The 57671-nt window shown below is 69.3% G+C and carries 51 protein-coding genes (2 of these 51 cut by a window edge); 34 read left to right on the forward strand and 17 right to left on the reverse strand.

The features are described 5' to 3' along the window. The 3 genes from LQ566_RS14625 to LQ566_RS14635 form a co-directional block, all read left to right on the forward strand. A protein-coding gene (locus tag LQ566_RS14625) for a sensor histidine kinase (RefSeq protein WP_231092463.1) crosses the window boundary here: on the forward strand, positions 1 to 1303 show its 3' portion. 422 nt of this gene lie to the left of the window's left edge; 1303 of the gene's 1725 nt are visible here — the last part of the coding sequence; its start codon lies beyond the left edge, outside the window; its stop codon occupies positions 1301 to 1303. 116 nt (positions 1304 to 1419) lie between these two features. Beyond that, on the forward strand, positions 1420 to 2736 hold the full coding sequence (locus LQ566_RS14630; protein WP_231092464.1) for an MATE family efflux transporter: 1317 nt from the start codon (positions 1420 to 1422) through the stop codon (positions 2734 to 2736). A gap of 126 nt (positions 2737 to 2862) precedes the next feature. Then, positions 2863 to 3363, forward strand: coding sequence for a hypothetical protein (locus tag LQ566_RS14635; protein WP_231092465.1), 501 nt, complete (start codon positions 2863 to 2865; stop codon positions 3361 to 3363). Positions 3364 to 3391: 28 nt separating this feature from the next. Here the strand turns inward: LQ566_RS14635 and LQ566_RS14640 are convergent, their stop codons facing one another. Continuing rightward, entirely contained in the window at positions 3392 to 4012 is a 621-nt protein-coding gene (locus LQ566_RS14640; protein WP_231092466.1) for a TrmH family RNA methyltransferase, read from the reverse strand. Between the two features lie 147 nt (positions 4013 to 4159). On the opposite strand from LQ566_RS14640, the gene LQ566_RS14645 reads away from it, so the two are divergent. The 9 genes from LQ566_RS14645 (at position 4160) to LQ566_RS14685 (ending at position 13649) form a co-directional block, all read left to right on the forward strand. Beyond that, positions 4160 to 5404, forward strand: coding sequence for an Nramp family divalent metal transporter (locus LQ566_RS14645; RefSeq protein ID WP_231092467.1), 1245 nt, complete (start codon positions 4160 to 4162; stop codon positions 5402 to 5404). 40 nt (positions 5405 to 5444) lie between these two features. Beyond that, positions 5445 to 6062 carry a hypothetical protein gene (locus LQ566_RS14650; protein WP_231092468.1) on the forward strand — a complete coding sequence of 206 codons (618 nt, stop codon included), beginning with the start codon at positions 5445 to 5447 and terminating at the stop codon, positions 6060 to 6062. Positions 6063 to 6648: 586 nt separating this feature from the next. Next, positions 6649 to 7383, forward strand: a complete 735-nt coding sequence (locus LQ566_RS14655) for a copper resistance CopC family protein (RefSeq protein ID WP_231092469.1) — start codon at positions 6649 to 6651, stop codon at positions 7381 to 7383. Further along, a complete protein-coding gene (locus tag LQ566_RS14660; RefSeq protein ID WP_231092470.1) occupies positions 7380 to 7976 on the forward strand; it encodes a copper chaperone PCu(A)C in 597 nt (198 codons plus the stop codon). Before LQ566_RS14655 ends, LQ566_RS14660 begins: the two co-directional genes overlap by 4 nt. Beyond that, positions 7973 to 9229 (forward strand): Dyp-type peroxidase, encoded by a 1257-nt coding sequence (locus LQ566_RS14665; RefSeq protein ID WP_231092471.1) that lies wholly within the window; start codon positions 7973 to 7975, stop codon positions 9227 to 9229. Before LQ566_RS14660 ends, LQ566_RS14665 begins: the two co-directional genes overlap by 4 nt. Positions 9230 to 9312: 83 nt before the next feature. Beyond that, positions 9313 to 9915 carry a metal-dependent transcriptional regulator gene (locus tag LQ566_RS14670; RefSeq protein WP_231092472.1) on the forward strand — a complete coding sequence of 201 codons (603 nt, stop codon included), beginning with the start codon at positions 9313 to 9315 and terminating at the stop codon, positions 9913 to 9915. Positions 9916 to 9970: 55 nt separating this feature from the next. Next, the gene (locus LQ566_RS14675) at positions 9971 to 11881 is read left to right on the forward strand and encodes a M3 family metallopeptidase (protein WP_231092473.1); all 1911 of its coding nucleotides are present in this window, start codon (positions 9971 to 9973) and stop codon (positions 11879 to 11881) included. Positions 11882 to 11932: 51 nt separating this feature from the next. Continuing rightward, entirely contained in the window at positions 11933 to 12535 is a 603-nt protein-coding gene (locus LQ566_RS14680) for an RNA polymerase sigma factor (RefSeq protein WP_231092474.1), read from the forward strand. Beyond that, positions 12510 to 13649: a hypothetical protein gene (locus tag LQ566_RS14685; RefSeq protein WP_231092475.1), complete on the forward strand. Its 1140-nt coding sequence runs from the start codon at positions 12510 to 12512 to the stop codon at positions 13647 to 13649. Before LQ566_RS14680 ends, LQ566_RS14685 begins: the two co-directional genes overlap by 26 nt. A 45-nt stretch (positions 13650 to 13694) precedes the next feature. On the opposite strand, the gene LQ566_RS14690 is transcribed toward LQ566_RS14685, so the two are convergent. Both LQ566_RS14690 and LQ566_RS14695 read right to left on the reverse strand, forming a co-directional pair. Beyond that, positions 13695 to 14633: a nucleoside hydrolase gene (locus LQ566_RS14690; protein WP_231092476.1), complete on the reverse strand. Its 939-nt coding sequence runs from the start codon at positions 14631 to 14633 to the stop codon at positions 13695 to 13697. A gap of 601 nt (positions 14634 to 15234) precedes the next feature. After that, positions 15235 to 16203, reverse strand: a complete 969-nt coding sequence (locus LQ566_RS14695; RefSeq protein WP_231092572.1) for an SDR family NAD(P)-dependent oxidoreductase — start codon at positions 16201 to 16203, stop codon at positions 15235 to 15237. A gap of 106 nt (positions 16204 to 16309) precedes the next feature. On the opposite strand from LQ566_RS14695, the gene LQ566_RS14700 reads away from it, so the two are divergent. The 3 genes from LQ566_RS14700 (at position 16310) to LQ566_RS14710 (ending at position 18173) form a co-directional block, all read left to right on the forward strand. After that, the gene (locus LQ566_RS14700) at positions 16310 to 17086 is read left to right on the forward strand and encodes an HAD-IIA family hydrolase (protein WP_231092477.1); all 777 of its coding nucleotides are present in this window, start codon (positions 16310 to 16312) and stop codon (positions 17084 to 17086) included. Between the two features lie 16 nt (positions 17087 to 17102). Beyond that, entirely contained in the window at positions 17103 to 17432 is a 330-nt protein-coding gene (locus LQ566_RS14705; RefSeq protein WP_231092478.1) for an L-rhamnose mutarotase, read from the forward strand. Positions 17433 to 17672: 240 nt separating this feature from the next. Then, positions 17673 to 18173 (forward strand): hypothetical protein, encoded by a 501-nt coding sequence (locus LQ566_RS14710; protein WP_231092479.1) that lies wholly within the window; start codon positions 17673 to 17675, stop codon positions 18171 to 18173. Positions 18174 to 18238: 65 nt separating this feature from the next. On the opposite strand, the gene LQ566_RS14715 is transcribed toward LQ566_RS14710, so the two are convergent. Further along, positions 18239 to 18784: an NUDIX hydrolase gene (locus LQ566_RS14715; protein WP_231092480.1), complete on the reverse strand. Its 546-nt coding sequence runs from the start codon at positions 18782 to 18784 to the stop codon at positions 18239 to 18241. Positions 18785 to 19340: 556 nt separating this feature from the next. Between LQ566_RS14715 and LQ566_RS14720 the strand changes: the two genes are divergently transcribed. From LQ566_RS14720 to LQ566_RS14765, 10 genes are all read left to right on the forward strand, one after another. Then, a complete protein-coding gene (locus tag LQ566_RS14720; RefSeq protein WP_231092481.1) occupies positions 19341 to 19703 on the forward strand; it encodes a hypothetical protein in 363 nt (120 codons plus the stop codon). Positions 19704 to 19776: 73 nt separating this feature from the next. Next, entirely contained in the window at positions 19777 to 22194 is a 2418-nt protein-coding gene (pepN, locus tag LQ566_RS14725) for an aminopeptidase N (protein WP_231092482.1), read from the forward strand. 518 nt (positions 22195 to 22712) lie between these two features. After that, positions 22713 to 23630 (forward strand): aggregation-promoting factor C-terminal-like domain-containing protein, encoded by a 918-nt coding sequence (locus tag LQ566_RS14730; RefSeq protein WP_231092483.1) that lies wholly within the window; start codon positions 22713 to 22715, stop codon positions 23628 to 23630. A 109-nt stretch (positions 23631 to 23739) separates the two neighbouring features. Further along, positions 23740 to 24336, forward strand: coding sequence for a GNAT family N-acetyltransferase (locus LQ566_RS14735; RefSeq protein WP_231092484.1), 597 nt, complete (start codon positions 23740 to 23742; stop codon positions 24334 to 24336). A 115-nt stretch (positions 24337 to 24451) separates the two neighbouring features. Beyond that, positions 24452 to 27244, forward strand: coding sequence for a DEAD/DEAH box helicase (locus LQ566_RS14740; RefSeq protein ID WP_231092485.1), 2793 nt, complete (start codon positions 24452 to 24454; stop codon positions 27242 to 27244). 441 nt (positions 27245 to 27685) lie between these two features. Beyond that, positions 27686 to 28606 (forward strand): carbohydrate ABC transporter permease, encoded by a 921-nt coding sequence (locus LQ566_RS14745; RefSeq protein ID WP_231092486.1) that lies wholly within the window; start codon positions 27686 to 27688, stop codon positions 28604 to 28606. Beyond that, on the forward strand, positions 28606 to 29526 hold the full coding sequence (locus tag LQ566_RS14750; protein WP_231092487.1) for a carbohydrate ABC transporter permease: 921 nt from the start codon (positions 28606 to 28608) through the stop codon (positions 29524 to 29526). Before LQ566_RS14745 ends, LQ566_RS14750 begins: the two co-directional genes overlap by 1 nt. A gap of 40 nt (positions 29527 to 29566) precedes the next feature. Beyond that, a complete protein-coding gene (locus LQ566_RS14755; protein ID WP_231092488.1) occupies positions 29567 to 30889 on the forward strand; it encodes a type 2 periplasmic-binding domain-containing protein in 1323 nt (440 codons plus the stop codon). A 107-nt stretch (positions 30890 to 30996) separates the two neighbouring features. Further along, complete coding sequence (locus LQ566_RS14760; RefSeq protein WP_231092489.1) at positions 30997 to 33237, forward strand: FAD-dependent oxidoreductase; 2241 nt, start codon at positions 30997 to 30999, stop codon at positions 33235 to 33237. Between the two features lie 74 nt (positions 33238 to 33311). Then, positions 33312 to 34193 (forward strand): LacI family DNA-binding transcriptional regulator, encoded by an 882-nt coding sequence (locus tag LQ566_RS14765; RefSeq protein ID WP_231092490.1) that lies wholly within the window; start codon positions 33312 to 33314, stop codon positions 34191 to 34193. Between the two features lie 40 nt (positions 34194 to 34233). On the opposite strand, the gene LQ566_RS14770 is transcribed toward LQ566_RS14765, so the two are convergent. Further along, a complete protein-coding gene (locus LQ566_RS14770; protein WP_231092491.1) occupies positions 34234 to 35019 on the reverse strand; it encodes a DeoR/GlpR family DNA-binding transcription regulator in 786 nt (261 codons plus the stop codon). Between the two features lie 81 nt (positions 35020 to 35100). Between LQ566_RS14770 and LQ566_RS14775 the strand changes: the two genes are divergently transcribed. Further along, entirely contained in the window at positions 35101 to 36093 is a 993-nt protein-coding gene (locus tag LQ566_RS14775) for an acetylxylan esterase (RefSeq protein WP_231092492.1), read from the forward strand. Here LQ566_RS14775 and LQ566_RS14780 read toward each other — a convergent pair. Then, positions 36071 to 36832, reverse strand: coding sequence for a DUF1345 domain-containing protein (locus LQ566_RS14780; protein ID WP_231092493.1), 762 nt, complete (start codon positions 36830 to 36832; stop codon positions 36071 to 36073). The genes LQ566_RS14775 and LQ566_RS14780 overlap by 23 nt on opposite strands. Before the next feature lie 110 nt (positions 36833 to 36942). Here LQ566_RS14780 and LQ566_RS14785 point away from each other — a divergent pair, with 110 nt between their 5' ends. Further along, a complete protein-coding gene (locus tag LQ566_RS14785; RefSeq protein WP_231092494.1) occupies positions 36943 to 37800 on the forward strand; it encodes a DsbA family protein in 858 nt (285 codons plus the stop codon). Positions 37801 to 37819: 19 nt separating this feature from the next. Here the strand turns inward: LQ566_RS14785 and LQ566_RS14790 are convergent, their stop codons facing one another. The 3 genes from LQ566_RS14790 to LQ566_RS14800 form a co-directional block, all read right to left on the reverse strand. Next, positions 37820 to 38422: an antibiotic biosynthesis monooxygenase gene (locus LQ566_RS14790; protein ID WP_231092495.1), complete on the reverse strand. Its 603-nt coding sequence runs from the start codon at positions 38420 to 38422 to the stop codon at positions 37820 to 37822. A 67-nt stretch (positions 38423 to 38489) separates the two neighbouring features. Continuing rightward, a complete protein-coding gene (locus tag LQ566_RS14795; protein ID WP_231092496.1) occupies positions 38490 to 39047 on the reverse strand; it encodes a phosphorylase family protein in 558 nt (185 codons plus the stop codon). Positions 39048 to 39292: 245 nt separating this feature from the next. Then, complete coding sequence (locus tag LQ566_RS14800) at positions 39293 to 40294, reverse strand: YeiH family protein (RefSeq protein WP_231092497.1); 1002 nt, start codon at positions 40292 to 40294, stop codon at positions 39293 to 39295. Between the two features lie 300 nt (positions 40295 to 40594). Between LQ566_RS14800 and LQ566_RS14805 the strand changes: the two genes are divergently transcribed. After that, a complete protein-coding gene (locus tag LQ566_RS14805) occupies positions 40595 to 41167 on the forward strand; it encodes a hypothetical protein (RefSeq protein WP_231092498.1) in 573 nt (190 codons plus the stop codon). 120 nt (positions 41168 to 41287) lie between these two features. Here the strand turns inward: LQ566_RS14805 and LQ566_RS14810 are convergent, their stop codons facing one another. Further along, entirely contained in the window at positions 41288 to 41809 is a 522-nt protein-coding gene (locus tag LQ566_RS14810) for an Lrp/AsnC family transcriptional regulator (RefSeq protein ID WP_231092499.1), read from the reverse strand. Positions 41810 to 41940: 131 nt separating this feature from the next. Between LQ566_RS14810 and ald the strand changes: the two genes are divergently transcribed. After that, a complete protein-coding gene (gene ald, locus LQ566_RS14815; RefSeq protein WP_231092573.1) occupies positions 41941 to 43020 on the forward strand; it encodes an alanine dehydrogenase in 1080 nt (359 codons plus the stop codon). 106 nt (positions 43021 to 43126) lie between these two features. Here the strand turns inward: ald and LQ566_RS14820 are convergent, their stop codons facing one another. From LQ566_RS14820 to LQ566_RS14835, 4 genes are read right to left on the reverse strand one after another with little or no spacing between them, the layout of a single operon-like run. After that, positions 43127 to 43783, reverse strand: coding sequence for a CatA-like O-acetyltransferase (locus tag LQ566_RS14820; RefSeq protein ID WP_231092500.1), 657 nt, complete (start codon positions 43781 to 43783; stop codon positions 43127 to 43129). A gap of 46 nt (positions 43784 to 43829) precedes the next feature. Then, positions 43830 to 44741 carry an anti-sigma factor gene (locus LQ566_RS14825; RefSeq protein WP_231092501.1) on the reverse strand — a complete coding sequence of 304 codons (912 nt, stop codon included), beginning with the start codon at positions 44739 to 44741 and terminating at the stop codon, positions 43830 to 43832. Beyond that, complete coding sequence (sigK, locus tag LQ566_RS14830; protein ID WP_231092503.1) at positions 44738 to 45337, reverse strand: ECF RNA polymerase sigma factor SigK; 600 nt, start codon at positions 45335 to 45337, stop codon at positions 44738 to 44740. The genes LQ566_RS14825 and sigK overlap by 4 nt, the downstream gene beginning before the upstream one ends. Before the next feature lie 52 nt (positions 45338 to 45389). Continuing rightward, positions 45390 to 47105, reverse strand: coding sequence for a cytochrome c biogenesis protein DipZ (locus tag LQ566_RS14835; RefSeq protein ID WP_231092516.1), 1716 nt, complete (start codon positions 47103 to 47105; stop codon positions 45390 to 45392). A 151-nt stretch (positions 47106 to 47256) separates the two neighbouring features. Between LQ566_RS14835 and LQ566_RS14840 the strand changes: the two genes are divergently transcribed. Continuing rightward, positions 47257 to 47943 carry a fasciclin domain-containing protein gene (locus LQ566_RS14840; RefSeq protein WP_231092574.1) on the forward strand — a complete coding sequence of 229 codons (687 nt, stop codon included), beginning with the start codon at positions 47257 to 47259 and terminating at the stop codon, positions 47941 to 47943. A gap of 144 nt (positions 47944 to 48087) precedes the next feature. Here the strand turns inward: LQ566_RS14840 and LQ566_RS14845 are convergent, their stop codons facing one another. After that, positions 48088 to 50904, reverse strand: coding sequence for an FAD-binding and (Fe-S)-binding domain-containing protein (locus tag LQ566_RS14845; protein ID WP_231092519.1), 2817 nt, complete (start codon positions 50902 to 50904; stop codon positions 48088 to 48090). 85 nt (positions 50905 to 50989) lie between these two features. Between LQ566_RS14845 and LQ566_RS14850 the strand changes: the two genes are divergently transcribed. The 3 genes from LQ566_RS14850 (at position 50990) to LQ566_RS14860 (ending at position 54843) form a co-directional block, all read left to right on the forward strand. After that, a complete protein-coding gene (locus tag LQ566_RS14850; RefSeq protein ID WP_231092521.1) occupies positions 50990 to 51646 on the forward strand; it encodes a GntR family transcriptional regulator in 657 nt (218 codons plus the stop codon). A 177-nt stretch (positions 51647 to 51823) separates the two neighbouring features. Then, positions 51824 to 53671 (forward strand): sugar transferase, encoded by a 1848-nt coding sequence (locus LQ566_RS14855; RefSeq protein WP_231092522.1) that lies wholly within the window; start codon positions 51824 to 51826, stop codon positions 53669 to 53671. Next, positions 53671 to 54843, forward strand: a complete 1173-nt coding sequence (locus tag LQ566_RS14860; protein WP_231092523.1) for a DUF1972 domain-containing protein — start codon at positions 53671 to 53673, stop codon at positions 54841 to 54843. The genes LQ566_RS14855 and LQ566_RS14860 overlap by 1 nt, the downstream gene beginning before the upstream one ends. A gap of 7 nt (positions 54844 to 54850) precedes the next feature. Here the strand turns inward: LQ566_RS14860 and LQ566_RS14865 are convergent, their stop codons facing one another. Both LQ566_RS14865 and LQ566_RS14870 read right to left on the reverse strand, forming a co-directional pair. After that, positions 54851 to 55981 carry a glycosyltransferase gene (locus LQ566_RS14865; protein WP_231092524.1) on the reverse strand — a complete coding sequence of 377 codons (1131 nt, stop codon included), beginning with the start codon at positions 55979 to 55981 and terminating at the stop codon, positions 54851 to 54853. Between the two features lie 3 nt (positions 55982 to 55984). Then, entirely contained in the window at positions 55985 to 56590 is a 606-nt protein-coding gene (locus LQ566_RS14870) for an arsenate reductase/protein-tyrosine-phosphatase family protein (RefSeq protein ID WP_231092526.1), read from the reverse strand. Positions 56591 to 56655: 65 nt separating this feature from the next. On the opposite strand from LQ566_RS14870, the gene LQ566_RS14875 reads away from it, so the two are divergent. Beyond that, positions 56656 to 57671, forward strand: partial view of a tyrosine-protein kinase domain-containing protein gene (locus tag LQ566_RS14875; RefSeq protein ID WP_231092532.1) — the 5' portion only. The gene runs 376 nt beyond the window's last position; the window shows 1016 of its 1392 coding nt (coding positions 1-1016); its start codon is at positions 56656 to 56658; its stop codon lies beyond the right edge, outside the window.

The raw sequence follows: 57671 nt of genomic DNA on the forward strand, positions 1-57671 counted from the left end.
CTACTTCGCGTCGCCGCCGAGCAACACGGTGGACTGGCTGCGCGGTGTGATCTCCCCCCTGGTCTTCGCGGCCGTCGCCGCAGTCGTCAACGAGCTGTCGCGCCAGCAGCGCCGGCAACTGCGCCGATCGGAGCGTCTGGTCACCGAGCGCACCCGCGCCCTGCGGGAGAACCAGGAGATCGTGCTGCGGCTGCGCGAATCGGAGCAGCGCTATCGAGGTCTCCTGGACTCCTACCAGAGCCTGTGGGCATCCATCACCGCCCAGGCGATGATCGCCACCGACCCCGAGGGAATCGTGGTCTCGTGGAACCCCGGCGCGCGCCGCCTGCTGGGCCACACCGAAGAGGAGGCGCTCGACGGGGTGAGCATCGAGCGGTTCTTCCCGGCGGGGTCGCTCGGGGGTTTCACGGGCATCGCCTCGGAGTCTCCTGTGACGGCGCTGTTCGCGATGGTCGATGCGGGTGCGGAGGTTGACGGCGACATCGACGCGATCACCGCGAGCGGCTCGGTGTTCCCGGCCCGCCTCACCGCCACGCCGCGTCGCGATGGAGCCGGCCGGCACATCGGGTACCTCCTCGTGCTCAGCGATGAGACCCGCACCGCCGAGATCGCGCGGATGAAGGACGAGTTCGTCGGAATGATCTCGCACGAGCTGCGCACCCCGTTGAGCTCGATCGTCGGATTCCTGGACCTCCTGCAGACCGACCCGGCAAGCCCGCTCACCGACGAGCAGCTCGGATTCGTGGAGGTGATCGAGCGCAACGCGCAGCGGCTGCTCAAGCTGGTCGGGGATCTGCTGTTCACCGCTCAGGTGGAATCCGGGCGGTTCCCCGTCGAGCGCACCAGCATCGACCTGGGAAGCGTGGTCCGCTCCGCGGTCGCGTCCGCAGGTCCGCAGGCCGTGCGCGACGGCATCGAGCTGCACTCGGACGTGCCGGACGAGCCGGTGATCATCTCCGGTGACGCGGGGCGCCTCGGACAGGCGGTCGACAATCTGCTCTCCAACGCGCTGAAGTTCACGCGCGCGGGCGGGTCGGTGACCGTTGAGGTCGACTCCGACGCCGAAGCCACGGTGGTGCGTGTGCGCGACACCGGCATGGGCATCCCGCTCGACGAGCAGAAGAAGCTGTTCACCCGGTTCTTCCGCGCCTCCACGGCCACCCGCAACGCGGTTCCCGGTGTCGGGCTCGGGCTCACGATCACGCGCGCGATCGTGCTGGCCCACGGCGGCGAGATGAGCGTGACGAGCGAGGAGGGCGTCGGCACCGAGTTCCGCATCCGTCTTCCCCGCACGTCCCGCTGACCGCGACCCTGCGGCCCGTGTGACCCGCGACGCTTCCTTCCGGGGGCCAGAATCCCCGTAACGCCGGGATCCTCACCCGGGGACGGAAGTCCCACGGTGCCGAATAGGGTGGATCCGTGGCAGACACCCTCAATCGCGACATCCTGAGACTGGCTCTGCCCGCGCTCGGCGCCCTCATCGCCGAGCCGATGTTCCTCATCGTCGACTCCGCGCTCGTCGGCCACCTCGGCACCACTCCGCTCGCCGGACTCGGCATCGCCTCCGCCGTGCTGCAGACCATCGTCGGTCTCATGGTGTTCCTCGCCTACTCCACCACCCCGGCGGTGGCGCGCCGATTCGGATCCGGCGACATGCGCTCGGCGGTCTCGGTCGGCATCGACGGCATGTGGCTGGCTCTCGGCCTGGGTGCGATCCTCGCGTTGATCGGCTACGGCGCCACCCCGTTCCTGGTTCAGTTGTTCGGTCCGACCGAGGCGGTGGCCCATCAGGCGGAGCAGTACCTGGGCATCTCGATGTGGGGCCTTCCGGCGATGCTCATCGTCTTCGCCGCCACCGGCCTGCTGCGCGGCATGCAGAACACCCTCATCACGCTGTGGATCGCCGGCGGCGGGTTCGCGCTGAACGCCCTGCTGAACGCCCTGTTCATCTACGGCTTCGGCTGGGGCATCGGCGGCTCGGCCTTCGGCACCGTGGTGGCGCAGTGGACCATGGTGGTGGCCTATGTGCTGATCGCTGCCCGGCTGGCCAAGCAGCACGGCGCCTCCCGGCGCCCGCAGCGTGAGGGCGTCCGCGGATCGGCGCGCTCCGGGGGATGGCTGTTCCTGCGGAGCCTGAGCCTGCGTGTCGCCCTTCTGGCAACCGTGGCCGTGATCACCGGTATCGGCACCGAGGAGCTTGCCGGTTATCAGGTGGTCTTCACGATCTTCTCCACCGCGGCGTTCGCCCTCGATGCCCTTGCCATCGCGGCACAGGCGCTCGTCGGCAAGCAACTCGGCGTGGGCGATCGGCGGGCGACCCAGGCGGTGCTTCGCCGCCTCCTCGGATGGGGTCTGTGGTTCGGCGTCATCGTGGGCGTCGTCATCGGCGCGCTCTCGGGCGTGATCGGCCTGCTCTTCACGGGCGACGCCGCCCTCGCCTCGCTGATCCAGCCCGCGCTCATCGTGCTGGCCGTCTCGCAGCCGATATGCGCGATCGTGTTCGTCCTCGACGGCATCCTCATCGGCGCGGGGGACGCGCGCTATCTGGCCGTGGCCGGGGTTCTGAACCTGGTGCCCATGGTGCCCGCCCTCGTCCTGGTCAGCGTGACGAGTCCGGCGGACGCCGCAGGGCTCGCGTGGGTGTCGGTCTGCTTCTTCGGCGTGTACATGATCGCGCGACTGCTCACGCTGGGCTGGCGCATCCGCGGCACGCAGTGGATGAACGCTCCGGTCTGATCGATGAAAGATCAGAAACGCACCGCGCGCGCGGCTCGGAGGTGCGTTTTCCATCTTTCCCCGGCGCTCGGCGACCTCGGGGCGGGTCGGCGGCGTTCGCGCGGCGCAGCGGGTTAGCGTGGCAGCATGCGCCGCACCCTCGCCTTCGCAGCCCTCGCTCTCGCCGCGATCGGCATGGTGGGATGCACCGCGACCGCGGAGTCGGACAACAGCGCGCAGACCACGAGCACGCGGGTGCCGACTCCGGATCCCGTGATGACGGCGACGGCGCCGCCGTCACTGGATCAGATCGATCTGTCCTACTGGTCCGCGCAGGTCTTTGGCGCGGAGACGCCGCTCTGGCGCAAGGACGAGGTGCTCGCGCCAGGGCACGATGAAGAAGCCGACGTCACCGGCGGCGACGACGCCCGGGTCGACATCGCCTGCACCGGGTTCGGCGCGGCCACCGTCACCGTCGTCGTCACCTCGGCGGGCACTGCCGCCGCGCCGGAGTCGCTGACGTGCTCGCCCAATCTCGACCCCGAGGCGGCCGTGCTGAGCATCGACGTGGTCGGCGGCACAACCACCACCGTCGCGATGTCCGCCAGCGCCGAAGCCGGCGTGGCGATGCAGTCCGTCGCGCGCTGACGCGGTCTGCGCGCACCAGGTCAGGGACTCAGTCCGCGTAGCGTCGGCACCACTCGTACATCACGACGGCGGCGGCAGCGCTGGCGTTGATGGATCGCGTCGATCCGTACTGGGTGATCTCGATGAATCCGTCCGCGCCCGCCAGGGCCTCCGGCGACAGGCCGGGTCCTTCCTGCCCGAACAGCAGGACGCATGCCTCCGGCAGTTCGGCGTGATTCACCGGCTGAGCGTCGCCGACGTTGTCCACGGCGATCACGGGGAGTTTCTCGGCACGCGCCCAGCTGAGGAACGAGGCGACGTCTTCGTGATGCACGACGTGCTGGTAGCGATCGGTGACCATCGCGCCCCGACGGTTCCAGCGACGGCGACCGATGATGTGCACCGTGTCGGCGAGGAAAGCGTTGGCGCTGCGCACGATGGAGCCGATGTTCATGTCGTGCTGCCAGTTCTCGATTGCCACGTGGAACGGGTGGCGGCGGGTGTCGAGGTCCGCCACGATGGCCGCCATGCTCCAGTACCGGTAGCGGTCGATCACGTTGCGGGTGTCGCCCTCGCGCAGGAGCTCCGGGTCGTACCAGGGGTCGGTCGGCCAGTCCCCCGTCCAGGGCCCCACACCGTACGTGCTCTGTTCGGCAGTCTCCTCGCTCACCCCTCAACGGTAGTCGGCCCCAGACCGTTTCATTGCGCGCGAATGGCTCCATCGCGGGCCGGATAGGGACCTTTCGCGCGCAATGAAACACGTCGGTGCCATCTGGACTTTTCGGCATGCCTAAATATCTGGCGTAGAGTTTTCGGTATGCCGAAAACTCTCGACGCTCCCCCCACCCGAGTCCCCCGCTCCGGCTGGCTGCTGGGCCCCGCACTGGTGGCCGGCATCGCCTACCTGGACCCCGGCAACGTCGCAAGCAACATGTCCGCCGGCGCCGAGTACGGCTTCCTGCTGGTGTGGGTCGTGGTGCTGGCGAACCTGATGGCGTGGCTCGTGCAGTACCTGTCCGCGAAGCTCGGGATCGTCACGGGTCAGAGCCTCGCCGAGCTCATCGGCGCACGCATGCGGAACCGGCCCGCGCGCATCGTCTACTGGTTGCAAGCCGAGCTCGTCGTGATGGCCACCGACATCGCCGAGGTGATCGGCGGCGCCGTGGCCCTCCACCTGCTGTTCGGGGTGCCGCTCGTGCTGGGCGGGCTGATCACGGGAGTCGTGTCCCTCGGCCTGCTGATGCTGGCGTCGCGGCGCGGCATCCGTCCGTTCCAGCGCGTGATGATCGGGATGGTGGTGATCATCGCGATCGGCTTCAGCGCGGGAATGCTGCTCGCGCCACCCGACGCCGGTGACGTTCTCGGTGGCCTGGTGCCGCGTTTCGAGGGAAGCGGCTCCGTCCTCCTGGCGGCGTCGATTCTCGGGGCCACGGTCATGCCGCACGCGATCTACGCCCACTCCGCTCTGGTCCGGGACCGGTTCGGAGCCGACGACGGCACCCGGCCGCCCGTGGGACGGCTGCTGCGGGCCACGCGATGGGATGTGTCGATCGCGATGATCGCTGCGGGAAGCGTCAACCTCTGCATGCTGCTGCTCGCCGCGACCCACCTCCCCGGCGTGGCGGGTACCGACACGATCGAGGGCGCGCACGCGGCACTCGGCTCGGCCATGGGACCGGTGATCGCCACGCTGTTCGCCGTGGGACTGCTCGCCTCGGGGCTCGCGTCCACATCGGTCGGGGCGTACGCCGGTGCCGACGTGATGCACGGCCTGCTGAAGGTGGACGTCCCGGTGCTGCTGCGCCGTGCGGTCACGCTGATCCCGGCGATCATCGTGCTGGGTCTCGACGTGGATCCCACCTTTGCGCTGGTGCTCAGCCAGGTGGTGCTCTCCTTCGGCATCCCGTTCGCGGTGATCCCGCTGGTGCGCCTGACCGCGCGCCGCGACGTGATGGGTGCGCAGCGCAACCACGTCATCACCAGTACGCTGGGGCTCCTCGTGGCGGCGGCGCTGATCGTGCTGAACGTGATGCTGCTCTGGCTGACCTTCACCGGCGGATGACCGGTTCTCGAACCGGCGCAGAACCTGATTGACTGGAGTCATGCGTCGGTCGCCGCTTCCCCGGATCGCACGCGGCTCGTCCGCGGCGTTCATCGCGACCTTCACCGCGCTCGTCTCCCACGTGGCCGCCGGCGGCGCTATGCCCGCTGCGACGGGTCTGATCGTGCCCCTTCTGCTCTCCGCGGCGGTGTGCATCCTGCTCGCGGGCCGGCGGCTCTCCGCCGTCCGGCTGAGCGTAGCGGTGCTGATCAGCCAGGGGATCTTCCACGTGCTGTTCGTGCTGGGCGCCGACCCGCTGATCGTCGGCCACCTGCACGGCGCTGAGCTCACTGCAGCCATGAGCGCGGCCGCCGCTTCGTCCACGACGACCATCGTGCCGACCACGGCCGCGATGTGGATGGGTCACGCGGTCGCGGCGGCTCTCACCATCACCGCCCTGCACCGGGGCGAGAGCGCGGTCCGATCCGGCCTCGCCCTGGTGCGGGAGATCGTCGCAGCCTCCGCGCGCCGCATGCGACTGCTCCTCGGTGCCATCGCCACCCGACGTCCGGTGCGCACGACGATCCCCGCTCCGCGCCGGATCGTGCCGCGCCCGGCTCCCCTGCTGCGATCTGTCCGCCGGCGCGGCCCGCCGCTCGCGCCTTTCGCCGTTTCCTGAGCGCACACCGCAGTGTGACTCTGCGCCGTGGCGCCCGACCACCTCGTGGCGCGGCACTCTGACGCACCGGCGGATGCCGGCTCCGCGCGTGAGCGCTCCGCGAAACGGAGGGCCGCGCACGGGGCGCCGCCGGCGAGTGAGCGCACGAGACGACGTTTCGCGCAGATCGTGTCGCCCACACGAGACGGCCTCGGGCTCCCGAGCACGCAGGCCTGACGCGTGTGCCGTTCACGGAGCTCGCGATCCGTCGCGGTGTGCGGGACGAGATTCGTGGTGTGCCATGCAGGTCTCGCTCACGGGATGAGACCCGGAAGTCTCGCCCGCCGGACACGGAACGCATAGCTCACCCGCGGCGCACGGAACGCATGTCGGTTCGCGCCGGCTCCCGCCGACGTCTGCGACACGTTCGCGTGTCCGCGGATGCTGCGTGGGGCCGGTGCCCGGCGTCTCCGTCTCACCGCGCAAGTCCGGAAACCCCTCACGACAACGCAGTGCGCGAGCGTCACGTTCACGCTCACGCCACCTCTTCATCGCGCCTCCGCGCGCACCGACTCCGCCGGCTCTCCGGCACGACCGAAAGGCCCCCATGTCCACCACGTCCCCAGCCCGCTCCCGCCGGCACGTACGGCGAACGGCGGTGATGGCCGCCATCCTCGCGCTGCTCACCGTGTTCGCGCTGCCGACGGCGGCGTCCGCGCACGACCAGCTGATCTCCTCGGACCCCGCGGCTGACGCACAGCTCGACACCGCTCCGACCACCGTCACCCTCGAGTTCTCCGCCGCCATCATGACCACAGGTCTCGCGATGACCGTGGTGGATGCCGACGGTACGGATCACCTCGCCGATGCACCCATCGCAGACGGCACCACCGTGACCGCGACCCTCGACGCCCTCCCGGTCGGTGGGTATCAGGTGCGGTGGCGCGTGGTCTCCAGCGATGGGCACCCGATCAGCGGATACATCCCCTTCACCGTGGGGGATGCCGAACCGCTGCCGGTGCCTACCGCCGGGGAGGAGACCGCCTCCGACGGAGACACCGCAACCACGGACGACGACGAGACCATCACCACGGCCAGCACCGACTCCGCCGCGGGCTCCGACTCGGGTTCGGACGATCCGGCTGTGCTGCGCACCGTCCTGATCGGCGCCGCGGGCGCAATCGTCGCGGTCGGCGTGCTCGTCGTGATCGTCGTCCTCAATCGGCGCTCGCGCCGCGGGGATGACGCCCGCGACGACTCCACCACCGACACCACCTCGACCACTGACACCACCTCCACCACCTCCACCACAGACACCACTGACGAAAAGGCACACTCGTGAACATCTCCTCCCGCAGCGCTCTGATCACCGCCGGAGCGCTCGTCCTCTCTCTCGGCCTCGCCGGTTGCGCAGGCTCCGCCGACGCCGCCGCTCCCTCGGGCGGTGTGACCGCCGGCACCGCGTCAGAGGCGACAGCACCTCTCGCCCTGACCGATGCCTGGGCCAAGGCCGCGAAGGTGGGCGATATGACCGCCGCATTCGGCACGCTCACCAACGACGGCGACACCGATCTGACCGTCACGTCCGCCACCGTGGAGCTCGCGGGCACGGCCGCCGCGTCCGAGATCGAACTGCACGAGACCGTGATGGACGCCTCGGGGACCATGACGATGCGCCCGGTGGACGGCGGATTCACCGTGCCCGCACACGGTTCGCTCACCCTGGAGCCGGGCGGAAACCACATCATGCTGATGGGTCTGGCGTCCGACCTCGTCGCGGGTGACGAAGTGTCCATCACCCTCACCCTCACCGATGGATCGACGCTGTCGGTGACGGCGCCGGTGAAGGACTTCACAGGAGCCAATGAGACCTACGGGGGCGACGACATGAGCGGAATGGACCACGGCGAGCACACTTCGGATCCCACGCCATGACGTCGGGCGACCACTCCTCGATGCCACGTCGGCGCCTGGCGAGCCGGCGACAGTTCCTCCTCGGAGGAGCTGTCGCCGGCGTGGGGGCAGCGGTCGCGATCGGGGCGGACCAGTTGCTGGCCCGCCCCGCCGCACCCTCATCTGCCACGCCGCCCGCTGCCGCAGATGCTGCCGCCGAGCAGGTGCACGGCGCGGACATCGTGATGTTCCACGGGAAACACCAGGCCGGAATCGATACCCCGCCCGCAGCCCACGCGACGTTCCTCGGCCTCGATCTGCGAGAGGACGTCGATCGTGACGGGCTGCGCCGGCTCATGCGTGTGTTGTCGGATGACGCCGCCCGTCTCACGGCGGGTCGCGCGGCCCTGGCCGACACCGAGCCGGAACTCGGTGCGGCCCCCGCCCGGCTCACGGTGACCTTCGGCTTCGGTCCGGGCTTAGTCACGCGCGCGGGAGGCGCAGCCCCCGGCTGGCTCGCTCCGCTTCCCGCGTTCGGCATCGACCGGCTTCGGCCGGAGTACAGCGAGGGCGACCTGCTCCTCATCGTCTCCTCGGACGACGCGGTCACGCTGGCCCACGCCACCCGCATGCTGCTGAAGGACGCACGCTCGTTCGCCTCCGTGCGCTGGAGCCAGTCCGGATTCCGGCGTGCGCGGGGCACGGAGGCATCGGGCACCACGATGCGCAACCTGTTCGGGCAGGTCGACGGCACCAGCAATCTCGTCCCCGGCACGGCGGACTTCGATCGCCTGGTGTGGATCGACGACGGCTGGCTGGCCGGAGGCACGAGCTTCGTGCTGCGGCGCATCGAGATGAACCTGGACACGTGGGATGAGGTGGATCGAGCCGGTCGCGAGCAGTCCATGGGGCGCTTCCTCGACTCGGGTGCGCCCCTCACCGGGACGAAGGAGCACGATGAACCGGACTTCGCAGCGACCACCTCGCTCGGGTTCCCCGTGATCCCGGACTTCTCACACGTGCGCCGCGCGCGCAGCGACAATCCGGACGAGCGTATTCTCCGTCGGGCATACAACTACGACGAGCCGCCGGGCGGGGCAGCGGTGAGCCGTTCCGGACTGCTGTTCGGCTCATTCCAGGCGGATGTCTCCCGGCAGTTCACCCCACTGCAGCGCCGGCTGGACGAGCTGGACCTGCTCAACACGTGGACCACTCCGATCGGGTCGGCGGTCTTCGCCATCCCGCCCGGCTGCGAACCCGGCGGGTACGTCGGGGAGACTCTTCTCGACGCCTGAACCCCGTTCATCGTGCGCGAATGGCCCCTTCCCCCCGGATATGGGAGCCATTCGCGCACGATGAAGCGGGATAGATTGAGGGGGTGGCATCCCCTGCGGTCGACGACTATCTGAAGACCATCTACGCGCACACGGAGTGGCAGGACGACCCGATCACCCCGTCGGTGCTCGCCGGCGCTCTCGGCGTGGCCCCCTCCAGCGTCACCGAGATGGTCAAAAAGCTCGCGGCCGCCGGGCTCGTCTCCCACCAGCCCTACGGTGCGATCCGCCTCACTGACGGCGGGACGATCCGGGCCCTGGGAATGCTGCGGCGGCACCGCCTCATCGAGACGTGGCTGGTCCGCGAGCACGGTTATGCCTGGCACGAGGTGCACGACGAGGCAGAGGTCCTGGAGCACGCGATCAGCGATCGTCTGCTGGAATCGATCGACGAGCAACTGGGCCGCCCGCGCTTCGATCCCCACGGCGACGCCATTCCTGACGCCTCAGGTCGCATCGAACGCGAGCCCTTCGTACTGCTGGGCGACGCCCACACCGGCCACCGCGGCCGGGTGCTGCGCGTGAGTGACCGGGACCCGGACCTCCTGTGCGCCATAGAGGACGCCGGCATCCAGGTGGGGTCGGAACTCGTGGTGGGAACGGCCGTACCGGCCGGCGCGGAAGCCGCCATCTGGCTCACGGTCTGACGCCCGCCCGCGACCGACCCGTGCGGTGCGAGCGCAGGGCACATAGGGTCGAAGCGTGATCGAACCCATCGCCTTCCCCGCCGTCGATGCCGACTGGACCGCCTTCACCACCACGCGCTACGACGATCGTCTCGCCGAGGTGGTCGACCTCGCAGATCAGCTGAAGGACGGCAGCAGCCGACCCGCCGCCGACGTTCTGGAACTGTGGAACCGCCTGCAGATCGCGCTGATCAGCGTCGCAGCCGAGGCCTCGCTGGTGTCAGAGACGCATCCCGACCGGGACATCCGCGCGGGCGCCGAGGAGCGCGTGACACGCGCCGGCGCCATCGAGGCCCAGCTGATGGCCGACGCCGATCTCGCCGCCGTGTTCGCGGCGACGGACGTGACGGGTCTCGACGCGGATGCTCTCCGCCTACGCGACCGGGTGCTGCGCGATTTCCGTCGCGGCGGCGTCGACCTCGACCCGGCGACGCGGGCCGAGGTCACCCGGCTCGCGGATCGCGACACCGAGCTCAGCCTCGCGTTCGGTCGCAACATCCGCGAAGGCCGGCGCGAGATCCGCGTGACACCCGACTCTCTCGCGGGCCTTCCGCAGGACTTCGTCGACTCCCATCCCGCGGATGCCGAGGGGCTGGTGACCATCTCGACCGACTACCCCGACCTCATGCCTGTTCGAGAATACGCGCGGGATCGCGCGACGCGGCTGGCCATCTCAGCCGCGTTCGGTGATCTGGCCTGGCCGGAGAACGACGCCGTCCTCGCGGAACTGCTCGAGGTGCGCGAGCGCCGCGCGCACCTCCTCGGCTACGGAAACTGGGCCGATTACGAGACCGAGACGCGCATGGTCGGGTCCTCGGCAAACGTGGCCCGCTTCCTCGACGAGGTTGACGCGGCCTCCCGCGAGGCGATGATGCCCGAGTACGAGCTTCTCCTCGAGCGCTTGCAGGAGGACGACCCCGCCGCCACCGAGGTACTGGCGAGCGACCTGGCGTACCTTCTCGGCACCCTCCGGCGCGAGCGATATGACGTCGACTCACAGGTCGTGCGCTCTTATTTCTCCTTCGATCGCGTCCTGGAGGGTCTGCTCGGCACATCGGGCCGCCTGTTCGGCCTGACCTATATGCCAGTCTCGGCATCGACCTGGCACGAGGATGTGCGCACCTATGACGTGCTCCAGGGCGACGAGCGGATCGGCCGCATTCATCTGGACCTGCACCCGCGGGAGGGCAAGTACAACCACGCCGCGTGCTTCCCGATGGCGCCCGGAGTCGCCGACGCCGTTCTTCCTGAGGCGGCGCTCGTGTGCAACTTCTCGCGTGGCGCGATGGAGCACGACGAGGTCACCACGTTCTTCCACGAGTTCGGGCACCTGGTCCACGACATCCTCGGTGGTCACCAGCACTGGGCCCCCTTCTCCGGTGTGGCCACGGAATGGGACTTCGTGGAGGCCCCGAGCCAGATGCTCGAGGAATGGGCCTGGAACCACGACGTGCTGCGGACGTTCGCGCACAACGACGCCGGCGAGGAGATCCCCGCTGCCTTGGTCGAGCGGATGCGCACCGCGGACGCCTTCGGGCGCGCACTCGGCGTCCGCACGCAGCTGGGCCACGCTCGTACGTCCTTCCACCTGCACGTGGATCGTCCCGCCGATATCGCCGCCGCGGTGGAGGGGTATTACGAATCCGCGAGCCCGGTGCGACGGCTGCCGAACACGCACTCCTACGCGGGGTTCGGCCACCTCACCGGCTACGGCTCCTGCTACTACACGTACCAGTGGAGTCTCGTGATCGCGCGCGACCTCCTCACCGGATTCGATGCGGACCTGATGGCGCCCGAACCGGCACAGCGCTACCGCGAGCGCATCCTCGCGCCGGGGGGCTCGCGCGATGCGGCGGACCTCGTCGAGGACTTCCTCGGCCGGCCGTACTCGGTGGAGGCGTATCGGAGCTGGCTCAGCCGCGGGTGAGGCCTGCGACCTTTTTTGGAAGGCGACTGGGCCCGCAGAGGAATACCTCGTGTGAGCACAGATAGCGAGATCCTCCGCGACGCGGAGCACACGCCGCAGGCGTTCGCGGAACTCTTCGACCGGCATGCCGTCGTCGTCGAGTCCTTCCTGCGTCGACGGCTGGGTGCGGATGCCGCGGAGGATGCACTCAGCGAGACCTTCCTCGTCGCCTTCCGACGCCGCGGTTCCTTCGACCATGCGTGGGAGTCTGCGCGTCCGTGGTTGCTGGGCATCGCTGCGCGGGTCGCAGCCAGGCACCGCACCACCGAGGCCAGACACTGGCGCGCCGTGGAGGCCTCGGCGTCCCGCGGCGAGTTCACCACCGGAGGCGGGATCGATGAGGCCACCGGACGCCTGGATGCGGCAGCGGCGATACAGGCGCTGGCACCTCGGATCGCGGCCCTGTCGCAGAAGGAGCGGGACACCCTCCTCCTGTACGCCCTCGCCGGACTCGCGCCGGATGAGATCGCGCAGGCGCTCGGCACACGGGTCGGCACCGTCTGGTCGCGGCTGCACCGCATTCGGAAGAAGCTCGCTCCGGCGGGCTCGCATTCTTCTCGGCTCACGTGGATCGGAAAGGAACTGGACGATGGATCAGCTCGAGCACGTGCGTGAGATCGAATGCGCACCGGACGCCGCGGCCACGGCCCGCATCGCGCGGGCGCGCGGCCGGGTGATGTCGGAGGTGTCGACATCAGCCCGGCGACGGCACCGCATGCGATGGGTGTGGGGTGGCACGGCGACGGTGGGCGGGCTCTCCGCTGCGGCGATCGCCGCCACGGTGATCCTTGCGGGCGCCGTGGCACCTGTCGTCTCTCAGCCCGCCTCAGCGGCCGCGGCCGAAGTCGTCAGCGAAGCCGCAGAGATGGTGGTCACCGGAACGGACCCGGCCCTCCAGCCGGGCCAGTATCTGCGCGTGCGGGAGACCTACGAGCTGGTCGCTCTCTGGGATGCGGATGCAGGGGACGGGACCGACCCGATCGCCGGGTTCAACATGGCCTCGTTCCTCACCGCGGAGGGTGCCGTGCTCCAGCGCGGTGTACGCGACCTGTACGTACCGGCTGAGCGCTCCGGCGACTGGGTGCAGGACGATCGGGCCGTGAACGACGTGGTGCAGGTGTGGGGGGATCCGCGCACGGCGGATGCGTTCGCCGGACTCGTCGCTGCAGCCCCCGCACGGGACGCGGATCCGGACGGACTGACGGTGCTCCCCGGCGGGGCGTACCAGCGCACGCCACAGGAGACTCCGCCTCCGGGAAGCACCGCGGCCGCTCCGCAGGGCGAGGAGGAGTTCTACGACCTCTTCCGCCCCTTCTACGGCGAGATGCCTCGTGACCCGCAGCAGCTCCTCGGCTGGTACCGCGACCACCTGCAGACGTCGTCAGACGACTGGTACGTGTTCCAGGCGATCGGACGTCTCCTCGGCACCGACCTGATGCCCGCGGATCTGCGTGCGGCGTCACTGCGGGTGCTGGGCCTACTCGGCAATGTTGACGTGGCCGGGACGAACGGCACCGTGACGACGCTCGCCATGACGACGCAGTTCACCGAAGAGACCGAGTTCGGCGACCAGCTCGTCTCGGAGCTCGACATCGACACGAGCACGGGTCGCATCGTGGGCATCCGCGAGGGCTACCCGCATCGTTCCACGTCACTCATGCCGGCCGGTGTGCCCTGGGCTTCATGGTCGATCGAGGTCAGCGTCGTGGACAGCGCGCCGATGCCGTGATCGGATGACGGGCCGTCGGCTGTGAGGCCGGCGGCCCGCCGTCGTTCACGCAAGCGTGTCGAGTGCCGCGATCACGTGGTCCCAGAACGCCGGGACATCAAGCGCGGTGACCACGTGGACGTTCGACTCCCGGCGCAGCATCCCGTCGATGTCCACACTCGTGGCACCGCGGGTGTGGGTGCCGACGAGTTCGACATCCAGCCGGGTGTGCACGGCGGTGATGGTCTCCGGTGCCGCGAGGACCGCGACGGCGACCGGATCGTGCAGCGGCCCGTCGGGCATGCCGAAGACCTCGTCGTTCGTCGCGCAGAAGAAGTCCAGGAGTTCGGCACCGAACCGCCCGGTGCTGTTCCCCACCGCGGCCACGCGCTGCCGCACCTCGGGAGTGACCAGCGCGGTGTGCGTGACGTTGAGGCCCACCATCGTGAAGCGGATTCCCGAACGGACCACGATGTCCAGCGCCTCCGGGTCCACCCACGCGTTGAACTCGGCGTACGGGGTGACGTTGCCCCGCTCCGTGGAGCCACCCATCCAGACGATCTCGCGAATGCGTCCGTGCAGCTCCGGATGGTCGCGCACGAGCACCGCCACGTTCGTGATGGGGCCGGTGGCGATGATCGCGACGGGTTCTCCGGAGGCACGCAGCACATCCGCCATCAGCGCGGTGGCATCCCGCGCGTCGAGCTCGAACGCTGCGGGCGGAAGCTCCGGTCCACCGAGGCCGTTCTCGCCGTGGATCCACTCCGCGGTCTCCAGCTCGCGCTCCAGCGGCGCGGCCGCGCCCGCGGCGACCGGGATGTCGGTGACACCTGCGACCGTGAGGATCACGCGCGCGTTCCGCTCGGTGTGCGCAAGTCCGGCATTGCCGCCCACCGCGGTGACGCCCCGCACGTCGAGGCGGTCACTGCCGAGTGCCAGCCAGAGGGCGAAGGCGTCGTCGTGTCCGGGATCGCAGTCGATGAGCACGGGGATCGGAGTCGTCACGGCCCCATCCTCCCATTCGCACCCGGGGCCTTCGCATGTCGTCGGCCTTCCGCCGTCACCAGCCATGTCCCGGAACGAGGAGATTTCGTCCAGACAAGGACACCGCCGCCACATCCATCCTCATTTGGCGCCAATGTCCTCGTGTCGCGACGGTGTCCGATCGCCCGAACCCGGACGACCACTGGTGCTCATCCGGACGGACCGAGAGCCACCCGCCGAGTCAGCCATGTCCCGAAACGAGGAGATTTCGTCCAAACAAGGACACCAGGACGGGCAGTGGTCCTCGTTTGGCGCTGATGTCCTCGTTTCGCGACAACAACCGTGCCTGGCGACAGTGTCCAGTCGTCTGAAGCCGCACGAGCACGGGCATTCATCCGGACGGACCGAGAGCCACCCGCCGAGTCAGCCACGTCCCGAAACGAGGAGATTTCGTCCAAACAAGGACACCAGGACGGCAGTGGTCCTTGTTTCGTGACGTTGTCCTATTTCTGCGTCACCACGGGCCCGCGAACACCCCCGCCACCGCACACGCGTCGCCCCAGACGTGCGGCGAGGAACGGGGCCGCGGCCACCGTCGCACCAGGCTCCGTGCCGCGATGCCTCAGCGGCCGAAGCGGGCGAAGGGCCAGACCGTGCGGGTGGCGTCCTCACAGAACGCCCATGCCGCAGCTCCCACCTCCGGCTCGGCGCTGATCGCCGTGAGCGGGTTGCGCGCATCGCGGTCGGTGATGCGCGGCTCTCCCCGCAGGCGCCCGACGGGTCCGACCATGTCGCCGGGGCCGACAGCGGGGTCGATGAGGGCGCGCACCTCATTGGTGGCTCCCGCCTCCTTCGACTGCGCGATGGGGGCCTGCAGGTTCGCAAGGAAGCGCTTGATCCGGGACGGCTGGTTCACCCCGGCGATGCCCGCGGAGCGTCCGCCCAGGGAATAGCCCGGGTGCGCGATCACACTCGCCACCGGAACATCCGCAGCACGCAGCCGTCGATCAGCCTCGGCGCCGAGTGCCTGCACAAGGAACTTGGACTGTACGTACGCACGTGCGACCTTGTACCCGGCTTCGAGTTCCGGCGCGAGATCCCGCGAGCGCCACGACGCCACCGATACGGATCCCAGCCACACCATCCGCGCGCCCGGCGTCTTCAGCCCGGTGCGGGCGAGGGCGGGCAGCAGCTCACCGGCGAGGGCGAAGTGGCCCAGCACATTGGTCTGCAGCACCAGCTCGTGCCCCTCGGCCTCCTCGCGCTGTTTCGGCGGGTGGACCACTCCGGCGTTGAGGATGATCCCGTCCAGCCGCTCCCGCGAGCGCAGCGTCGCCGCGGCGGAGCGGATCGATCCGCCCTTGGTGACATCGAGCAGGATCGACTCGGTGGAGGCCTCCGGCACCCGACGCATGATGGCCGCGCGTGAGGCCGAGAGCCGGTTCGGGTTGCGGCCGCTGAGAATGACGTGGGCTCCGGTGCGGGCCAGTTGCGCTGCGGCGAAGAAGCCGAGACCCGCGGTGGCACCCGTGATGAGAAACACCCGCCCCGTCTGATCCGGCAGGTGCTCCGTGTCCCAGGCAGGATCCATTCGCGCCACGGAGCCACAGTATCCCGCCGGGCGTGCTCGCCACGGCATACGCACCGGGGTCGCCTCATCCTCGTCGCCGATGTTTCGCACGCCATATGCTGGGCACATGGCGCGTCCCGAAGACATCGAGTGCTGGCTGACCGACATGGACGGCGTCCTCGTCCATGAGAACTCGGCGATCCCTGGCGCCGCCGAACTGCTCGCACAGTGGCAGGCTGCGGGGATCCCGTTCCTCGTTCTCACGAACAACTCGATCTTCACGCGCCGTGACCTCAGCGCCCGCCTCAAGCGCAGCGGCATCGTGGTCCCGGAGGAGCACATCTGGACGTCGGCGCTCGCGACAGCGGAGTTCCTCAAGCAGCAGCATCCGGGCGGCAGCGCCTTCGTGATCGGCGAGGCCGGGCTCACCACCGCCATGCATGAGGCCGGATACATCATGACCGACACGAATCCCGACTACGTGGTGGTGGGTGAGACGCGGCAGTACTCCTTCGAGGCGATCACCCGCGCCATCCGGCTCATCGACGGCGGCGCACGCTTCATCACCACCAATCCCGACGCCACCGGACCCAGCCGCGAGGGCGCCCTGCCCGCCACCGGTGCCTTCGCCGCGCTGATCACCAAGGCGACCGGCAAGGAGCCCTACGTGGTGGGCAAGCCCAACCCGATGATGTTCCGCACCGCGCTGAACCAGATCGGCGCGCACTCGCTGAAGACAGCGATGATCGGCGACCGCATGGACACCGACATCGTCGCCGGCATCGAGGCGGGGCTGCACACCATTCTCGTGATGACGGGCATCAGCGACCCCGCCGAGGTGGAGCGCTACCCGTTCCGCCCGTCCGAGATCATCGATTCCGTCGCCGACCTCGTCGGTCGCTGATCCCTGGAGGAAGAACATGCGCGTCGCCCTGCACTCCGTCCTGCGCCCCGGCGCCGAAGCCGCGTACGAAGCCGATCACGCCACGATCCCCACGGATCTCGCGGAGACCTTCGCACGCATCGGCATCCACGACTGGACGATCTGGCGCAGCGGACGTGACCTGTTCCATCTGGTGGAGTGCGATGACTTCGCCGCCGCCATCCGCGCCCTCGCCACCGACGAGGCGAACGCCCGCTGGCAGGCCTTCATCGGTCGCCACGTCGATCATTTCTCGACTTACCGCGAGGGCGACGACGAGCAGGCGATGCCCGAGGTCTGGAGCCTTTCCGCGCAGAACGCGGGCTGACTCCCCCGGGCGCGCACCCGTCGCGGCCCCAGCGCTTGTGGCTGGCGCTGTCGGAGGTACGCCGCCGTCTGCGAGGGCGGCGACGTGAGCGCCGTGCCGCGACAAGCGATCTTCCGGCGCTGGTCGCGGCACGGCGATGACGTGAGCCGTGCCCACGCGCCGCCGAGCCCGAGAGCTGGCGGTGGCTTCCGCCGCTGTGGCAAGCTCGGGAATCACGATCGACCGGAGTCAGGGGGACTCATGACGCGCAGGATCGCTCTCGCGATAGCAGCACTCTCGCTGACGGCACTCATCGCACCAGGCTGCGCCAGCCAGCCGGCGGCATCGGCGGGAAGCGCGTCTGCCCCCGCGGCGGAGTCATCCAGTGCTGCGGCGGAGATGGCGACCGCTGCAGAACCGGCACACGACGCCGACGAGCTGGCCGATGCCGTTGCCTGCGGTCACGCGATGGAGGTCACGGGAACGGCCTGGCGTTCGGAGTTCCGCCACGCCAACGGCGACCTCGACGATGCCGGTTATGCCGCCGTCGAGCTCGTCCTGCGCGATTCGTGGGCCACCATCCTCACGGGCAAGCCGCACAGCGACGTGACCATCGCCGCCACCACGGTCAGCGACCTGGCGCGAAACGGCGCCGATCTGAACGCCGAGGACTTCCAGGCCGCCACGCGGGCGCTATCCGAGGCGTGCGCGGGGATCGGCATCCTGGAGAGTCTGCGAGCCCTTCCCGGCCAGGGCGGCTGAGGGGCGATCTCGCGCGGGCGGCGCCGATGCGGGCCGGCGCAGCACGCTCTTCGCGTTCCGGAGGCTCAGCGCCCGTGGGCGGCGAGCCACTCCTTCGCCTTCAGCTGATTGAGCTGGTGATACACCTGCTGGAACATCCCGTCGGTCTCGGCCAGCGGCACGGTGCGCACCGTGATCAGCTCGCCGGAATCCAGCTGCTGCTCGGCGACGACGCGGCAATCCAGCGCCAGGAAGTAGTGCACGCGGTTCTCGTACCCGCCCCAGTTCGCCCAGGTCCACCCGAGCTCGACGAAGCGGCCGGCCTCGCGTCCGGTCTCCTCGCGCAGCTCCCGCGCGGCACAAACCCCGGGATCCTCCCCCGGCTCCACGCCGCCGCCGACGATGCCCGGAGCCACGATCCGGGCACCGGGCCGGTACTCATCAAGCACCACGGCGGAGCCGTCCTCATCGATCGCGAACACCGAGATCCAGTCCGCGGACTCATGGATGTAGTACGGCGCGATCGTACGTCCAGCGCCGTCGAGGCAGGTGTCGGCACGGAGGTGGATCCAGCGGTCGTCAATGAGGCGTTCGCTGGACACGATGGTCCACGGCTGCGGCGTTGCGGTCATTCGTCGAACCTAGCCGAGCACTCTCTGGGTAGCCTGGGGCGATGAGCCCCGGATTCGATGCGGTGAACTTCGAGCCGCTCACGCGTCCGGTCGACGCCGTGGCCGTGCGCGAATCCGAGCGCCGAGGCGGCGGACGCTCGCGCTGGGGCGGCGTGGCCGCCATGGGATGTGCCGTTCTCGTCGTCATCGTGGTGGGCCTGCTCTTCGCCGGCGCATTCGCCATGGGTCCGCTCTCGGGAGGATCGCCGTGGTGGTGGCTGCCCTGCGGAATCGTCATCACACTGACCCTCCTGCTTGCTGGCTGGATGGTGCGCAGGGAAGCTCGATCCGTGCGCACCGGGCCGGAGATCCGCTGGCGTCTGGCGGAGTTCTTCGCTGCCAACCACGTCGAGCCCATCGCCGAGATCCGCGACCCGGACTACCGCAGCACGGTGTTCGGGGAGGGGCGGATCAGTCCCCGCCTGGTGAACGTGACGCGGTGGCTGGACGACTCCGTCGAGGTGGGACAGTTCCACTACCTCGTGCCCGGGTACCGCGGAGCGCGGTCGCCACAGCAGTGGGATACGCACGCATTCCGCTCGGCCCGTCCGCTCCGGATCTCCTCCTCGACGCCGCCGCGAACAACGCGCCGTGGAAGGCCGGCGGGCTCGCCAACATCGCCGATGTCCGCGAACCCACGAAGCTGATCACCGCGACCGGCGCCCGGTTCACGCTCTGGGCGTGGCAGCGCGACCTCACCCGAGCCACGAGGCTGGCGGATCAGGACTTCATCGATCTCCTGGGCCGGTTCACGGCGGATCTCGAAATCACGGGCGGCGTCGCCTATCTCACCTGGGATTCGCCCCTGGAGTTCGCGGACGAGCAGCACTGGCGGTGGATCTTCGCGGTGGCCGAGGCCCTCCGCACGCGCGTCGGCTGAGCCGACGCTGCCTTTCCGCGACATCGCGGGCCAGCCACCGCACGCCCATCGCTCCATCGCATAGCCTCGAAGAGTGTCTTTGACGTTGCAGGAAGCCCGTGTCCGCGCCGAGCTCATCAGTGAGGTTGACACCGTCGCCCATTTCGATGTGACGCCGCTCGATCGGTACACCTTCGACGTCACCATCAGCTTCTCCTGCGCGACACCGGGGGCGTCGTCGTTCCTGGAGCTCGTGGGTGCGCAGGACGTCTCCATCGACGGAGCGACCGCGTGCTACGACGGACAGCGCATTCTGCTGAGCGACCTGTCCGCCCGCAACGAGGTGCGGGTGCGCGCGAGCATGCCGTATGTCACCGACGGCGACGGGATGACAGCGGTCACAGACCCCGCCGACGGCGAGCGGTACGTCAGCGCCTACACGGCGATGGACATCGCGCAGAAGGTGCTGCCGTGCTTCGACCAGCCCGATCTCAAGTCGACCTTCACCGTCTCGGTGACGGCACCGTCGAACGCCACGGTGCTCGCGAACGGCCGGTTCGACCGTCGCGAGGGCGATACCTGGCACTTCCGCCCGACCCCGGCCTTCTCGTCGTACATCTTCTTCTTCTGTGTGGGACCGTTCGTGTCGATCGAATGGGACGAGCCGTACGCGCTCGCCGAGGGCGGATCGCTGCCGTTCGGCTGGCACGCCCGTGCATCTCAGGAGCCGCAGCTGCGTCGGGAGATCGACCGCCTGCGTGCGATCACGTCGGCAGCGTTCGCCTACTACACGTCCGCGTTCGACGAGCCCTACCCGTTCGAGGACTACCAGCAGGTGTTCACTCCCGGCCTCAACTGGGGTGCGATGGAGTTCCCCGGCTGCGTGTCGTTCCGCGACGAGTACCTCACCCCGGGCGAGCCGACGGCGGTGGAGCAGGCCGGTATGAACTCCGTGATCGCCCACGAGATGGCGCACATGTGGTTCGGTGACCTGGTCACCTTCCGGTGGTGGGAGGACTCGTGGCTGAACGAGTCCTTCGCCGACTACATGGGCTACGAGGTCGGTGGCCGCGCCAGCGGCACATCGCTCTGGACGGCGGCGGCGCTGGGGCGCAAGCCCACCGCGTACCGGGCCGACTCGCGCCGGTCGACACACCCCATCGCGGAGGACGCCGAGAACCTGCCGGACGTGGACACCGCGTTCTCGAACTTCGACATGATCACCTATGCCAAGGGCAATGCGGTGCTGCGCCAGCTGGTGACGTGGCTCGGCGAGGAGGACTTCCTGCGCGGCGTCAACCGCCATCTGTCCGCGCACCCCTTCGGGAACGCCTCGCTCGCCGACTTCCTCGGTGCCCTGGACTCCGTGACGGAACGCGACGTCCGCGGCTGGGCTGATCTGTGGCTGCGCACCACCGGTTTCGACACCATCACGGTGACGCGGGATGCCGGAATCCCCGTGCTCACGCGCATCGGCACCCGCCCGCACCGGTTCCACGTCACCGGCTTCGCCGAGGACGGATCGGTGGTGCGCGAAGAGCTGGTCGATCTGGCCGACGACGCGCTTCGCCTACCCGACTTCGCGGGACTCATCGTGGTTCCCAACTCCGCCGACGAGACGTATGCGCAGCTCCACCTCGACGCGGAGTCGCGCGCCGGCCTGGAGCGCATGCTCGGAGCGATAGAGTCGCCCCTCACGCGCGCTCTGCTCTGGTCGACCGCGGTCGCCGAGGTCGAGCGTGGCGTCCGCAGCGCCGCGTCTCTCGTCGCGCTGGCGGGTTCGCAACTGTCGGGCGACACCGATCCGACCGTCTTCGAAGGGGCGAGCGCAGCCGTGCTGCGCACCGCCGTGACGCACAGCCGCCCCAGCGAGCTGCCCGCGGTACTCGACAAGCTCACCGAGCTCGCCGATGCGGTGCTCGCGGCCGGCGACCCGCTTCGTGAGGCCGCCGCCGCACGCCTGCTCGCACGCACCGCCAGCGACATCGCCGTCCTCCACGACCGGCTCGAACGCGCCGAGGACCAGGCACTGCGCTGGCTCCTGGTGGCACGCCTCGCCGAGCTGGGCGACGCGTCAGCCATCGACCCCGAGGCCCGCCGCGACAACACCACGTCCGGCGCGCACGCCGCCATCCGCGCCCGAGCAGCCCTGGCGGATCCTGCGGCGAAGGCGACCTGGTCGGAGCGGCTCGTCAGCGGTGAGCTCACCAACCGGGAGCTGAGTGCCGCCGCCCTGGGCCTCTGGGGCACGGGTCAGGCCGACCTCGTCGCGCCATGGATCGTGCACGCCCCGCAGGAGCTGGCCGCCCTCGCGCACCGCTCCGGTCAGGCGATGGGCAAGCTCATCGCCGCCGCGCTGCCGTTCTATCCGCTCGCGGATTCGGGCGAGGAATTCGTGTCGGCGCTGCGTGCATCGATCGACGCCGGCCTTCCCACGGTGGCCGCCCGCGGCTTCAACGATCACCTCGATGACCTCGAGCGCGCCCGTACCGCGCACCTCGGCCAGGGCTAGTCCGGGTTCCACGGTCCTCTCCCGTCGAGGCGCGGTCCCCTCGCGGAACGAGGAGATTTCACCCAGCGGAGGACGAAACCGCCCCCGACCATCCCAATTGGGTGAAATGTCCTCTTTTCGCGAGGGGACCCGGCGCAGATATCGGTCGCCGCACCCACCCAACCCCGGATTTCGTGCACAGCGACGCACTGTTTTGCGATAACCCTCAACCACGACCACCGTGATCCGGCATTTTCATGGATCAGCACCACCGGGAGCGAACCCGCCACATCGCATTTCCCTCGCGATCCCTGTCACTCACTGCCTTTGCGACACCCGACAAGGTTCCCCGCCGTCCACTCTCGCGCACCCCTGTTACCAAACCGTGACATAACAATTCGACCTCTCCGCTTGCGCTTTGCTCCCAGGCTTCGTCCAGGCTGCGCAAAAGCCGGGGGTTGAGGCTCGCTGAGTCGCACCCGAGCGACCGCGCCGGCCTCCCTGAACCGGCGCGCCCTGCCCCCTGTCCGCTGGAGATCATGACTTCCTTCGCTTCCACCGATCCTGCGCTCGCGTCTCGACGCGCCTATCGCAGCACGCACCGCCCCGCTCATCGATCGCACCGTCTTCGCACGGCGATCGCCATCGGCCTGGGCGTTGCGACCGGCCTCGCCGCGGGAACCGCACCGGCTCTCGCATCGCAGGAGCCCGCTCGACTGGCCAGCTCGCCCGAGATCGTCACCCCCGTCGCGCCGATCAACACGGACATCCTCGCGGCCGTCGACAACTCCCCCGCCTCCGAGGTGTTCGATGCCGCCGAGGCGGCCATCGCCGACGCTGCCGCCGCCCGCGACGAGGTGACCGCCTCCGGGCTCACGGTCACGGTGCCGGCTCCCGACTCGTCACCACTGAGCACCGCGCTGGTCGATCACGCCGAGGTTCGCACCCTGCCGCGCCAGCTCGTGCTCGGCGTCACCGACCACCTCACGGCCGAGACCACCGAGCTGACGGCCCAGACCGCGACTTACCGCGCCGGCCTCGCGGACGCACAGGCGAAGCACGACGCCGAGGTGCTCGCCGCGCAGCAGGCTGCGGAGGCGGCGGCCGCCGCCGCAGCGCAGGCCGCGGCTGAAGCGCTGGCCGCGGCAAACACCCCCGAGGGCGCGAAGGCCACCGCGCGCGAGCTCGCGTCGTCCCTGTACGGCTGGGGCGACAGCCAGTTCTCCTGCCTGGAGTCGCTGTGGACCAAGGAGTCCGGCTGGAACTACCAGGCGTACAACCCCAGTGGCGCCTACGGCATCCCGCAGTCGCTTCCCGGCGACAAGATGGCCAGCGTCGCCGACGACTGGGAGACCAACGCCACCACCCAGATCACCTGGGGTCTGCAGTACATCAACGGCACGTACGGCACCCCGTGCGCAGCCTGGGGCCACTCGCAGGCGACCAACTGGTACTGAGGCTCAGACATCACCGTGAGACTTCCGTCCGTGGGCGAGAATCCGTGCAACGCGCCGCTTCTCACCCCGGACGGAAGTCTTTCGTGTTGACGGGACATAGTCTGATGCGGTGAGCATCGCCGCCTCCGGACCGACCGACGAACGCCCCGACATCAGCTGGCCGCTGCGCACCGAGCGCCTGCTGATCCGCCCGGCGACGCCCGCGGACGCGGCCGCCGTCTGGGAGTACCGGAGTCTTCCCAAGGTGTACGAGTGGATCACCGCAGCGCCGTCCTCGTTCGTCGAGTTCGAGTACCACTTCAGCGCCCCGGAACGCCTTGCTCTCACGCTCATCGTCGAGCTGCCGGGCGATGAGCCCCAGGTGATCGGGGACCTCATGCTCCGCCGCGGTGACGCCTACGCCCAGGCCGAGGTGCGAGACCGCGCCCGCGACGCCGAGGTGGAGCTCGGCTGGGTGCTGAATCCGGCGTACACACGCCGCGGCTACGCCACCGAGGCCATCCGCGCCCTCATGAACGCGGCATTCGACCAGCTCGGCGCGCACCGCGTCATCGCCGCCTGCTTCGCGGCGAACGAACCGTCCTGGCGCGTGATGGAGCGGCTCGGAATGCGCCGCGAGGAGTACAGCCGGGCAAGCTCGCTCCACCGCTCCGGCGAGTGGATGGACAGCATGACCTACGCGATCCTGTCCAGCGATCCCCGCTGAGCCCCGGTTTCGTCGCGCGCAAAACGCTCGAAATCCTCCCGAATAGGAGCCATTCACGCACGATGAAACCCATCCACCCGGCTCCCGTGTCGGTGGCGGCTGAGAGAATCGGAGCATGGCGGGCGCAGGATCGGACTGGAAGGATCAGCTCGCGCCACCGCCCGACGAAGACGAGTTCGCCATGGTCGGCCTTCTCTTCCAGCTGCGCACGCTCACCCGCACCGGTGCGCAGTGGACGGCGCCCCAGGCCAAGCCCGCCGACGCAGTGCGTGCACGCGGGCGGCAGCGGCTCGCGGTCCGACCAGCGCTTCGCAGCTCCGCGGGCAACTGGACAACGGGACAGGTGACGTGGAGCTCGCTCAAGCACAAGCACGAGCGGCTCCATCTGGATCGTCGTCACGTGAACTGGTTCGGCCAGTTCGTCGCGCTGCATCGCAATCGCACCGAGGGGTTCCGTGCCACGGAGCCGGACTGGCTCTATCTCGACGACTTCGCCAGTCCCCTGCTCTGGCCGCTGCTCGCGGAGGGCGCGGGCCTCGGCATTCCCTTCGTCACCGGCAAACGGGCCACCGACGTGCGCATCGCCGATGCAGCCGAGGTCCACCTCGAGCTCGTGCGCGACGGCGGCACTGAGTCCCTGCGGCTGACCCCCCAGGTACGCATAGACGGAGAGCCCATTCTTCCCACCGGCACCATCGGCGATCACGGCCTCTACCGGTGCGAGTTCCGCGGCGGTCTTCAGGTGCTGCTCGCTCCCGTCACCGCCGAAGCCACCGACGTGCTGCGCTGGGAACAGCCCTTCCTGCGCATCCCGGGCGAGGACGTCGACGAGTTCCTGAAGCACTACCTGCCCGACCTCGCCGCACGTCTGCCGGTCACCGGACGCGGAGTGAAGGTCCCCCAGGTCACCACCGTCACGGTGCTGCAGGTCCACTTCGGCGATGACGATGCGCTCACCACCCGATGGGGCACGCGCACCGGCACACGGTGGACCCCCCTGCCAGACCCACCCGAACTCGATCTCCCAGTCCCGGTGCGGCCGCGCTGGGAAGGCGCCGAAGCGGCGGCGTTCGTCACGGAGAGCATTCCCCTCATCGAGGCCGCCGGCATCATCGTCGAGCGGCACGGCGAAGACCCCGGCTACGTGCATCGCCGGGACGACCCCACGCTCCGCTTCAGCGCCGTGCCTCGCGAGGGCGACAACGACTGGTTCGACCTGGGCTTCGTGGTGCTCATCGGACCGTACACGGTCGCGCTCAAGGACATCTTCACCGCCCTCAGCCGCGGCCGCGACAAGCTGCTCATGGTGGACAAGAGCTGGCTGTCGCTGCATCACCCGGTCTTCGACGCGCTGCGCGAGCTCATCGAGGAGGGAACGCAGCTGCGCGAGTGGGAGACGGGCGCCATCGTGCCACGCGCTCGCGCCGATCTCTTCGAGCCCTTCGAGGACACCGCCGATCAGACGCCGGAGGCCCGACAATGGCGCCGCGCGGCCCGGGCGCTCACCCAGCCGCCCGCCCCGATCGACCCACCGCCGCTGCTGCAGGCCGACCTCCGCCCCTATCAGCTGGAGGGGTTCCGGTGGCTCGCACACCTCTGGGACCACGGGCTCGGAGGCGTGCTGGCCGACGACATGGGACTCGGCAAGACGGTGCAGACCATCGCGCTGCTCGTCCACGCCGAAGGCACCGGGTCCCCGTTCCTGGTCGTCGCCCCCACATCCGTGGTGGGCGGATGGGCCGATGAGATCGCCCGCTTCGCCCCTCACCTGCGCGTCGCGGTGATCGCGAGCACGAAGGATGAGATCCCGGCTGACACGGATGTGGTCATCACCTCCTACGCCATCCTCCGGCTCGAGGCGGATCGCCTCGTCGCCCGCACCTGGGCGGGCGTGGTGCTGGACGAGGCCCAGTACGTGAAGAACCCCGGCTCCCAGGTGCACGAGGTCGCGCGCCAGCTGGACGCACGGATGACCATCGCCCTCACCGGCACCCCGCTGGAGAACTCCCTCACCGACGTCTGGGCGATCTTCCGCATCGTCGCACCGGGACTGTTCGCCTCGCGCATCACCTTCGCCAACCGGTTCATCAAGGCGCACAGCGCGGAGCGCATCGGCGAACTGCGACGACGTATCCGCCCGCTGCTGCTGCGGCGCACCAAGGCCAACGTGGCCTCCGAGCTGCCGGCGAAGTCCGAGCAGATCGTCCACGTCGACCTCGATCCGGCGCATCGGGCGCTGTACGACCGCTATCTCCAGCGCGAGCGTCAGAAGCTCCTCGATCTGGTGCAGGATCTGGATCGCAACCGCTTCATCGTGTTCCGATCGCTCACGCTCCTGCGCCTGCTCGCGCTCGATCCCCGCCTCATCCCCACCGAAGAGGAGCAGGGGCCGCCGGAGATCCCGTCCGCCAAGCTGGACGAGCTGATCGATCGCATCTCGGACCTCGCCGCAGAGGGGCATCGCGCGCTGGTCTTCAGCCAGTTCACCGGCTATCTCGCTCTCGTCCGCGAACGCCTCACCGCCGCCGGCATCGACCACGAGTACCTCGACGGGGCCACTCGGCGCCGCGCCTCGGTGATCGACGACTTCCGCACCGGTGATGCTCCCGTGTTCCTCATCAGCCTGCGCGCCGGCGGCGTCGGGCTCACCATCACCGAAGCGGACTATGTGTTCCTGCTGGACCCGTGGTGGAACCCCGCCGCCGAGGCGCAGGCCATCGATCGCACACATCGGATCGGTCAGACACGACCGGTGATGGTGTACCGCCTGGTCGCCCGCGACACCATCGAGGAGAAGGTCCTCGCCCTCGGCGAGCGCAAGCGACGGCTGTTCGACGAGGTCATCGACGGCGGCGATCTGTTTGCGGGGGAGCTCACCGCCTCGGACATCCGCGGTCTTCTGGACTGATCACCCACAGGTCGCGCCCGTTCTGAGCGCCCTGCGGGACGGCTGGGGGGACACGTTACGGCGGGCGACGCCATCGCTGGTCTCAGCAAGTGCTCCTTCGCGTCTGCTCTCGCACATCATGTGAGACCAGGCTGACGACTGGTCTCAGCAATCGTTCGATCGCAGGTCCCGACGAACATCTTGTGAGACCGGAGCCGCAGCCGCCGTCCTCCGTGCGCGTGGCAGCAGTGGGCAGCCCGCCCCGGCACACGGGAATGGATGCTGCGTGAGAGCTACTTCGATCAGAGTGCACCAGTTCACACCAATTCAGACCAATAGAAGCCGGGATGGGATCTGGAGTTGACGGATGCCCGTATGCCCCGGCATGCTGAAAACTCCACTGATCATCCGGGTCAACCGCCGCATCGTCGCGTAGCGCCCCCTCGACGCCGAGGAAATCCCATGACGTTCACCCTCAATAGAGAACAGAACATCACAAAAGAAACCAAACCTCGTCGAATCTCCGACGGGCTTTTCGCCGTGCTCCTGGCCGCGCCCGGACTCGCCCTCCTGCTGGCGGTGGTGGTCTATCCGCTCGTCACCGCTCTGGTGACCGCCTTCTTCAAGCAGAGCCTCGTGCTACCGGGACGTGAGTTCGTCGGCCTGCAGAACGTCATCGACGTCCTCACCGGCGATTTCGGCCGCCTGCTGGGGCAGACGCTCGTCTTCACGCTGGGCACCACGATCTTCCCGTTCATCATCGGCATGGCTCTCGCCCTCGCCCTGAACACCCGGATCCCCGGCGGCAAGACGCTGCGCGGCCTGATGCTACTGCCGTGGCTCATCCCCGGCGTGGTGGTCTCGTTCCTCTGGATGTGGATCTTCAACGCCAACTACGGCGTGATGAACGCGCTGCTGCAGGCGCTCGGCGTGATCAGCGAGCCCCAGGCGTGGCTGGCGCAGCCCGGGACGGCAATGATCGCGGTCATCGTCGCCAAGACGTGGCAGTCCTTCCCCTGGATGATGGTGATGCTGCTCGCCGGCCTCCAGACCGTCCCGAAGGAGCTCCACGAGGCCGCGGAGATCGACGGTGCCGGCACCATCCGCCGTTTCTTCTCGATCACGGTGCCGCAGATCCGCGGCATCATCGGCCTCGTCCTGCTGCTGGAGTTCATCTGGAACTTCCAGCACTTCGACATCATCTACGTGCTCACCGGGGGTGGTCCCGCCGGTTCCACGCAGACCTTCGCCACGGCGGTCTACGACACCGCGTTCCACGGCTTCGATCTGGGTCATGCCGGCGCGCTCGGACTGCTCTGGATGATCCTCCTGATGGGTCTCGTCGTCGTGTACGTGCGCTTCTCGGAGAAGGGGGAGAAGTGATGACCATCACCGACGCCCCCACCCCCGCCACCACCAGGGAGACCCCGATGAGCACCGTCACCCCGCGCCCGCGTCGCGCCAACCTGCTCCGCTCCGAGAGCCGGGGCGTCCGGATCAGCGCCTGGATCGCCGTGATCGTGTGCGGCGGCTTCGCCCTCCTCCCGATCTACTGGCTGCTGGCGACGTCTCTCACACCGCGTACCGAGGTGTTCGCTTTCCCGCCGCGCCTGTGGCCGACGCAGATCTCGTTCGAGGCGTACACCTCACTCGTGAACAACCCCGCACTGTTCACCTACCTCGGCAACAGCGTCATCGTCTCCGTGATCACCGCCGTGCTCTCGGTGCTGGTCTCCGCGTACATGGGCTACTCGTTCTCGAAGTTCCGCTACCGCGGACGGCGATCCCTGATGTACTTCGTGCTGGCGTCGCAGATGTTCCCGCAGGCACTCCTGCTGGTCACGCTGTACACGGTGTTCGCCGCGTACAACCTCCTCAACACCTACACCGCACTCGTGCTGTCGTTCACCACGTTCACGCTGCCGCTGTGCGTGTGGATGCTGAAGGGGTTCTTCGACACCATCCCGGACGAACTGATCGAAGCGGCGCGCGTGGACGGCGCCTCGCGGCTGCGCATCATCCACTCGATCATCCTGCCGCTGTCCGCTCCTGGCCTCATCGCGGCGGGCCTGTTCGCCTTCGTGCGCGGCTGGAACGACTTCGTGTTCGCCCTCACGCTCGCCGGCCCGGACAAGCAGACCCTGCCGCCGGGCCTGGTGAACACCTACATCGGCGAGGCTTCGACCGCGTGGCCCGAGCTGATGGCCGCCTCCCTGGTGGTGTCCCTGCCCGTCGCCATCGCCTTCATCGCCCTGCAGCGCTTCCTCGTCGGCGGCATGACCGCCGGCGCGGTCAAGGGCTGATCCCACCCATCGCACCACACACCCTCGAAGAGGAGGACTCATGTCCGAGACCCCCGTGCTCCGCACACCCATCACCCGCCGTCAGGCCCTCACCTGGCTCGGCCTCGGCGCCGCAGCCGCCACCCTCGCGGCCTGTGCTCCCACCGGATCCGGTGCTGCACCCGGCGCGGCCCTGCCCACCGGAGGAAGCGCCAAGCCCACCGACTTCGCGTTCGCCAGCTGGTCACTGACCGAGGAGGCGTCCGCCCCGGCCATCAAGGAACTGCTCAGCGGATTCGAGTCGAAGAACTCCATCTCGATCAAGCAGACCTCGTTCCCGTACAACGAGTACTTCAACCAGCTCATGCTCCAGGTGCGCGGCGGCCAGTTCACCGGCGCCGCCCACGTGGATGTCGCGTGGCTGGCATCGCTCGCCGCGCTCGGCAAGCTGGCCGACGTCTCCGCGTTCACCGCGAAGCGCGGCTACACCGACTCGGCGCTGGAGGCCGCGCAGTACCAGGGCGTGCAGTACGCGTTCCCGTGGACCATCGGCGCGATCGGCCTGGTCACCAACTCGGAGATCCTCGGCAAGGCCGGCATCGACGCGAACGCCTTCCCCACGTCGATCGACGACTTCGAGGCCGCGCTGGTCAAGCTCAAGGGGCTCGGCAACGGGCTCATCCCCTACGCGGCGTCGACGAAGGCAGCGCAGCTCAAGGACATCCTCATCTGGATGCAGACGTTCGGTTCCACCCTCGTCAAGGACGGCACCGTCACGATCGGCGACGACGCCAGTATCGAGGCCGTCACCTGGTACAAGAGCCTGTACGACCAGGGCCTGATCGCCGCCGACGTGGATCGCTTCGACGCTCGCTCGCTGTTCGCCCAGGGGCGCACCGCCATCTACGACGACGCACCCGTGGGGCGCAGCTCGGTGCTCAAGGACTCGCCCGACGCGAACCTCGGCGACAAGCTCGTGCCCGTCTCGCGTCCGGTGCTGAAGTCCGGCGACACCCCGCGCGCGCTGGTGTGGGGCGGCGCGATCGCCGTGATCACCGGCGCAGGTTCGGAGACCGCGGCGGAGTTCGGCCAGTGGGCCACCAGCGATCTCGACACGGTCCTGGCGGACTACGCCAACCGCGGTCTGCCGCCCGTGACCACGGAGGCGCTCACCTCCGACGCCGTCACGTCGGACGCGTTCGGTTCGCTGTTCAGCGAGCGCATCACGGCCACGGCGACCACCAACCCGTTCTGGCAGTACCCGCAGTACGCACAGATCGAGAGCACCATCGCGGAGAAGGTGCAGGCCGTCCTGGTCGGCTCCGCCACCCCCGCCGACGCGATGAAGTCCGCCGGGGAGGCCGCGCAGAAGCTGATCGCCTGACCCCGTGCCCGCCGACGCCGGTCGTCGGCGGGCACACCCCTGATTTCGCACCACCGCTGGCACGGCCCCACGGCCGGCAGCACACGTCCCGAAAGGACATCGCCATCATGCGCACCCAGACCGTCGAAGCCGACATCATCGTCGTCGGAGGAGGCCTGGCCGGTGTGAGCGCAGCCGTTGCCGCAGCGCGGCAGGGCCGCTCCGTCGCCCTCATCAACAACCGCCCGGTCCTCGGCGGCAACTCGTCCTCGGAGGTGCGCGTGTGGGTCTGCGGGGCCACCGCGCACGGCAACCAGCGGTGGGCTCGCGAGAGCGGGATCATCGGCGAGATGTACGTCGAGAACCAGTTCCGGAACCCGGAGGGAAACCCCGTCTACTGGGACGACGTCGTGCTGGACACCGTGCGTCGTGAGAAGAACATCCGCCTCTTCCTCAACACCGAAGTCTCCGAGGTGGAGGCATCCGGACCGGAGGACGCCCGACGCATCGACGCCGTCACCGGGTGGACGATGGGCAGCGAGGTGCGCACCCGTTTCACGGCGCCCATCGTCCTCGACTGCACGGGCGACGGGCTCGTGGGCGCCATCGCGGGGGCGCGTCACCGGCTCGGCAAGGAGGGACGCGCGGAGTTCGGCGAGGAATGGGCCCCGGAGGAGCCGGTGCGCGAGTTCCTCGGCTCGACGCTGCTCTTCTACACGAAGGACGTCGGCCGCCCGGTCAAGTATGTGGCACCCGAGTCCGCCATCGACATCTCGCACACCCCGATCCCCACCTCGCGCGTCATCCGTTCCGGCGATTCCGGCGCCCACTACTGGTGGATCGAATGGGGCGGAGAGCTGGACATCGTGGACGACAACGAGCGCATCCGCGATGAGCTCCGCGGGGTGATCCTCGGGATCTGGGACTACATCAAGAACTCCGGGCGCTTCGATGCCGACAACCTCACCCTCGAGTGGATCGGGAACCTTCCCGGCAAGCGCGAGTACCGCCGTTTCATCGGCGACTACACCCTGACCCAGCACGACGTGATCGATCAGACCGCCTTCGAGGACGGCGTGGCGTTCGGCGGCTGGTCGATCGACCTGCACCCGGCGGCCGGGATGTACGCCGAGGGTGCGGGCGCGCTTCAGCGCTTCTCCGACGGACTGTTCGAGATCCCGTTCCGCTCGCTGTACTCGCAGAACGTGGAGAACCTGCTGTTCGCGGGGCGCGACGTCTCCGCCACGCATGTGGCCTTCGGCGCCGCGCGGGTGATGGCCACCTGCGCGGCCATGGGTGAGGCCGCGGGCACCGCGGCGGCCATGTGCATCGAACGGGGCGTCACGCCGCGGGAGCTGCATGACGATGCCCGGGAGGATCTGCGCCAGCGGCTGCTGCGCTGGGATGCCTCCGTGCTGGGCGTGCGCAACGAGGATCCCGAGGACATCGCGCGCACCGCCACGGTGACCGCGTCCGGACACCGAGAGGTCATCGCCGCGGGCACGCCCGGCACCGCCGTCGAACACCAGCTCACCGACGATCTCGGCATCGTGATCCCGGTGGATCCGGTGCTGGAGTCGGTGCGGCTGTGGGTGGCGGCCACCGAGGACACCACCCTCACGGTCGAGGTGTTCAGCACCGGGCGCCGCCAGAACGTCGTGCCCGCGCACCGTGAGCACGCGGCGACCGTGCCGGTGGCTGCGGGGCCGGCGCGATGGGTCGACGTGCCCACCCCGTTCGCCCCGGCCGACCCGCAGAACGCTGTGGTCGTGCTGCGGGCCAATCCGGCGCTCACGGTGCATACCGATGCGCTCACCCCCGGCACCCTCACGCTGGTGCACCGCCTCGACAGCGACGACCAGAACGTCTCGATCAGCACCGACGAGCTTCTCGTGCAGTGGCCCACCAAGCCGTTGCGCGGGCGGGCCGTCGCCTTCCGCGCCGAGCCGGTGTCGCGCGCTCTCGCTCCGGAACGCGCGATCGGCGGCTACCAGCGTCCGTTCGGCGGGCCGAACATGTGGGCCTCGGCACCGCTGTCCGACGGCGACGCCGAACTGCGCCTCACCTGGGACGCCGCGGTGACTGCGCGCGAGGTGCGCCTCGTGTTCGACGACGATGTGGACCTGGAGCTGAACACGCTGCATCATCACCGCAGTCCCGATGAGGTGCTTCCGCAGCTCGTGCGCGACTACCGCGTCGAGACCCGCGACGAATCCGGGTGGACCACGGTCATCGAGGTCTCCGGCAACCGTCACCGTCACCGGATCCACCCGCTGCCCGCCACGCCGTTCGACGCGCTGCGCGTCGTGGTCACGGCGACCAACGGGGCCCCGGAAGCGCGCATCGTCTCCCTGCGAGTGCAGTCGTGACGCGGGCACCGGGCCGGACCGCTACGGTGAGTGCACGGGCGGCATCCCGATCGGCCGCATCGAGGAGCGCGACAGTGGACACAGCAGCACAGGGCGATCTCCCCCAGCGCCGTCGGCGCACCGGGGTCATCGCCCTCGCCGTGCCCAACCTGGAGGAGCCGTACTTCGCCGAGCTGACCGCGCTGCTGTGCCGGCGCGCGAACGACCGCGGCCTCGCGGTCCTGATCCAGCAGACCGAGGGCGATCACGAGCGCGAGATCGACGTCGCCAACGGCGTCGGCCTGCCGGAGACGGACGGTCTGATCCACATCCCGCGTGCACTCACGGTCGCCGACCTCACCCGTCGCACGTCCCCCGGCCCGCTCGTGCTGCTGGGCGAGCACATCCAGATCAGCCCGTTCACCCACATCACCATCGACAACCGCCGCGCTGCAGCCGACGCCACGGCACACCTGGCGGCCGTCGGGTGCCGTCGGGTCGCCTTCATCGGCCCGCGCGACTCCCGCCCCTCCGATGCCGCTGATCAGCGCTATGCGGGCTATCGGGAGGCGGTCGCGGCTCGCGAGCTGGCGACCGACGCCGGGCTCACCGTGTCGGTGGACGCGTTCACCGCGGCCGAGGGTGCGCGCGGGGTCGCGCAGCTGCTGGCGTCGGGGGTGGCCTTCGACGGGGTGTTCTGCTCGAACGACTCGATCGCGTTCGGCGTGATCAGTGCGCTGCAGGGCGCCGGGCGCCGCGTGCCCGAGGACGTGGCCGTGATCGGCATCGACGGTGTCCGCGCGACCGAGTTCGCCTCCCCGCCGCTGTCCACCGTCGCCCCGGACAAGGATGCGATCGCGTCGGCGGCCCTGGACGAGCTTGATCGTCAGATGCGCACGCCCCCCGGGCGGGACATGCCGGTGCAGCACGTGACGGTGGTGGCCCAGGTCATCGCCCGCGCCAGTACCGGACGGTGAGCGCCGTCCGATCCGGTGCCCGTGTCCCGCGCGCTCGGCGTCAGGAGACCTCGGCCACCCGCACGTCCGCGATGAGCCCGCGCAGCACGTCGAGCCCTCCTTCGGGCATACCGGCGTCGGTGATGATGCGATCGGCCTGGCTGAGCTCGATGACGGTGGTGAGGCTGACGACGCCCCACTTGCCGTGGTCAGCCAGCAGCACGGCCTCACGCCCTGCCGCAGCGAGCGCGCGGTCGGTCTCCGCCTCAAGCAGGTTGGCGGTGGTGAGACCGGCGTGCGCGTCGACCCCGGTGGCGCTGAGGAAGACGATGTCACAGTGCAGGTGCTCCAGCGCCCGCACCGCGACAGGCCCCACGAAGGAGTCGGCCGGTGTACGGACACCACCGGTGAGCACCACGGTCTGCAGATACGGCTCGTCGGCCCGCTGGGGACGGGCGAAGAGATCGGCCACCGGAAGGGAGTTGGTGACGATGGTGAGGTCCGCGACCGCGCGAAGCTCCTGCGCGAGCACCCACGTGGTGGTGCTGCCGGAGAGCCCGATCACCATGCCGGGTTCCACGAGGCGCATCGCCTCGCGGGCGATCGCGCGCTTCTCGTCGATCATGCGCGCGCGCCGTGCCTCGACGGTGCTGCTCGCTGTCGCGCCGTGCTCGATGGTGGCTCCACCACGCACCTTCCGCAACCGGCCCTCGGCCGCAAGCGCGTCGATGTCACGGCGCACGGTCATCGCACTGACGTCGAGCTCGGCGATGAGCTCCGCGACCGTGGCCGCGCCCCGTCGACGCACCGCGTCGATCAGCTGCGCTCTGCGTTCCTCGACGAGCACCCGGACTCCTTCCACCTGCCTCGGCCAGTCTGCCATGCGCGTGCGGCCGGGCTCACCGACCCCGACCCCGGAGGTACGCGGATGATCGCCGCCGACTATGCGACCTGGTTCCCCGACGAAGAGATCGACGGTACCTACGGCTTCGATGAAGAGGCGCTGCGCCGCGTGGTACCGATTCCGCCGCGGCGGGGATTCGCCGCGCTCTGGCAGGGATGGAACGCGCGGGTGCGCGCCGTCCCCGCCCGATTCGAGGTGGGAGAGTACACGCCCATCGGCGCCCACGAGGCGGCGGAGATCCGCTACACGGCGGCCGACGGCACGGTGCTGGGCGCCTGGGTCGCCCGTCCCCGAGAGCGCACGCCGCGCGTCGTGGTCGTGCACTCCCACGGCTACGGCGGTCGGGAACGGCCCGAGTTCGACCGGGTCCCGGACGACGCCGCCGCTGTATTTCCGCTGGCGCGTGGACTCGGCGCGCTGAACGTCGGTGTCGGGGCGCCCGCGGAACGTGACGACCACGTGGTGTTCGGCATCGAGGATCCCGAGGAGTACGTACTGGGGGCGTGCGTGCGTGATCTCTGGATGACACAGAACATCGCCGACGAGCTCTGGGGTCCGCTGCCGCACTATCTGGTGGGCGAGAGCTTCGGCGGCGGCGTCGGCGCGCTCGCGCTGGCGTGGGATGACCGCTTCATCGGCGCGACGGTGGTGGTGCCGAGCTTCGGGCAGTACGACGAGCGTCTGGCCGCTCCCTGCCACGGCAGCGGGGAAGCGGTGCGCCGGTATGTGGCTGCTCGTCCCGAGGCGCGGGAGCTGCTCCGGCTCTTCGACGCCTCCACCGCTGCGACGTTCGCCCGGGTTCCGGTGCGGGTCGAGGCGGCGCTGTGGGATACCCATGTTCCCCCGCCGGGACAATTCGGAGTGGCGGCGGGCTTCGCCGACCGGGAGCTCATGGTGCTCCCCGCCGGGCACGCGGAGTATCCCGGCCGGGACGACGTGCTGCGCCGCGCGATCGACGGCGGACGCGAGCACCTGCGCCGCACGATGGAGGGGCTCAGCTCGCGCCCGCAGACATGATCGTGTTGAACGAGAGCGCGATGATCAGCGCGTTCAGCAGGAACGAGAGCACGGAGTGCAGCGTCGCGGTCCAACGGGTCCGCGTGGTGAGGATATCGACGTCGGAGGCGGCGAAGGTCATGCCCAGCGTGTAGGCGAAGTAGACGTGATCCACGAGCGTGGGGGCGGGGGTATCGGGGAACTCGAGCACGCGATCGGGCCAGACCGCCTCCGAGCGATGCGCGTACATCTGCGCGAAGCCCCAGTGCAGCATCCCCCACGCGATGATCATGGCCCACACGCCCACGACCTTCACCAGGAACGTGCCGCCGAGGTCATCGGGGGTGATGCCGAGGAGCTCGCCCGCGAAGGACTTCTCCTTGCCGAAGAGGATGACCGTGATCGCCGCACTCACGCCGATCGCCGCCGGCACCAGCGTGAACACCATCGTCAGGATGGAGCGCAGCTGCACGAATCCGGCGGGCATCGGTGCCCGTTCCCCCACCGCTGTGGCCCCGCGACGAGCCATCCACCCCAGCACGATCATCGTGATGATCGCGTACGTCGTCGCCAGAACGCACCACAGCGTGAGGGCGGTGATCAGGTCGCCCTCCCAGATCACGGCGTAGACGCCCACCGAGGCGACGCCGAGCTGCACCAGCCAGTGCAGGATCGTCAGCTGCATCCGCCGCGGGCGGCGCGGGGCACGCGCCTGACGACGACGTTCTCGTTTCGAGACGCGGGTGCGGGTTCGGGCCATGCGACAAGTGAAGCGGAGACCACGCCATCACGGGGCGCAGACACGCGTTCCGGACGCCCACCATTCCGCCAGGCGGCGCATGGTTCAATGACTCGACGGAGGAGGTCCCCATGGCCAAGCGCCCCAATCGCTCGCAGTCCGAGAACCGTATGGCCGCCGAGGCCCGCGAGGCGGCGAAGCGCACGCAGGAGCTGGCTGCCGCGGGACTGCGACGGCGACGGATCCTCATCTCCTCGAGTGTCGCGGCCGCGATCGTCCTCATCCTCGGCGGCGTGGCTCTGGCCATCGCCCTCAAGCCGAAGGACGTGGTGACCACCGACGCCGGCCCGGCCAACATGGCATCGTGGGGCATCGCGTTCACCGGTGGCGACGGCGAGATCTCCGCCGTGCCCACCGGGGCGACAGCGGCCACCGCATCGCCCACCAGCACACAGTGGACGGGCGAGGACGCCGACAAGAAGCACGTGCAGTTGTACCTCGACTGGGCCTGCCCCGCGTGCAAGGCGTTCGAGGGCGACAACGCGAAGCTGCTCACCGACGCCGTCGCGTCCGGCGAGATCACCCTGGAACTCTTCCCCCTCGCCGTCGTCGACCGGGCCTACACCACCGACTACGCCACGCGCGGCGCGAACGCCGCCGCTTGTGTGGCGGACATGGCCCCGGACTCCTTCCTCGACGTCCAGGAGCGCATGTTCGCCGCGCAGCCCGCCGAGGGCACCGCGGGCCTCAGCAACGACGACATGATCCGCATCATCGGCGAGGCCGGGGTCACCGACCCAAAGCTGGCCGCGTGCATCACCGACGGCACCTACCGCGGGTGGGTGGAGGCTGCCACCAACCGGGTGGCGAAGGACGAGTCGCTGCGGACCACCATCCAGGGGCGCACCGCGTTCTACACCCCGACCCTCGCCACCGACGGCAAGCCCTGGGATCGCGAGGGCACGGTCGAGGACTACCTCGCCCGCTGACCCTGGCCCCGGTGGGTCGTCAGCGCTGCAGCCAGCCGCGCAGCAGCCGGGTGACGGCGGGGAGCACCCAGTACGCCATGATCGGCGTGAGCATGAGCGTGGTGATCAGCACGCGCAGCACGAGCGGCAACTCGGTGAATCCCGGGATGAAGCCCAGCAGGAACGTCGCGAGCAGGTTCACCGGGAAGAAGCCCAGCCAGATGGTGGTGGCCTGCTTCCATCGCGGCGGCACGACCGGCTGAACCGCCACCGACCCGGTCGCGAGCGACTGCGTCACGCGGGTCTCGATCCCCGTGGCCTGTGCGGCATCGAACCAGCCCTCGATCCCGGTGCGCCGTTCCACACGCACTTCGCGCGCGAAGGCGTTTCCCGACTCCAGCCACCAGGTGCGCTGCGGCGAGGTCTCCCACTTCTCCAGCGTCGCGATGTCGCGGAAGCGGTACAGCATGTACCAGAGCTCGCTGCCCTCCCCCGCGCGCACCCACCCGGATCCGAGGAAGCCGGGGAACGTCGCGGCGAGATCGGTGCCGGCCTGCATCCAGCTCGTCGCCTCGATGGCGCGCTCGGGGTCGATCCGGCGCTCAATGGCAACCGTGATCGGTTCGAGCGCGCTTTCTGTCATGCATCCATTCTGAAGCATGAGCAGAGCGCCCAGGCTGAACGTTACTCAGATGACAATCTGCGAACGGTCAGATCCCGTACTCGCGCTGGAACCACTCCCACAGCTGCGCAGAGCAGGCCGCGACGACGACGTCCCACTCCAGGAAGGCGCCCTCGTCCGCCGCGTCCGACACCGAACGGATCACGCGGATCGGCACACCGTACTGCTGCGCCACCCAGATGTAGACGTAGGTCTCCATGTCGATCAGCGAGGCGCCCAGCGCCAGCACGGTGGCCTGGCCCGCAGCGGTGTCGACGAAGTGGTCGCCGGTTGCGATGACCTCGCCGGGGCGGCCGGTCTCCATACGCGGCGGCAGTGTGACGTGCTGACCGACCACGTGATCGCCATCCCAGACGTCGTGCTGGACAGCTGCGGCGATCTCGTGGACGCCGCCCTGCAGCTCCGGCACGACTGCGCCGGCCGTTCCCAGCACGACGATCTCGTCGTACTGGCCACGCTCCAGCGCACGGGTGAGTCCGTGAGCGGCCTTGAGCTTGCCCGCGCCCGTCACGACGCGCTCGAATCCGTCGATGTGCTCCGGGAACGCGACGAGTTCGACATCCAGGGCGGCGAGGAGAAGCTTCATACCTCCATCGTCCCATCCCCCGCGTGCCTTCCCGTGCGCGATGGCGGACGATTTGTCCCCCAAAGATCCGACACGATCTGGGACGGACGAGCCCGACACGCTTGTTAGCGTTGAGTCATCGCACTGAGCAACACCGCGAATCGAATGCAGGGGGCTTCGAGGGTCGGCGGCGCTCAGGGGGGTGCGAGAACGGCCGGCCGCGTGGGAGACCACGCGAGCCGGCCTCGGTCTTGTGTGCGGGAGTCTCAGCGCAGCAACAGGATCGCCGCCGCCGCCGTAGCGGTCACGACAACCCACAGCAGCCCGCCCAGCGCCAGGGGCCGAAGGCCCGCGCTGCGGAAGCCGGCGATGTCCGTCGACAGGCCGATCGCCGCCATCGCCATCGCGATGAGGAACATCGCCACCGCGCTGATCGGTGCGAGCGCGACGTCGGGGATCACTCCCACCGATCGCACCAGCGATGCGATCAGGAATCCGATGAGGAACCAGGGCACCAGCGCAGCGATGCCGCGCGGCGTGAACCGCACCGGGGTCCCCTCGCGCCGAGCGGTGCGGATCGCGAGCCCCACGCTGATCGGGATGATCATCAGCGTGCGCACGAGCTTCACCACCACGGCGAAACCGAGCGCGGCGGTGCCGTAGATGCCCGCTGTCGCCACCACCGAGGACGTATCGTTCACCGCCGTACCCGCGAAGAGCCCGAACTCGTGCTGCGTGAAGCCCAGCAGCCGGGCCAGCGGCGGAAAGAGCAGCACGGCCAGCACGTTGAACAGGAAGATGGTCGAGACGGCATAGGCGATGGATGCGTTTCGGGCCTTGATCACGGGGGACACGGCGGCGATAGCCGAGGCGCCGCAGATCGCCGTTCCCACGCCGATGAGCACCGCAAGATCCGACTCCACGCGCAGCAGGCGGCTGAGCGCCCAGGCGGCCAGCAGGCACACGATGAGCGTGGAGATCATGACGGGGAAGGACTCGGCGCCGACCGTCGCCACCTGCGCGAGCGAGAGCTGGCTTCCCAGCAGCACCACGGCGATCTGCAGCACCATCTTGCTCGAGAACTTCAGGCCTGCGGCGAAGGGACCCCCGGGCCTGCGTACCAGGGCGATGACGACGCCGATGACGATGGCGGGCAGGGCCGAGCCCACCAGCGGGACGAAGCCGCCGATCACGGTCGCTACGCCTGCGATCGCCGCAGCGAGCAGGACTCCGGGCAGCTTCGCGGTCACGTCGTGCATCTGCGCCATTGCTCCATCGTGGTCCGGCTCCGGCGTGTGGGACCGCCGCATCGCCGGACTATCCCCATGCCCGTGACCTTCGGCACGAGGTGGCGCCGTGGCACGAGCGGCGCGCTGCAAGCAATCGCCCTCGACCATCCGCGCTCGGGGTCTTCCCGCTGACGCTCACCGCGCGATCACGTCATGCCACGCCATGCCGAGTGAGCGCCCCCCCCCGATTCGTGCTCGCTCGGCGAGGCTGCCACGCAGCGCCGCGCCTCGATGCCCACGCGAGGCGGGCATGCCGTGCCCCCGTGCCAGACTCGTCCCATGGCGACGAGCGCGTGGACAGTGCGTGACGGGCGCGCGGAACTCGCCCTCACGGCGTTGCGCGCCCGCGCGTTGGTCATGCAGACCGTTCTCGGCATCGCCCTCGGTGTCGGGTTCGCGGCGTCCGTCGTGGCGTTCGTCATCGCGGATGCGCGCGGAGGCGTGATCGGCCCGCAGCCGCTCCTGCTCCTCGGCGGTGCGGTGTTCCTCGCGGTGGCGGGGCTCGTCATCGTCCTCGCGCGACCGTTCCGGCGCGCGGGCGTGCTGTCGATCAGTGCCGGATCGCTGCGCTGGACCGACCCGCGCGGCGAGATCCTCGTTCCACTCACTCGCGTCCGAAGCGTCACGGTGCGACGGCGGTTCATCCCCGGGATCGACGTCGAGACGACGTCGGGAACGTGGGGGCTTCGGACGTCGGCCTCCGTGCTGGACGACGCCCGCGATGACATGCGCCCCCTGTCCGCGCGCGCTCGTCGGTATCTGAGCGAGGCGGGCTTCGCCGCGCACACGCAGGGTCAGGTGACCGTGTGGCGACGCGCCGCCTCCGCCGGCGACACCCCCCACACTGTTTGATTGCCCGCAATTCGCTCAAAATCGCGGGGGCGATATCTCGGTTTCGTTGCGCGCACATGGCGGCAAAGCGAGCCGAATACGAGCAAGGTGCGCGCAACGAAAGCCCCGGGAGCGCGCGCATCACCGAAACGGAGCCGCGACCGCGTTGCGGTGATAGTCGAAGATGAGGCTCGTCCGCGTCGAGGCCACGCTCGGCTGTGCGGACAGATGCTCCACCACGAAGGCGCGGACCGCCGACGAGTCCGGCACCGCGATATGGATGAGGAAGTCGTCCGCGCCACCCAGGAAGAACAGCTGGATCACCTGCGGCAGTCCGCGGATCGCATCGGCGAACGCCTCGATCGACTCCTGACGCGAACCTCCGCGCAGGGTCACCCCGATGATCGCCTGGAGCCCGCGACCGAGAACGGCCTGATCCACACCGGCGTGGAACCCCGTGATCACACCCCGCTCGAGCAGGGCGCGGGTACGCGCGTGCGCGGTGGACGCCGCGACGCCGATGGCCGCGGCGAGCTCCGCGTTCGTCATGCGACCATCGCGGGAGAGCAGCTGGACGATGCGCCGATCCGTCTCATCCAGGTCGACGGTGCGGACTTCGGCGGATCGAACAGTATTCGGTTCGGAACTCGGAGGCGGTGCCATTTTCCGAATCGTACCCCTCTTCACCGAATTCGCTCCGATGATCCTTCAGGGTATCTCCCATCGGGACGAATGTTCTGCGATCCTCGAAGCACGCGCAAACAGCGCGACACCGTCAGCCAATGGAGGCCAACATGCGTGTGGGAATCCCCGCCGAGGTCAAGAACAACGAGAATCGCGTAGCCATCACCCCGGCCGGCGTCGATGCTCTGGTCCACCGCGGACACGAGGTGCTGGTGCAGGCCGGCGCCGGCGTCGGCTCGAGCATCACGGACGACATGTATGTCGCAGCCGGTGCCCGCATCGTTCCCGCCGCGGCTGACGCCTGGGGTGCCGATCTCGTCGTCAAGGTGAAGGAGCCGGTCGCTTCCGAGTACGGCTTCCTGCGCGACCAGGTGCTCTTCACCTACCTCCACCTCGCCGCCGATCGCCCCCTCACTGAGGCACTGCTCGCCGCCGGGACCACGGCGATCGCCTACGAGACGGTGCAGCTCCCTGATCGCACGCTCCCGCTCCTCTCACCGATGAGCGAGGTGGCCGGTCGTTTGTCGATCGTGGTGGGCTCCCACACGCTGATGCGCACCTCGGGCGGGCGCGGCATGCTCATGGGCGGGATCGCGGGCACCCCGAACGCCAAGGTCGTCGTGATCGGCGGCGGCGTCGCCGGCGAGCACGCCGCGGCCACCGCGCTCGGCATGGGCGCCGACGTCACGGTGATCGACATCTCCCTGCCGCGACTGCGCGACCTGGAGCGCCGCTTCGACGGGCGCATCGAGACGCGTGTGTCCAACCGCTGGGAGATCGCCGATCAGGTGAGCCGCGCCGATCTCGTCATCGGCTCCGTGCTGATCCCTGGCGCTTCCGCCCCCAAGCTCGTCACGGACGAGATGGTGAGCACGATGAAGAAGGGCGCGGTGCTCGTCGACATCGCGATCGACCAGGGCGGTTGCTTCGAGGGATCGCACCCGACGACTCACGACGACCCGACCTTCGCGGTCCACGACACGGTCTACTACTGCGTCGCCAATATGCCCGGTGCGGTTCCGGAGACCTCCACCCGCGCCCTGACCAACGCCACGCTCCCCTACCTCGTGGCGTTGGCCGACAAGGGATGGGAGCAGGCATTCGCCGCCGATGCCGCACTCGCAGCGGGCCTGAACACCCACGCCGGTGCGATCACCAATCCCGCGGTCGCGGCGGCGTTCGCCCACTGACCCGCGGCTCCCGCGCCTCGAAATTTCCCGCGCGACTTCCGACTGCGGGCGAGAATCACCGCACCACGGCGATTGTCTCCACGGACGTAAGCCGCACCAGGTGGACTCAGGCGCCGATCCAGGCGGGATCCGACAGCAGTTCCTGCAGCTCGTTCACGAGGCGCGAGGTGTGAAAGCCGTCGGCCGCGGCGTGGTGGATCTGTATCGCGAGGGGGAGCAGTGTCCGGCCCTCGCGCTCCACGTACCGGCCGAGCGTGAAGATGGGCGCGAGGTGGCGCAGACCGCCCTCGATCTGCAGGGTGAATCCCGTGAAGGATGCCCACGGCAGGCTCGACACGTCGAACGAGTTCGCCGCCGGAGCGCCGAGCGGGAAGAACGCCTCCGCGCCCGCGGCCTCCCGCAACAGCGGCGCCGCGGCGTCGTGGAACGATCCGAAGTCGGCGTCGTACGCCACGGGAACACAGGCGAACGTCTCCCGGGTGGCGTTGAACACGGTGAACGCCGGATCGGAGACCGGCCAGATCGCCGGCATCCCGTCGTCGGTGATCGTCATGCGGAATTCGTCGTGGCGGTTCACCACATTCGCAATGGCCCAGACCTGCGCGAGATAGGTCTTGCGCTGCGAGCGGGCGAGCGCCTCGGCGAAAGCCGTGACGTCGAGCTCCACGGTCATCGCGTAGCTGCACGGCGACAGGCGCCAGTAGTGCTCGAAGTGCTCGCGGCGCGGCCAGGTGGCGAGATCGACGGGGACGGGCTGTCTCATCCCTCCATGCAACCACGCATGACCCGCCGGGGCGAGGCCCCGCGGATCAGGCCGTCGGGATGACGATGATGGGATCGCTCGTCGGCGCGCCAGTGGGCGAACCGCCCGACTGCTCGATCGTCACGGCGATCGCGTCGCCGGGCTTCATGGCGCCCTCCAGCTGGGCCGTTGTCTGTCCGTCGGCGGCATCGAAAACTCCTGCCGACACGGCTCCGTCCGCGCGAACGAACCACAGTTCGTAGGCACGGTCCTCGTCGAGCCGGTCCAGCCCGTCCGCCACCAGCACGGCCTCGCCGATCGATGCCGACCAGTGGGCGGTCGCCGTGCCACCCGTCTCGAGCGAGACGGTCCGCTCCTGCGCGTCGGGGGCGCTTTCGATCCGATCGAGAGCGACGACGGCTGCTGGACGCAGGAACTGCGGAACGATCATCGAGGCGCTCACCCCCAGACCCACGAGGATCGCCAGGCAGGCCGCGAGCGCGAAGAACGCCCGGCGGCGCGGCTTCGGTCGCACAGTGCCGGCGCCTGCCGACGCCCCCGGTCCGATGTCCGCAGCCGCGGCGGGTTCTGACCTCGTCCGCTCCGACGCGGGCATCGCCTCGGACGCGACGGCATCAGACAGGGACGCATCGGCACCGCGCGCCGGGATGTCAGTCGCGCCGCTCCCCGACGCCGGTGCACGGTCGGGGAGTTCTGCCGCGAGGCGCGGATGTCCCGCCTCGGGTCCGTTCTGGGGTGTCTTCGCGATCAGCGCCAGCAGCGCGTCCCGCGCCGCCGGCGGCGGAGCCACATCCGCTACGCCGTCCGACAGCAGCGTCGCGGTCTCCGCGTCCGCATCCGCGATCTCGTGCCACTGCGGATGCTCCGCGAGTGCCTCCTGGTAGCGACGCTCATCGGCCTCGCTCAGCGAGCCGAGGCTGTGTCCGGCGGACAGTTCAGCAAACTCCGACTCGTTCATGCGTTCACCCCCCAGTGCGCCCGAAGACGCGTGAGTCCATCTCTCATCCGGGTCTTCACCGTCCCCAACGGCGTTCCCGTGATCGTGGCGATCTCGCTCTGCGAGTATCCGCCGTAGTACGCCAGCACGAGGGTCTCACGCTGCGCTTCGGGGAGGGCGGCCAAGGTCTGCACGACCCGCTCCCCGATGATCGACATCTCGGCCTGCTCCGACACGCTGTCGTGGGCCACATCCAGGTCGCGGAATCCGACGCGTGCGTCCCGGTCCTCGCTGGCCTGGGACGCTCGCACCCGGTCCACCGCACGACGATGCGCGATGGTCAGGACCCAGGTGCGCCCGCGGCCCCGGTCCGGCGAAAACCGCGCGGCGCTCTGCCAGACCTCCAGGAACACCTCCTGCAGTACCTCTTCGCTCTGCGAGCGGTTCACCAGCACACGCAGGACGAGGCCGAACACCCGAGCGGAGAGCATGTCGTACAGCTGGGCGAACGCTGCCTGGTCCCCGGCGGCGATGCTCACCAGGAGCGCCGACGACGGATCGTCGCCGCCGTCCTGCTCGGCATGCTCCACGTCGTCGATCACCATCAGGTCCAGCATGCCCCACCTCCTGCCGATTGTGCACAATCCACGTCACTTTCCGGTCACGCCATCACCCGAAGGTGAAGGAGTAGACCTGCACTCCGGCCGGAACCGTCAGGGTGAACTGGCCCGCATCCCCCGACCCTCCCGACAACAGCTCGTATGATCGCGGCGTGCCGCTGACGTCGATCGTCTGTGCGGCGCCCGACTGATCGGTCACGGTGATCGCTCCCGATCCGGCCAGCACGACCCGGACCTCACGGGCGTGGTAGTTCAGACGCACCTGTGCATCATCGGAAGCCGGTGTGGCGTACTGCGTCTGCACCTCCCAGTCTCCGGCGAGGGCGAAGGTGTCCGCCGCCTGATCAGCGGGGAAGGAGAACGACTCCACGCCGGCCCGATAGGTCGCGCCTCCGCCGAAGTTGACCGCCTTCGTCGCCCCGAGGAACGTCTCCCGGGTGGTGGAGCCGAGCTCCGGTGTGACGTCGGCAACATCCGTCGCCGCGGGCAGCTGCACGTCGGGATTCGCGTCGGTGAGCAGTTCACGGATCAGCTTCTCCGTGGTGGCGTAGTTCCCCTCCCCGAACGAGATGTGGCGCACGACGCCCTGCGCATCGATCAGGTAGTGCGCCGGCCAGTACCGGTTGCGATACGCCGTCCAGGTGGAGAGGGAGTTATCGAGCGCCACCGGGTAGTCGATCCCGAACGAGCGAGCGCCGGCGGCGACGTTGGCCGGGCTCTTCTCGAAGGCGTACTCGGGAGAGTGCACGCCGATCACCTGCAGCCCCGCGTCGGCGTATGTCTGATCCCAGGCGACCACGTGCGGGATCGAGCGCTGGCAGTTGATGCACGAGTAGGCCCAGAAGTCGATCAGCACCACCTTGCCTCGGAGGCTCTCCAGATTCACCGCTTCCCCGTCCGGGGTGTTGAGCCACTGCTCGATCCCGCGGATCTGCGGCGCCGTGCCGCAGCTCTGCAATTCCGTCGCGTCGTTCGCGCAGTTGTCGAGTTCGCGGTTCTCATCGGTGACCAGCCCGCCCAGCCCGAGCGATTCTCCCTGCGGCGAATCCAGCAGGCCCTGCTGCACACCGGCGGTGTAGTCGGGTAGCAGTTGCTGAAGGTACTGCGGCAGATTGAAGACGAGGCCGACGGCCAGCGCGATCATCGCGACACCCGCCGTGATGCGCAGTCCACGCTCCCGCGTGCGGAAGGCGCGGATGCGCTGGACCACCCCGCGGCCGGCGAGAGCGAACACCAGCAGCGGCACCGCCACACCAATGGCGAAGGACACGGTAAGCAGCACGGTGTCCAGACCGATACGTCCGGTGGCACCGGCCACGATGATGGCGGCGAGCACGGGCCCGGCACACGGCACGAACACCGCGCCCAGCGCGAGACCGACGCCGAACCCGCTACCCCGGTTCTCCACGTTGCGTCGCGGCACCCACTGGAACGGCTTCTCGATGAGCTGCTCGAAGCGCGGCACGATGAGTCCGATCCCGAGGATCAGCAGCACCGCGATACCCGCCCAGCGGATCACATCCTGCGGCAGATTGAGCAGCCCCAGCACAAGTGAGCCGAGCAGCGTGACCAGGCTGAAGCTGAGGACGAGCCCCGCGATCACCAGATAGGGCCGGGAGCGGCGCGCGGGAATCACCCCGTCTTCCGTCTCGAACCCCGCGGATTGCGCGCCACCCGTCAGGAAGATGACGGGGAGCACGGGGAGGATGCAGGGCGAGATCCCCGTGATGAGGCCGCCCAGCAGGCCGATGATGATCAGATCCATGGCTTCGCCTTTCGTCTCGAGTGGTTCGGATTTCGGGGCGATTCGGATTGGTCCGAAAGAAATTTCAGATTCTTCCCATCCGATCTCCGACGCACTCCGAAGAACCCTCGACGCCGCGGGAATGCCGCGACGAAACACACGGAGGTTGATGATGTTCAGCACCAAGAAGAAGTTCGCCGCAGCCGCATCGCTCGGTTTCGCGGCGGTGCTCGTCCTGTCAGGCTGCACGACGGGGGCGGGCTCCGGAGAATCGTCGAGCACGGCAGAGGCGAGCGCACCGGCCGCATCGTCCATGCCCACGAAGGCGGAGACAAGCGCCCCGGCGATGACGATGGACCCGGCGGCGGATCTGATCGGCCCCGGCTGCGCCGACTACGCGAGCGCAGTCCCGGACGGCGCCGGATCGATCCAGGGCATGTCGCAGGACCCGGTCGCCGTCGCAGCGTCCAACAACCCGCTCCTCACCACGCTGGTCGCGGCGGTCAGCGGAAAGCTCAACCCGGACGTCAACCTGGTCGACACGCTGAACGGCAGCGAGTTCACCGTGTTCGCCCCCGTCGATGACGCGTTCGCGAAGATCCCCGCCGCCACGATCGACGGCCTGAAGACCGACTCGGCAACGCTGACGTCGATCCTCACCTATCACGTGGTTCCCGGCCAGATCGACCCGTCGAAGATCGTGGGAACGCACAAGACCGTGCAGGGCGCCGACCTCACCGTCACCGGCAGCGGCGACAACCTCATGGTGGGCGACGCCAAGGTGATCTGCGGTGGCGTGCACACCGCCAACGCGACCGTGTATCTCATCGACTCGGTCCTCATGCCTCCGGCGAGCTGAGCCAGCCCGAACGCTCCCGCTGAGAGGAGAACGGCCGCGGACCCCTGGGGGGTGTCCGCGGCCGTTCCACGTCCCGGGTTCATCGTGCGCGAATGGCTCCCATTCCGGCCGGATTCGAGCGATTCACGCGCTATGAAGCTGGGTTCACGCGGTGGCGGCGACGAGCAGCTCCAGGATGTGGGAGTAGGGACGACCCGTCGCGCGCGCCATGCCGAGCTCGCAGGTGCGGTTGCAGGACGCGTGTGCGGTGGCATCGAGCTCCGCCACCTCCGCGGCCTCCGCCGCCGTGGCCGACGCGGTGAGCTCGGGGTGCAGCATGCCGCGGTCGCCCGCGAAACCGCAGCAGTTCCACGATGCGGGGACGTTCACGACGTCGGCGACAGCGTCGGCGATCACTCGCACGTCGGGATCGATCCCCAGCTGCACCGAGGAGCACGTGGGGTGCAGCGTGAGCGAGTGGATCCGATCGGTCACGGTGAGCTTGGGCAGCACCTCGCGCGCGACGAAGGTGGTCGCATCCTCCAGCCGGAAGCCCTGTCCGTCGAGCATCCGATGGAAGCCCTCGGTGCAGCTGGACGCATCGGTGATGATCGGAAGCTCGCCGCCGCGGGTCGCCTCACGCACGGCCGCGAGGACGCGGTCCGCCATGAGGTCGTGCCCGGCCTGGTAGCCCTTGGACGACCACGGTGTGCCGCAGCACATCGAGCCGATCCCGTCGGGGACGACCACTGCCACCCCGGCGCGATCGAGCAGCGTGAGCAGGGCGCTCGTGGCACCGGGTCCGTCGCCGTCCGGGCCGAACATCTCGTTCACGCAGGCGGGCAGGTACACCGCGCGCACCTCGCCCCGCCCGCGGATCCCGCGGACCTTCGCGCGTGATGCCCCGCCACCGGGAAGGTCGGCCGAGTACTCGGGCATGACGTCTGCGCCCAGCACAGCGCGACCGATCTTCGTCACTCCGGCGACGAGTCCCACCGGCATGGCGTCGGCCACCGTCAGCGCGGCCGATGCGACCGTGGTCATCGGCCCCCAGCCCGCGGCAGCCGCCTTCCACCCGGCGGCGAGGACGGGGTTGGCCTCTTCGCGCCGGAGGCGCTTCACCAGCGCGCCGGTGTTGATCAGCACGGGGCAGTTGGTCTGGCACATCCCATCGACGGCACAGGTCTGCACGCCGGAGTAGTCGTAGTCCTTCTCCAGCTCCGCCACCAGCGCGTGATCCCCCGCCTCCTCCGCCACGGCCATCGCACGACGAACGACGATGCGCTGGCGGGGAGTGAGGGTGAGGTCCCGGGACGGGCAGACCGGTTCGCAGTAGCCGCACTCCACGCAACGATCGGCTTCCGCCTCGATCGACGGTGCCGGCTTCACGTCCGCGAGGTGGACCTCGTCCTCCGTGATGATCACCCCGGGGTTGAGCACCCCACGCGGATCGCAGAGGCGCTTGAGCTGCACCATCACGTCATAGAGCTCGTCCCCGTACTGCCGGCGGACGAACGGCGCCATCACCCGCCCGGTGCCGTGCTCCGCCTTGAGGTTCCCCTCGGCATCGAGGATCACCTGCACCATGTCCTCGGTGAAGCCGAGATAGCGCTTCTCGCTGGCCGCGTCCCCGAAGCGGTCGGTGAGCATGAAGTGGATGTTCCCGTCCTTCGCATGCCCGAAGATGACGCTGTCGTCGTACTCGTAGCGGGCGAACAGCTCCTGCAGCGATTCACACGTGGCGGCCAGGCGTTCGACGGGAACCACCACGTCCTCCAGCAACGCCGTGGTTCCGGGGGCACGCGCGCCCGCCACAGAGGCATACAGGCCCTTGCGGAACTTCCAGGCAGCGGCGCGACGAGCGGCATCGCTGGAGAAGACCGCGCGATCGCGCAGATCGAATCCTGCCAGCACGCGCTCACCCGCCGCGGTCCCGAGCGCGAGCTCCTCCGCCGAGTCAGCGTGGTACTCGACCAGCAGGGCAGCCTGCGCATCCACGTCGAAGCCGAGAATGGCCTCGGGCACACCGGGCAGCTTCTGTCCGACGCGCAGCGATGTGGCGTCCATCAGCTCGAGGGTGGCCGCACCCGTCGCGACGAGATCGGGCAGCGAGCGCGTCGCCTCGTCCAGATCACGGAAGACGGCGAGGGTGGTGGCCATCTCGCGCCGGATCGGCACCGTGCGGAACGTGGCCTCCGCGACGAAGGCCAGCGTGCCTTCGGAGCCGATGACGAGGTGCGCGAGCAGTTCGGCCGGTGAGTCGAAGTCCAGGAAAGCGTTGATGCCGTAGCCCATGGTGTTCTTCAGGGCGAACTGACGACGAATCAGCGCCACGGACGCCGGGTTCGACCGCACCCGATCACGCAGCCGTTCCAGCCCCGCCACCAGTTCCGGCTCGCGCGAGCGCAGCAGCTCATCCGCATCGGGGGCGCCGGTGTCGACGATGGTGCCGCTGGGAAGCACCAGCACCAGGGATTCGACGGTGCGGTACGAGTTCTCCTCGGTGCCGCAGGCCATGCCGCTGGAGTTGTTGGCCACCACACCGCCGATGGTGCAGGCCACCTCGCTCGCGGGATCGGGGCCGAGGCGGTAGCCGTGGCGGTTCAGCCTGGCGTTCACCGACCGCAGCGTGGCACCGGGCTGCACCCGTACCCGGCGACCGCCGTCGAGCACCTCGATGCGGCGGAACTCGCGTCGGGTGTCGACGAGGATGCCACCCCCGGAGGCCTGTCCCGAGAGGCTGGTGCCACCCGAGCGGAACGTGACGTGTGCGGCACCGGCCGACCCGCGCAGGACTGCCGCCACCTCCTGGGCGTCCTTCGCGATCACCACGGCATCCGGGACGAAGAGGTAATGCGATGCGTCACTCGCGTAGGCGTAGCGATCGATGGCGCGTGTGCGGATCCGATCCGCCTCGGCGATGGCGGCCACGATCCCGGCGGGAACTCCCGCGGGAGCTTCGGGAACCCGATGTCCGGACATCGATCCTCCAAGATTGTCAGACAAGTATGCTGTGCAGACGATCATACGCAGTCGGTACACTCAGTCTCCACCGGGAGGAGCAGACGTGTCAGCAGCGGATCTGGGCGTGGTGTCGGTCGTCGACGCCGTCACCGCCGACCTGCGCACCCGGATCCTCTCCGGCGATCTCGCATCCGGGCACCCGCTGGGGGAAGTCGACACGGCGGCGCACTACGGTGTCGCCCGCCCCACGGTGCGCGCAGCCATCGAGGCCCTGGTCGCGGCGGGGCTGCTCACCCGCGGTGCGCACAAGAGCGCGCGGGTCACCGAACTCGGCCCCGCCGACGCCGCCGACATTTACTCCACCCGGGAGCGGATCGAGGCCGAGGTCGTGCGGGAACTGGCACGGCGCCGCGCCGACACGTCCGACGGCGAAGCGGCCAACGCCCAGCTCACCGGCCTGGCCGACGCGGACCCGCTCTCCATCGTGGATGCCGACATGCGATTCCACGCGGCCCTCGTCGACGCGGTGGGCAGCCCCCGCACCTCCCGCGTCTATCGGATGCTGGCCGATGAGGTCCGCCTGTGCATGACCCGCACCCAGAGCGCCGCCCTGCACACCGTGGGAGACATCGCCCGCGAGCACGAGCAGATCCTCCGCTCCATCTCCGACGGCGACGCGGACAGGGCCGCAGCCGTGCTGCGCGATCACCTCCAGCGCGCCCGCGACCGCCTGGTGGCCCATCTGGCAGATGCCGTCTGATCACCCCTGTGGACAGGCGCCGCATCACCGCGGAGATTCTGCGTAGAGTCCTACCACCGCGCGCGTAACAACCGGAGCTGTTCGAAGCGAACGCGGGACACGTCATGGGGATGACGTGTGACCCGCTGGGGCGGGCACGGTGTGATTTGGGGACACGAACGTGCAGGGGATGCAACGATGACCGCGCTGGAGCGCGGAACTGGACACCGACTCGACGCGCGCCGAGGACACCTCGACGCAGGGCCATGGGCCCGAGATCGGTGGCCGGAGAGCGCCGACTCCGTCGACGAGGACACCATCCCGCGCGGCGCGCGCAGCAGCGATGCGACCGCGGAGACCGGCGAGCCGGTGAGCAGATTCGGCGGTAGACCGTCGCACCTGACCGCTGTCCACCGTCTGACAGCGGAGCCCGCAGCCCCCGTCCGGTCGCACACCGGAGCGGCGTCTTCGTCGGGTGATGCGCAGACCGTGGACGGGCGGACGGCTCAGCAGAGCACTCATCCGCGCCGGCAGCCCCCGAGCGCGCCCGAGCCCGCGGACCGTCGCGCGCCAGCGGCGGACCGAGGTACGGCCCTCGACATCCGTCGCCGCTGGGAACGGCGGTACCGCCGCCGGCTCCGCTGGACCGACGTCCTGGTCGTGCTCGTCGCGACCATCGCGCCGCGGGCCGTGCTGTTCTTCCCGATTCCGGCGCGCGCACCCGTCGAGACGGCGCAGCTCCTGACCGGGGCTTTCGCTCTCCCGCTCCTCGTGGCGATCTGCTGGCTTGTCACGCTCACGCTGTTCCGTTCGCGGGAGGCGGCCGTCTTCGGCAGCGGTCGCTCGGAATACACCCGCGTGCTCGGCGCCACCGGGCTCGCCTTCGGTGCCCTCGCCGCGACGTTCGTCGTGGTGCAGGCGGACGGACTGCGGCTGCAGCTGCTCGTGTCCCTTCCGCTCGGCCTTCTGCTCCTCCTGGTCGGCCGGTGGGGCTGGCGGCGCTGGCTCCTGCACGAGCGGCTGTTCGGCCACTACGTCTCACGCACGCTGGTCGTGGGTGACGCCCGTGACGTCGAATACGTCATCGAGGCCCTGCACCGCGATGGGCAACGCGCCCACCTGGTGGTCGGTGCCGTGCTCACCGGCGATCGCCCCGGCATCAGCCGCCAGACGCCGCTGGTGGTGGACGGTCGCCCGTATCCGGTGGTCGGCTGCCCGCGAACCGCCGCACGCACGGCCGCCGAGCTCGCCGCCGACACCATCATCGTGGTCAGTCACGACGACGCTGACCCCTACTACGTCAAGCGCCTCTCGTGGGAGCTGGAGGGCACCGCGGCCGAACTCATCCTCGGCAGCAGGCTGGCCGATGTCGCCGGGCCGCGCATCTCGCTGCGTCCGGTGGACGGCCTGCCCCTCATCCAGGTGCGCATCCCCACGTTCGACGGCGGCCAGTTCGTCCTCAAGCGCGCGCTCGACATCGTCGTCGCTCTGGTGGGGCTCGTGGCCGTGGCCCTCGTCATGATTCCGCTGGCGATCCTCATCCCGCTGGATTCGCCCGGGCCGCTCTTCTACCGTCAGGAGCGGATCGGCCGCGACGGCAAGTCGTTCCGCATGGTCAAGTTCCGCACCATGCGTGTGGGCGCCCATGCAGAGGCTGCCGCCCTCGCGCACGCCAACGATGGCGCCGGGCCGCTCTTCAAGATGCGGGAGGACCCCCGCGTCACACGTGTCGGCCGGGTTCTGCGCCGGCTCTCGCTGGACGAGCTGCCGCAGTTCTGGAACGTGCTGCGTGGCGACATGAGCGCGGTGGGCCCCCGCCCGCCACTTCCCGAAGAGGTCCTCACCTATTCCGGAGTCGTGTCGCGGCGGCTGTACATCAAGCCGGGGATCACCGGCCTCTGGCAGATCTCCGGGCGCAGCGACCTGTCGTGGGACGAGAGCGTGCGCCTCGATCTTCGTTACGTGGAGAACTGGTCTCTGCTGTCCGATCTCATCATCATGTGGCGAACCGTTCGCGTGATGTTCTTCGCGCGAGGAGCGTACTGATGACCGCACCGCTGTCCATCGCGATGATCGGCACGCGCGGGGTTCCCGCCGCCTATGGCGGATTCGAGACGGCCGTCGAGGAGATCGGCGTACGTCTGTCCGAGAGAGGGCACGCGGTCACCGTGTACTGCCGTGGGTCACGCCACCGGGCGACGCGCTACCACGGCATGCGTCTCGTGCATCTGCCTGCGCTGCCGGTGAAACAGGCGGAGACCCTGAGTCACACCGCGCTGTCCACGCTGCACGCGATGGTGCGCCGCCCCGATGCGGCATTCGTCTTCAACGCCGCCAACGCACCATTCCTGCCCCTGCTGCGGATGCGCGGGATACCGACGGCGCTGCACATGGACGGTTTGGAGTGGCGGCGGGCGAAGTGGAGCGGACGCGGACGCGACTACTACCGATGGGCCGAGGGCCGGGGCGTCCGCACAGCGGATGCGCTGATCGCGGATGCGCCCGGCATCGCCGACTACTACACCGAGGAGTTCGGCGTCCCCACCCGGCTGCTGCGTTACGGCGCGCCGATCCTCGAGCCCACGACGTCAGCGTCGCCGGCGCTGGAGAAGTACGACCTCCGGCCCGGGGGATTCCATCTCGTCGTCGCCCGGTTCGAACCGGAGAACCACGTCCGGGAGATCGTCGACGGGTACCGCCGCTCCGACGCGCGTCTGCCGCTGGTCGTCGTGGGATCCGCCCCCTACGGCGCCGCCTACACCGCCGAGATCCGCCGCATCGCCGACGACGACCCGCGCATCCGCCTTCTCGGCGGGGTGTACGACCAGGGGCAGCTGGACGATCTCTACCGCCACGCGTACACCTACCTGCACGGCCACTCCGTGGGCGGCACCAATCCCTCCCTGCTCCGGGCTATGGGCGCGGGCACGGCGGTGATCGCGTACGACGTCGGCTTCAACCGCGAGACGCTGAACGGCACGGGGTGGTTCTTCCCGGACGCCGACGGGGTCATTTCCGCCCTTGCGGACGCCGAGGCTCACCCCGACCGCGTCCGTGACGCCGCCGGCACCGGGCAGCATCGTGCCCGCACCGCCTTCCGCTGGGACGACGTCGCCGACGGCTACGAGGCGCTCGCCCACGACCTGGCCGCGGGACACACGATCCATCCGCTCGCGAAGCTGCTGCGTCGCCAGGCGCCGGAACGCGTCGATGCCTGAGGCGGGGTCAGACCTCGCTACGCTCGCGCGCCGCCACGTCCGCGCCCGTGCGCGGCGCGTAGACCACCAGAGCATGGAACACGTAGCGCACCACGAAGGCGATCACGAGGGTGACGGCGGCGACGAGTACCGGGGCGAGATGCCACGTCTGCACGGCCAGCCAGATCACGAAGATCCGCACCACGGCCTCGATGGCGTTGAAGGTGAAGGACTTGAACAGCCGCGCCCACACCGTCGAGGCATCCGCGCGCATGTCGCGGAAGACGAACCGCTCGATCAGCACGAAGTTGCCGATGATCGTGAGAATGGCCGCGATGATCGCCGCCCACACGTAGCCCATGCCGATGGCCTGCAGGCCCGCCATGATCGCGAGGTTCGCGAGCGCACCGATCCCGCCGATGACCGCGAACGCGCTCATCCGGCCGAAGCGCAGATACGCGAGCTGGGTGAGGAACCGGAAGCCCTGCTTCAGCGAGGCCTTCGACTCGCCGGCGTGGCGGCCGGCGAAGCTGAAGGGCACCTCGGCCACGTTCAGGTTCTGACGCGCCAGGATCTCCAGCAGGATCTTGAAGCCGCGGGGCTTCAGACGCTCCACGTCGATGCGGGTGCGATCCAGCAGGAAGAACCCGGTCATCGGGTCGCTCACGGTGTGCAGCCGGATCGGGAACATCGCCTTGGTCACGAGCGTGGACATGCGGGATACGAACACACGCATGCGATCCGACAGCCCGGCTGCGGTTCCATCGCCGGTGTAGCGCGATGCCACGACCACGTCGTAGTCCCCCTCCTGCTGTTTCGCGAGGAGCGCCGCGATGGTCTCCGGCGGGTGCTGCAGGTCGCCGTCCATGACGACGCAGAGGTCGGAGTGCGCGGCGGCGATGCCTTCCAGCACGGCGCCGCCGAGGCCGCCGCGGGGGTGCTCGCGATGGATCAGACGCACCGGAATGGACGCGGTGCCTGCGACGTCCCTGACGCGCTGTGGGGTGTCGTCGGTGGAGTCGTCGACGAAGATGACTTCCACCGCGGTGCCGCGCATCGCCGTGGTTACCCGGGCCACCAGCTGAGCGACGTTTCCGGCCTCGTTGAAGGTCGGCACGACGATGCTCAGGACGGGCGCAGCCGATCGCTCTTCACTCACGCGTCACTCTCCGATGGCCGCGAGGATGCCCGAAGCCAGGACGCGCGAGGCTTCCCGCACCTCCTGCAGTCCCGCGCGGTGCGCGCGAAGGGCGGCATGGTGGACGTCCGGGATGTCATTCGGATCGTTGCTCTTCCTGAGGGCCAGAAATCGGCGGTGAGATGCAGCGCCGGTGAGACCGCGCCGCTCATGAAGGATATCCGCATAGGCTGCGAGGTCGACCGCGCTCTCCCCATCTCCCGCCATGAGGCCGATGGCCTCTCGAAGGGTGAGCGTGCGCGATCGAGCTGCGGGTGCCCGCAGCGCTATCGCCGCCCGCTCCTCCCGCGTCGCCGTGAGGATGAGGTCGGCGCGCTCCAGGGTGCGCTCAGCGATGGCCGTCGAGACGAAGTGGTTGCGGTAGTCGGCGAGGAGCGCGGCGTCCATGGCGTCTGCGAGCACGTCGATCGCCACCGGGCACAGCGGGCCACCGCGCGAGTCCGTGCCGCCGCTGCTCACGCGCCACTCGTCCTGGCGCCCAGCGCCCTCCAGCGCGGCGATCATCGTGCCGGCCATCACGGGCGAGCGGCACTCGTTCGCATGACACACGAAGAGTATGCGGTTTCCCATACCCCGTCCCTTCCCCCACGGTCCCACCTGGATCGTTCATCCCAGTCGATCGGAGAACCCGAGGCATGACCCTACACGACTACGCCGCTGCGATTCGCAGCCATGCGATCGTCATCCTGCTCCTCATCGTGCTCGGCGGCGCGGTGGGATTCACCACCGCGCAGTTCCTGCCCGACCAATACCGCTCCCAGGCCTCGGTCATGGTGATCGCCGATCGTGGCGACACCACCAGCGAACTCGCCCAGGGCGCCACCTACGTGCAGAGCCTGGTGCAGACCTACACCGTTCTCGCCTCGTCGCCGGCGGTGCTGGATCCGGTGATCACCGAGCTCGGGCTCGACACCACTCCGAGGGAGCTCGCCGCCCGCGTATCGGCCTCCGCTCGTCTCGGCACGGTCGTGATCGACCTGCAGGCGGTGGATGAGGATCCGCAGGCCGCTCAGCGCATCGCCGATGCCGTGGCAGCCGAGCTCAGTGTGGCTGTGGAGGACGCATCGCCACGGGTCTCCGGTGAGGATGCCGCCGTGCGAGTGGACACGATCGCGCCTGCCACGCTGCCCGCGGCGGCGTTCGCGCCCGACCCGGGTGTTTTCATCGGCGGCGGAATGCTCCTGGGGCTGGCGCTCGGTCTGCTGGCCGCAGTGGCCGACCGGCGGTTCAACGCTCGCCTGGCCACACGCGCGGACATCGAGACGCTGACCGAGACCCCCGTGCTGGGCGAGATCGGCCATGTCGCGGACGGCCGCACCCTCGCGGGCACCATCCGCGCCACGCCTGACGGTGCTCTGGCCGAGGCGATGCGTCAGGTGACCGCTTCCCTGCGCTTCCTGGACCTGCAGCATCAGCACCGCGTGCTCATGATCACCTCCGCCGACTCCGCCGAGGGGAAGAGTTCGGTGAGCCTCGCCCTGGCGCTGACCCTGGCCGAGATGAACCACCGTGTGCTGTATCTGGAGGCCGACCTTCGCCGGCCGTCGGCGGCGGAGTTCACTCAGCTCGAGTCGGCGGTGGGCCTCACGTCCGTGCTGCTGGGCGAGGCCACGCTCGACAGCGCGGCCCAGAGCTGGGCGGTACCCGGCCT

This window comes from Microbacterium nymphoidis (assembly GCF_021044885.1).
GTDB classification, from domain to species: domain Bacteria; phylum Actinomycetota; class Actinomycetes; order Actinomycetales; family Microbacteriaceae; genus Microbacterium; species Microbacterium nymphoidis.

What these genes read in the sequence shown, in the direction of transcription:
- LQ566_RS14635 (WP_231092465.1), top strand. Translation starts at nt 2,863, where the DNA reads ATGCGCCGCACCCTCGCCTTCGCAGCCCTCGCTCTCGCCGCGATCGGC.
- LQ566_RS14645 (WP_231092467.1), top strand. Translation starts at nt 4,160, where the DNA reads ATGCCGAAAACTCTCGACGCTCCCCCCACCCGAGTCCCCCGCTCCGGC.
- LQ566_RS14650 (WP_231092468.1), top strand. Translation starts at nt 5,445, where the DNA reads ATGCGTCGGTCGCCGCTTCCCCGGATCGCACGCGGCTCGTCCGCGGCG.
- LQ566_RS14655 (WP_231092469.1), top strand. Translation starts at nt 6,649, where the DNA reads ATGTCCACCACGTCCCCAGCCCGCTCCCGCCGGCACGTACGGCGAACG.
- LQ566_RS14665 (WP_231092471.1), top strand. Translation starts at nt 7,973, where the DNA reads ATGACGTCGGGCGACCACTCCTCGATGCCACGTCGGCGCCTGGCGAGC.
- LQ566_RS14685 (WP_231092475.1), top strand. Translation starts at nt 12,510, where the DNA reads ATGGATCAGCTCGAGCACGTGCGTGAGATCGAATGCGCACCGGACGCC.
- LQ566_RS14695 (WP_231092572.1), bottom strand. Translation starts at nt 16,203, where the DNA reads ATGGATCCTGCCTGGGACACGGAGCACCTGCCGGATCAGACGGGGCGG.
- LQ566_RS14700 (WP_231092477.1), top strand. Translation starts at nt 16,310, where the DNA reads ATGGCGCGTCCCGAAGACATCGAGTGCTGGCTGACCGACATGGACGGC.
- LQ566_RS14705 (WP_231092478.1), top strand. Translation starts at nt 17,103, where the DNA reads ATGCGCGTCGCCCTGCACTCCGTCCTGCGCCCCGGCGCCGAAGCCGCG.
- LQ566_RS14710 (WP_231092479.1), top strand. Translation starts at nt 17,673, where the DNA reads ATGACGCGCAGGATCGCTCTCGCGATAGCAGCACTCTCGCTGACGGCA.
- LQ566_RS14715 (WP_231092480.1), bottom strand. Translation starts at nt 18,784, where the DNA reads ATGACCGCAACGCCGCAGCCGTGGACCATCGTGTCCAGCGAACGCCTC.
- LQ566_RS14730 (WP_231092483.1), top strand. Translation starts at nt 22,713, where the DNA reads ATGACTTCCTTCGCTTCCACCGATCCTGCGCTCGCGTCTCGACGCGCC.
- LQ566_RS14740 (WP_231092485.1), top strand. Translation starts at nt 24,452, where the DNA reads ATGGCGGGCGCAGGATCGGACTGGAAGGATCAGCTCGCGCCACCGCCC.
- LQ566_RS14745 (WP_231092486.1), top strand. Translation starts at nt 27,686, where the DNA reads ATGACGTTCACCCTCAATAGAGAACAGAACATCACAAAAGAAACCAAA.
- LQ566_RS14750 (WP_231092487.1), top strand. Translation starts at nt 28,606, where the DNA reads ATGACCATCACCGACGCCCCCACCCCCGCCACCACCAGGGAGACCCCG.
- LQ566_RS14755 (WP_231092488.1), top strand. Translation starts at nt 29,567, where the DNA reads ATGTCCGAGACCCCCGTGCTCCGCACACCCATCACCCGCCGTCAGGCC.
- LQ566_RS14760 (WP_231092489.1), top strand. Translation starts at nt 30,997, where the DNA reads ATGCGCACCCAGACCGTCGAAGCCGACATCATCGTCGTCGGAGGAGGC.
- LQ566_RS14775 (WP_231092492.1), top strand. Translation starts at nt 35,101, where the DNA reads ATGATCGCCGCCGACTATGCGACCTGGTTCCCCGACGAAGAGATCGAC.
- LQ566_RS14780 (WP_231092493.1), bottom strand. Translation starts at nt 36,832, where the DNA reads ATGGCCCGAACCCGCACCCGCGTCTCGAAACGAGAACGTCGTCGTCAG.
- LQ566_RS14785 (WP_231092494.1), top strand. Translation starts at nt 36,943, where the DNA reads ATGGCCAAGCGCCCCAATCGCTCGCAGTCCGAGAACCGTATGGCCGCC.
- LQ566_RS14790 (WP_231092495.1), bottom strand. Translation starts at nt 38,422, where the DNA reads ATGACAGAAAGCGCGCTCGAACCGATCACGGTTGCCATTGAGCGCCGG.
- LQ566_RS14795 (WP_231092496.1), bottom strand. Translation starts at nt 39,047, where the DNA reads ATGAAGCTTCTCCTCGCCGCCCTGGATGTCGAACTCGTCGCGTTCCCG.
- LQ566_RS14800 (WP_231092497.1), bottom strand. Translation starts at nt 40,294, where the DNA reads ATGGCGCAGATGCACGACGTGACCGCGAAGCTGCCCGGAGTCCTGCTC.
- LQ566_RS14805 (WP_231092498.1), top strand. Translation starts at nt 40,595, where the DNA reads ATGGCGACGAGCGCGTGGACAGTGCGTGACGGGCGCGCGGAACTCGCC.
- LQ566_RS14810 (WP_231092499.1), bottom strand. Translation starts at nt 41,809, where the DNA reads ATGGCACCGCCTCCGAGTTCCGAACCGAATACTGTTCGATCCGCCGAA.
- ald (WP_231092573.1), top strand. Translation starts at nt 41,941, where the DNA reads ATGCGTGTGGGAATCCCCGCCGAGGTCAAGAACAACGAGAATCGCGTA.
- LQ566_RS14820 (WP_231092500.1), bottom strand. Translation starts at nt 43,783, where the DNA reads ATGAGACAGCCCGTCCCCGTCGATCTCGCCACCTGGCCGCGCCGCGAG.
- LQ566_RS14825 (WP_231092501.1), bottom strand. Translation starts at nt 44,741, where the DNA reads ATGAACGAGTCGGAGTTTGCTGAACTGTCCGCCGGACACAGCCTCGGC.
- sigK (WP_231092503.1), bottom strand. Translation starts at nt 45,337, where the DNA reads ATGCTGGACCTGATGGTGATCGACGACGTGGAGCATGCCGAGCAGGAC.
- LQ566_RS14835 (WP_231092516.1), bottom strand. Translation starts at nt 47,105, where the DNA reads ATGGATCTGATCATCATCGGCCTGCTGGGCGGCCTCATCACGGGGATC.
- LQ566_RS14840 (WP_231092574.1), top strand. Translation starts at nt 47,257, where the DNA reads ATGTTCAGCACCAAGAAGAAGTTCGCCGCAGCCGCATCGCTCGGTTTC.
- LQ566_RS14845 (WP_231092519.1), bottom strand. Translation starts at nt 50,904, where the DNA reads ATGTCCGGACATCGGGTTCCCGAAGCTCCCGCGGGAGTTCCCGCCGGG.
- LQ566_RS14855 (WP_231092522.1), top strand. Translation starts at nt 51,824, where the DNA reads ATGACCGCGCTGGAGCGCGGAACTGGACACCGACTCGACGCGCGCCGA.
- LQ566_RS14860 (WP_231092523.1), top strand. Translation starts at nt 53,671, where the DNA reads ATGACCGCACCGCTGTCCATCGCGATGATCGGCACGCGCGGGGTTCCC.
- LQ566_RS14870 (WP_231092526.1), bottom strand. Translation starts at nt 56,590, where the DNA reads ATGGGAAACCGCATACTCTTCGTGTGTCATGCGAACGAGTGCCGCTCG.